The 57372-nt window shown below is 67.6% G+C and carries 51 protein-coding genes and 2 pseudogenes (2 of these 53 running past the window's edge); 25 read left to right on the forward strand and 28 right to left on the reverse strand.

The window, feature by feature from the left end; genetic code table 11:
- Window positions 1-7: the start of a low affinity iron permease family protein gene (locus F7Q96_RS19970; RefSeq protein WP_170265900.1), read on the reverse strand. 539 nt of this gene lie to the left of the window's left edge; only the first 7 of its 546 coding nucleotides appear in the window; its start codon is at window positions 5-7; its stop codon lies off the left edge, out of view.
- Between the two features lie 1087 nt (window positions 8-1094).
- Between F7Q96_RS19970 and F7Q96_RS27500 the strand changes: the two are divergent.
- Window positions 1095-1769, forward strand: a pseudogene (locus tag F7Q96_RS27500) (BON domain-containing protein); the annotation flags it as partial.
- Window positions 1770-1840: 71 nt separating this feature from the next.
- On the opposite strand, the pseudogene F7Q96_RS27505 reads toward F7Q96_RS27500, so the two are convergent.
- A pseudogene (locus tag F7Q96_RS27505) lies at window positions 1841-2044 on the reverse strand (hypothetical protein); the annotation flags it as partial.
- A gap of 75 nt (window positions 2045-2119) precedes the next feature.
- Here F7Q96_RS27505 and F7Q96_RS19980 point away from each other — a divergent pair.
- A complete protein-coding gene (locus F7Q96_RS19980) occupies window positions 2120-2740 on the forward strand; it encodes a ParB-like protein (RefSeq protein WP_053823619.1) in 621 nt (206 codons plus the stop codon).
- A 12-nt stretch (window positions 2741-2752) separates the two neighbouring features.
- Here F7Q96_RS19980 and F7Q96_RS19985 read toward each other — a convergent pair whose 3' ends face one another.
- Window positions 2753-3010: a SecDF P1 head subdomain-containing protein gene (locus F7Q96_RS19985; RefSeq protein ID WP_053823618.1), complete on the reverse strand. Its 258-nt coding sequence runs from the start codon at window positions 3008-3010 to the stop codon at window positions 2753-2755.
- Between the two features lie 167 nt (window positions 3011-3177).
- Between F7Q96_RS19985 and F7Q96_RS19990 the strand changes: the two genes are divergently transcribed.
- The 3 genes from F7Q96_RS19990 to F7Q96_RS20000 all read left to right on the forward strand — a co-directional run bounded on the left by F7Q96_RS19990 (window position 3178) and on the right by F7Q96_RS20000 (window position 5105).
- Window positions 3178-4137 (forward strand): chemotaxis protein, encoded by a 960-nt coding sequence (locus F7Q96_RS19990; RefSeq protein ID WP_053823617.1) that lies wholly within the window; start codon window positions 3178-3180, stop codon window positions 4135-4137.
- A gap of 393 nt (window positions 4138-4530) precedes the next feature.
- Complete coding sequence (locus F7Q96_RS19995) at window positions 4531-4764, forward strand: hypothetical protein (RefSeq protein WP_053823616.1); 234 nt, start codon at window positions 4531-4533, stop codon at window positions 4762-4764.
- A 26-nt stretch (window positions 4765-4790) separates the two neighbouring features.
- Window positions 4791-5105: a hypothetical protein gene (locus F7Q96_RS20000; protein WP_006575719.1), complete on the forward strand. Its 315-nt coding sequence runs from the start codon at window positions 4791-4793 to the stop codon at window positions 5103-5105.
- 65 nt (window positions 5106-5170) lie between these two features.
- Here F7Q96_RS20000 and blaOXA read toward each other — a convergent pair whose 3' ends face one another.
- A complete protein-coding gene (blaOXA, locus tag F7Q96_RS20005; protein ID WP_053823615.1) occupies window positions 5171-6088 on the reverse strand; it encodes an OXA-837 family class D beta-lactamase in 918 nt (305 codons plus the stop codon).
- A 183-nt stretch (window positions 6089-6271) separates the two neighbouring features.
- On the opposite strand from blaOXA, the gene F7Q96_RS20010 reads away from it, so the two are divergent.
- Complete coding sequence (locus F7Q96_RS20010) at window positions 6272-7915, forward strand: hypothetical protein (RefSeq protein WP_151023179.1); 1644 nt, start codon at window positions 6272-6274, stop codon at window positions 7913-7915.
- An 89-nt stretch (window positions 7916-8004) separates the two neighbouring features.
- Here F7Q96_RS20010 and F7Q96_RS20015 read toward each other — a convergent pair whose 3' ends face one another.
- From F7Q96_RS20015 to F7Q96_RS20080, 14 genes are all read right to left on the reverse strand, one after another.
- Window positions 8005-11124, reverse strand: coding sequence for an efflux RND transporter permease subunit (locus tag F7Q96_RS20015; protein ID WP_151023182.1), 3120 nt, complete (start codon window positions 11122-11124; stop codon window positions 8005-8007).
- Window positions 11125-11129: 5 nt separating this feature from the next.
- Complete coding sequence (locus F7Q96_RS20020) at window positions 11130-12290, reverse strand: efflux RND transporter periplasmic adaptor subunit (RefSeq protein WP_053823612.1); 1161 nt, start codon at window positions 12288-12290, stop codon at window positions 11130-11132.
- Between the two features lie 2 nt (window positions 12291-12292).
- Window positions 12293-13666 (reverse strand): TolC family protein, encoded by a 1374-nt coding sequence (locus tag F7Q96_RS20025; RefSeq protein WP_053823611.1) that lies wholly within the window; start codon window positions 13664-13666, stop codon window positions 12293-12295.
- A 154-nt stretch (window positions 13667-13820) separates the two neighbouring features.
- Window positions 13821-14276 (reverse strand): hypothetical protein, encoded by a 456-nt coding sequence (locus F7Q96_RS20030; protein ID WP_006575723.1) that lies wholly within the window; start codon window positions 14274-14276, stop codon window positions 13821-13823.
- A 259-nt stretch (window positions 14277-14535) separates the two neighbouring features.
- Window positions 14536-15870, reverse strand: coding sequence for an MFS transporter (locus F7Q96_RS20035; RefSeq protein ID WP_053823610.1), 1335 nt, complete (start codon window positions 15868-15870; stop codon window positions 14536-14538).
- A 108-nt stretch (window positions 15871-15978) separates the two neighbouring features.
- Complete coding sequence (locus F7Q96_RS20040; RefSeq protein ID WP_390885722.1) at window positions 15979-17502, reverse strand: amidase; 1524 nt, start codon at window positions 17500-17502, stop codon at window positions 15979-15981.
- Window positions 17503-17918: 416 nt separating this feature from the next.
- Window positions 17919-18110, reverse strand: a complete 192-nt coding sequence (locus F7Q96_RS20045) for a hypothetical protein (RefSeq protein WP_053823609.1) — start codon at window positions 18108-18110, stop codon at window positions 17919-17921.
- 259 nt (window positions 18111-18369) lie between these two features.
- The gene (locus F7Q96_RS20050; protein ID WP_023264630.1) at window positions 18370-19074 is read right to left on the reverse strand and encodes a GntR family transcriptional regulator; all 705 of its coding nucleotides are present in this window, start codon (window positions 19072-19074) and stop codon (window positions 18370-18372) included.
- Window positions 19075-19239: 165 nt separating this feature from the next.
- Window positions 19240-20241: a 2Fe-2S iron-sulfur cluster-binding protein gene (locus F7Q96_RS20055; RefSeq protein WP_053823608.1), complete on the reverse strand. Its 1002-nt coding sequence runs from the start codon at window positions 20239-20241 to the stop codon at window positions 19240-19242.
- Between the two features lie 87 nt (window positions 20242-20328).
- Window positions 20329-20808: a GlcG/HbpS family heme-binding protein gene (locus F7Q96_RS20060; RefSeq protein WP_006575728.1), complete on the reverse strand. Its 480-nt coding sequence runs from the start codon at window positions 20806-20808 to the stop codon at window positions 20329-20331.
- 58 nt (window positions 20809-20866) lie between these two features.
- Window positions 20867-22312, reverse strand: a complete 1446-nt coding sequence (locus F7Q96_RS20065; protein ID WP_082371856.1) for an aldehyde dehydrogenase family protein — start codon at window positions 22310-22312, stop codon at window positions 20867-20869.
- An 80-nt stretch (window positions 22313-22392) separates the two neighbouring features.
- The gene (locus F7Q96_RS20070; protein WP_053823606.1) at window positions 22393-23124 is read right to left on the reverse strand and encodes a TenA family transcriptional regulator; all 732 of its coding nucleotides are present in this window, start codon (window positions 23122-23124) and stop codon (window positions 22393-22395) included.
- 254 nt (window positions 23125-23378) lie between these two features.
- Window positions 23379-24299, reverse strand: coding sequence for an ornithine cyclodeaminase family protein (locus tag F7Q96_RS20075; protein WP_151023184.1), 921 nt, complete (start codon window positions 24297-24299; stop codon window positions 23379-23381).
- A gap of 86 nt (window positions 24300-24385) precedes the next feature.
- Window positions 24386-25084 carry a sulfite exporter TauE/SafE family protein gene (locus F7Q96_RS20080; protein WP_053824565.1) on the reverse strand — a complete coding sequence of 233 codons (699 nt, stop codon included), beginning with the start codon at window positions 25082-25084 and terminating at the stop codon, window positions 24386-24388.
- Between the two features lie 447 nt (window positions 25085-25531).
- Here F7Q96_RS20080 and F7Q96_RS20085 point away from each other — a divergent pair, with 447 nt between their 5' ends.
- The 4 genes from F7Q96_RS20085 to F7Q96_RS20100 all read left to right on the forward strand — a co-directional run bounded on the left by F7Q96_RS20085 (window position 25532) and on the right by F7Q96_RS20100 (window position 28274).
- The gene (locus F7Q96_RS20085; protein ID WP_053823605.1) at window positions 25532-27082 is read left to right on the forward strand and encodes a hypothetical protein; all 1551 of its coding nucleotides are present in this window, start codon (window positions 25532-25534) and stop codon (window positions 27080-27082) included.
- 75 nt (window positions 27083-27157) lie between these two features.
- Window positions 27158-27511 carry a 2Fe-2S iron-sulfur cluster-binding protein gene (locus F7Q96_RS20090; RefSeq protein WP_053823604.1) on the forward strand — a complete coding sequence of 118 codons (354 nt, stop codon included), beginning with the start codon at window positions 27158-27160 and terminating at the stop codon, window positions 27509-27511.
- A 25-nt stretch (window positions 27512-27536) separates the two neighbouring features.
- Window positions 27537-27830: a hypothetical protein gene (locus tag F7Q96_RS20095; protein WP_053823603.1), complete on the forward strand. Its 294-nt coding sequence runs from the start codon at window positions 27537-27539 to the stop codon at window positions 27828-27830.
- Between the two features lie 48 nt (window positions 27831-27878).
- Window positions 27879-28274 (forward strand): 2Fe-2S iron-sulfur cluster-binding protein, encoded by a 396-nt coding sequence (locus F7Q96_RS20100; protein WP_151023186.1) that lies wholly within the window; start codon window positions 27879-27881, stop codon window positions 28272-28274.
- A 148-nt stretch (window positions 28275-28422) separates the two neighbouring features.
- Here F7Q96_RS20100 and F7Q96_RS20105 read toward each other — a convergent pair whose 3' ends face one another.
- The gene (locus tag F7Q96_RS20105) at window positions 28423-28608 is read right to left on the reverse strand and encodes a hypothetical protein (RefSeq protein WP_006575737.1); all 186 of its coding nucleotides are present in this window, start codon (window positions 28606-28608) and stop codon (window positions 28423-28425) included.
- Between the two features lie 172 nt (window positions 28609-28780).
- Complete coding sequence (locus F7Q96_RS20110) at window positions 28781-29488, reverse strand: DUF2062 domain-containing protein (RefSeq protein WP_226995036.1); 708 nt, start codon at window positions 29486-29488, stop codon at window positions 28781-28783.
- Window positions 29489-29729: 241 nt separating this feature from the next.
- On the opposite strand from F7Q96_RS20110, the gene F7Q96_RS20115 reads away from it, so the two are divergent.
- Window positions 29730-31823 (forward strand): TonB-dependent receptor, encoded by a 2094-nt coding sequence (locus F7Q96_RS20115; RefSeq protein ID WP_053823602.1) that lies wholly within the window; start codon window positions 29730-29732, stop codon window positions 31821-31823.
- Here the strand turns inward: F7Q96_RS20115 and F7Q96_RS20120 are convergent.
- From F7Q96_RS20120 to F7Q96_RS20125, 3 genes are all read right to left on the reverse strand, one after another.
- Window positions 31795-32181: a hypothetical protein gene (locus F7Q96_RS20120; RefSeq protein WP_144425930.1), complete on the reverse strand. Its 387-nt coding sequence runs from the start codon at window positions 32179-32181 to the stop codon at window positions 31795-31797. The two genes, F7Q96_RS20115 and F7Q96_RS20120, sit on opposite strands and share 29 nt — an antisense overlap.
- Window positions 32182-32387: 206 nt before the next feature.
- Window positions 32388-32537, reverse strand: a complete 150-nt coding sequence (locus tag F7Q96_RS26890) for a hypothetical protein (protein ID WP_158507280.1) — start codon at window positions 32535-32537, stop codon at window positions 32388-32390.
- Between the two features lie 46 nt (window positions 32538-32583).
- A complete protein-coding gene (locus tag F7Q96_RS20125; RefSeq protein WP_053823600.1) occupies window positions 32584-33474 on the reverse strand; it encodes a LysR family transcriptional regulator in 891 nt (296 codons plus the stop codon).
- Window positions 33475-33581: 107 nt separating this feature from the next.
- On the opposite strand from F7Q96_RS20125, the gene F7Q96_RS20130 reads away from it, so the two are divergent.
- The 4 genes from F7Q96_RS20130 (at window position 33582) to F7Q96_RS20145 (ending at window position 38660) form a co-directional block, all read left to right on the forward strand.
- A complete protein-coding gene (locus tag F7Q96_RS20130; RefSeq protein ID WP_053823599.1) occupies window positions 33582-35135 on the forward strand; it encodes an AMP-binding protein in 1554 nt (517 codons plus the stop codon).
- A 62-nt stretch (window positions 35136-35197) separates the two neighbouring features.
- Window positions 35198-36409, forward strand: a complete 1212-nt coding sequence (locus F7Q96_RS20135) for an acyl-CoA dehydrogenase family protein (RefSeq protein WP_053823598.1) — start codon at window positions 35198-35200, stop codon at window positions 36407-36409.
- 105 nt (window positions 36410-36514) lie between these two features.
- Entirely contained in the window at window positions 36515-37498 is a 984-nt protein-coding gene (locus F7Q96_RS20140) for a tripartite tricarboxylate transporter substrate binding protein (RefSeq protein WP_053823597.1), read from the forward strand.
- Window positions 37499-37511: 13 nt separating this feature from the next.
- A complete protein-coding gene (locus tag F7Q96_RS20145) occupies window positions 37512-38660 on the forward strand; it encodes a CaiB/BaiF CoA transferase family protein (RefSeq protein ID WP_053823596.1) in 1149 nt (382 codons plus the stop codon).
- A gap of 87 nt (window positions 38661-38747) precedes the next feature.
- Here the strand turns inward: F7Q96_RS20145 and boxA are convergent, their stop codons facing one another.
- The 3 genes from boxA to boxC form a co-directional block, all read right to left on the reverse strand.
- Complete coding sequence (gene boxA, locus F7Q96_RS20150; RefSeq protein ID WP_053824563.1) at window positions 38748-40037, reverse strand: benzoyl-CoA 2,3-epoxidase subunit BoxA; 1290 nt, start codon at window positions 40035-40037, stop codon at window positions 38748-38750.
- Between the two features lie 108 nt (window positions 40038-40145).
- A complete protein-coding gene (gene boxB, locus F7Q96_RS20155) occupies window positions 40146-41573 on the reverse strand; it encodes a benzoyl-CoA 2,3-epoxidase subunit BoxB (RefSeq protein WP_053823595.1) in 1428 nt (475 codons plus the stop codon).
- Between the two features lie 74 nt (window positions 41574-41647).
- On the reverse strand, window positions 41648-43306 hold the full coding sequence (gene boxC, locus F7Q96_RS20160; protein WP_053823594.1) for a 2,3-epoxybenzoyl-CoA dihydrolase: 1659 nt from the start codon (window positions 43304-43306) through the stop codon (window positions 41648-41650).
- A 395-nt stretch (window positions 43307-43701) separates the two neighbouring features.
- Between boxC and F7Q96_RS20165 the strand changes: the two genes are divergently transcribed.
- From F7Q96_RS20165 to F7Q96_RS20210, 10 genes are all read left to right on the forward strand, one after another.
- Window positions 43702-44196 carry a DUF4863 family protein gene (locus F7Q96_RS20165; protein WP_151023188.1) on the forward strand — a complete coding sequence of 165 codons (495 nt, stop codon included), beginning with the start codon at window positions 43702-43704 and terminating at the stop codon, window positions 44194-44196.
- Window positions 44193-45761, forward strand: a complete 1569-nt coding sequence (locus F7Q96_RS20170; protein ID WP_053823593.1) for a 3,4-dehydroadipyl-CoA semialdehyde dehydrogenase — start codon at window positions 44193-44195, stop codon at window positions 45759-45761. Before F7Q96_RS20165 ends, F7Q96_RS20170 begins: the two co-directional genes overlap by 4 nt.
- Before the next feature lie 71 nt (window positions 45762-45832).
- A complete protein-coding gene (locus F7Q96_RS20175) occupies window positions 45833-47566 on the forward strand; it encodes a benzoate-CoA ligase family protein (protein WP_226995035.1) in 1734 nt (577 codons plus the stop codon).
- Entirely contained in the window at window positions 47563-48369 is an 807-nt protein-coding gene (locus F7Q96_RS20180) for an alpha/beta fold hydrolase (RefSeq protein ID WP_053823592.1), read from the forward strand. The genes F7Q96_RS20175 and F7Q96_RS20180 overlap by 4 nt, the downstream gene beginning before the upstream one ends.
- A gap of 65 nt (window positions 48370-48434) precedes the next feature.
- Window positions 48435-49787: an MFS transporter gene (locus tag F7Q96_RS20185; protein WP_053823591.1), complete on the forward strand. Its 1353-nt coding sequence runs from the start codon at window positions 48435-48437 to the stop codon at window positions 49785-49787.
- Window positions 49788-49971: 184 nt separating this feature from the next.
- Entirely contained in the window at window positions 49972-50913 is a 942-nt protein-coding gene (locus tag F7Q96_RS20190; RefSeq protein ID WP_053823590.1) for a VOC family protein, read from the forward strand.
- Between the two features lie 145 nt (window positions 50914-51058).
- A complete protein-coding gene (locus tag F7Q96_RS20195) occupies window positions 51059-52525 on the forward strand; it encodes an MFS transporter (RefSeq protein ID WP_064574034.1) in 1467 nt (488 codons plus the stop codon).
- A gap of 179 nt (window positions 52526-52704) precedes the next feature.
- On the forward strand, window positions 52705-53592 hold the full coding sequence (locus F7Q96_RS20200; protein WP_151023190.1) for a LysR substrate-binding domain-containing protein: 888 nt from the start codon (window positions 52705-52707) through the stop codon (window positions 53590-53592).
- A 26-nt stretch (window positions 53593-53618) separates the two neighbouring features.
- A complete protein-coding gene (locus F7Q96_RS20205; RefSeq protein ID WP_053823589.1) occupies window positions 53619-54725 on the forward strand; it encodes an NAD(P)H-dependent flavin oxidoreductase in 1107 nt (368 codons plus the stop codon).
- Between the two features lie 69 nt (window positions 54726-54794).
- Window positions 54795-56213, forward strand: a complete 1419-nt coding sequence (locus F7Q96_RS20210) for a 3-deoxy-D-arabino-heptulosonate 7-phosphate synthase (protein WP_053823588.1) — start codon at window positions 54795-54797, stop codon at window positions 56211-56213.
- 15 nt (window positions 56214-56228) lie between these two features.
- Here the strand turns inward: F7Q96_RS20210 and F7Q96_RS20215 are convergent, their stop codons facing one another.
- Both F7Q96_RS20215 and F7Q96_RS20220 read right to left on the reverse strand, forming a co-directional pair.
- Window positions 56229-57197, reverse strand: a complete 969-nt coding sequence (locus F7Q96_RS20215) for a tripartite tricarboxylate transporter substrate binding protein (protein ID WP_053823587.1) — start codon at window positions 57195-57197, stop codon at window positions 56229-56231.
- A 25-nt stretch (window positions 57198-57222) separates the two neighbouring features.
- Window positions 57223-57372 carry the 3' portion of a pyridoxal-phosphate dependent enzyme gene (locus F7Q96_RS20220; RefSeq protein ID WP_053823586.1) on the reverse strand. Its footprint extends 1032 nt past the window's final position, so the window shows 150 of its 1182 coding nt (coding positions 1033-1182); its start codon lies beyond the right edge, outside the window; it ends in the stop codon at window positions 57223-57225.

The raw sequence follows: 57372 nt of genomic DNA on the forward strand, positions 1-57372 counted from the left end.
CATGCATCACCCTGCGTCGCCAGCCCGGCCGGTCTTCCTCCAGGGAGCCGCTGCCGGCGCCATTGGCATTGCCGTTGGCGGACTTGCCGTTGATCACTTCGCGGGCGACGCTGGCGAGGCGTTCGCGGTCGGTACTGGCTACGTCGGGCATGGCAGTTCTCTAGGCGCCTGCCGGCATCGCGGCCTGCAGCAAGCAAAGCGCGCCCCGCCGGACAATCGGCAATACCTCGACATACGGCAAGTTCCATACCTGCCTCGGCAGCACGGGACGCACGGGACACGTCAATGACACGTCAATGACGAAAGAGACTGCGCTTCGGCGCCGCCGCCGCCATGCGCCGTACTTTTTACAAGTGCCGGCGGCAAACTTTGCAGGTCGAGCATGTCCGGCACGGCGGCCACGCGCGTCGCTTCGCATGCCGCCCCTCGCGCACAACGGTACGGTTCTTGCGGTTCCTTGCCCGGTCGGACAATGGTCCGGCGCAGTGCGCGGCGCGTGCCGCCACTCGGTACGCAAGGAGGGACAGATGAGCAACGGCAGCAATCAGCGCTACCCCGGCGGCTACGGTGGCTACGGCAGCGGTCCGGGGCGGGATCAGGGGAGCGGCAGCGAATGGTGGCGTGACAAGGACGGTGACGATATGGGCGAAGAAATGCGGTTTGGCGAGTACGGTGACGAAGGCGATTACGGTCGTGAGCAATACGGCGGTCGCGAGCAATACGGCCGCGGACAAGCCGGTCGCGGACAGTACGGCGGTCAATCTGGCGGCCAGCGCTCGGGCCAGCAGCGGTACGGCCAGGGTCAAGGCCAAGGCCAGCAACGCTACGAGAACGAACGCGAACGCTGGCGCGACGAATGGGGCGCCGGACGTGGCGGCGGCGATCGCTCGCGCAGTGGCGGCGGCGGTTCCTCGTACGAACAGCAATCGTCGCCCCGCTATCGCGGCGGCGGCCAGGGCCGCTACGACCCCACCGACATGGGCGGCGCGCGCAACCCCTACAGCAGCGGTTATGCCGGCTACGACCCCAGCGGCGGCGGCGTGGAGCGCTATGGCATGTACGGCGTGCGCGATACCGGCCGCGATGATGGACGGATGGGCCAGAGCTCCGGTGAAAGTTCGATACAGGGCTATGGCGGCTATGGGCGCGAGCAAGGACGAGGCGGAAGCGGCGGCGACACATGGCGCGACCTCGAGGCGCGGGAACGTCTGCGTCGCGGCAACGAAGCCGGCTACGGCGGCGGCTACTACGGCAGCAGCTCGAGCGGCGGGCAGTCGTACAGCGGCGGGCAACGGACCTATCCGGGCGACCCCGGCTATCGCCAGAGCGGTAGCTCCGGCTATGGCGGCTCCAGCCAGGGCGGCCGCGGTTATGGGCTGGAGAGCTACGAATCCGGCGGCCGGGGGCGCTCGCAGTATCAGTCGGGGTATGGTTCGCAATCCGGGTCGCAATACGGATCGCAGTACGGGCAAGGGCAGCAATACGGCGGCCAGCAATCCCAGCAGTACGGCCAGCAAGGCCAGCAATACGGGCAACAGCAACGCCGCCGGCGCGTCGGCCCGAAGGGCTATCAGCGCTCGGACGAGCGCATCCGCGAGGACCTGTGCGAGCGCCTGTCCGATGTGCCGATGGTCGATGTCAGCCAGGTCTCGGTCGAGGTCAGCGGCGGCACGGTAACGCTGACCGGCACGGTGCGCGAGCGGCACGAGAAATTCGTGATAGAGGATATCGCCGATGAGATCTTCGGCGTCCAGGAAGTCCACAACCAGATCCGCGTGACGCGCGACATGGGCAGCGCGGGCGCCGGCTCGGAAGCCGGCGGCGACTATCGCAGCAGCGGCGGGATGTCGGCAACGTCCGGCTCCTCAGGCTCCTCGGGCTCCACGTCCGCCACGTCGACCGGCTCGCCGCTGTCGTCGGGCACGATGGGAACGTCGGGCACCACGGGCAGCACGGGCTCGATGGGGACGTCCGGGACGTCGGGGACGTCGGGAACATCGGGGACCACCGGTACATCTGGCTCGATCTCCTCGGCCTCCGGCAGCACGCCCGATATCGGCGACGGGCTCGGCTCGACCGGCAAGGGGACCAACCGCTGACCCCGGCCGGATCGGCGCACGTGGGCACCACGACCCTCGCCAAAGGCAGCAAGCTCCGCGCGCCGATCGCGGAGCTGCGGCCGACCCAGATCACGGTCGGCATGCTGCATGTCAAGCGCAAGATGCAGACGACGCGCCGTCAGCCCGAGGACCGGCTCGAAGCCTTCTTCGACAAGCATCGCATCCACGTGGTGGTGGGACCGCAGCATGTGCTGTGGGTCGTGGACCATCACCACTGGGTGCGCGCGTGGCACGAGCTGGGCTTCGAGATCATCCCGGTATTCGTGCGCAAGGACCTGAGCGACCGCTCCGAGGACGAGTTCTGGGAGTACATGCTGCGCCGCCATCAGGTCCATCCGTACGACGAGCACGGCCAGCGGCAGCCGCTGTCGGCGCTGCCGCGCTCGGTCGCCGGCATGCGCGACGATCCGTATCGGAGCCTCGAGGCGTTCGCCCGCATCGCGGGCGGCTACCGCAAGGTCAAACAGGCGTATCCGGACTTCAAATGGGCGGACTTCTTCCGCCGCGAGATTCGCGGGCCGATGGACAACCCGGAGTGCTTCGCCTATGCGCTGGCGCTGGCCGTCAAGGCGGCCAGGAGTCCGAAGGCGCGAGGACTGCCTGGCTATATCGGCAAGTAGGCAGCGATCGCCTTATCGGGCCACAGGCGCGCCGGCGCCGCCGATCACGGCGGCCACATTCAGCGCTTGCTGCTCGCTGGCCATCGGCACGAAAAGCACGCCGTTGGTGATGGGCCGGCCGATGCGCGGCGTTGCCACCAGATTGCCGCCGACGGTCATCACCAGGTTCTTGCCGGAGAACCGCTGCGTCAGCGCAGCGAGCTTCTGCGCGCCGGGCTGCGTGAAGTTGAAGCGCACGTACGACTTGCCGTCCTTCGACTTGACGGGCACGACCCCAATTTGGTGCAGCCAAGTTCACGCTCAAGATTGCCCGCCGACGTCCGTTAAAGGTCCGTACCGCGAGCGGCCGAGGCCACCGAACCGCCCTCCCCTCGTGTGTCGTGAACGATACATAGCGCCGCCGGCAACGCGCGCGTCGCGAGGAGCAAGAGGAAGTCATGAGCGGCTTGATGAAGGAAATCGACGAGCGGACCAACCTGACCAACAATAATCAGTTCGAACTATTGCTGTTTCGGTTGGGAAATGCGGAGCGCTCCGGCCAGAACGAGATTTTCGGGATCAATGTATTCAAAGTTCGCGAAATTCTGGTAATGCCGAAAATCACCACCGTCGTCGGGGGTGCGCCGGCCATGCTGGGCATGGCGGACATCCGCGGACAGGTGATCCCGGTGATCGACCTGGCCAAGATCGTTGGTTGCACGCCACAGGGCGGCAGCTGCGGCATCCTGCTGGTGACCGAGTACGCGCGCTCGACGCAGGGCTTCGCCGTCGAGGGCGTCGAAGAGATCGTGCGGCTGGAGTGGAATGAGGTGGTGTCCGCCGAAGCCAGCACCAAGGGCGGACTGGTGACCAGCATCGCCAAGCTCAATGCCGACACCCCCGATGCTCGCTTGGTGCAGGTGCTCGACGTCGAGCAGATCCTGCGCGACGTGCTGCCGACCAGCCAGCCCGATGTCGATCCGTCGACCGTGGGGCCGAAGCTGGCGCTGCGTCCGGGCACCAAGATCCTCGCGGCCGACGATTCCGCCCTCGCCCGCAGCCTGATCGAGCAAGGTCTCGACGCGATGGGCGTGTCCGTGGTGATGACCAAGACCGGCCAGGAAGCGTGGGACGAGCTCAATGACATCGCCGCCCATGCGGCAAAAGCCGGACGCACGGTGCGCGACGAGATTGCCTGCGTGCTGACCGATCTGGAGATGCCGGAGATGGATGGCTTTACGCTGACCCGCAAGATCAAGGCGGACAAGCGCTTCCAGGGCATCCCGGTGGTCATCCATTCGTCGCTGTCGGGCAATGCCAGCGAGGACCATGTGCGCAAGGTCGGCGCGGATGCCTATGTGTCGAAGTTCCTGGCGAAGGATCTGGCGGAGACGATTCGCGGCGTGCTGCATCTGTGAGGATGTGACCCGCGTCAGCACGGCGGCAATTCCAGCGCCGCCGTGCTCGCGAGGTAACCGTGCTATAGTGTGTGCCTTCGCCCCAAGAGGCGAAAACCCGGACAGATTATTAAGACAAGACACTGTCCGGCTGGCCCCAAGGGCCCCGCCGCCCGACCTGACGTCCGGCATTCACCACCCAAGCGTTCCCAATCAGTCGTCGCATCGCGGATGTTCCCGCTCACTCCGAGCCGGCATCACGCGCAGTGACCATCGCCGTTTTCGGTAAGTCGCAAGTCGCGCGTGTCACCACGCGCCACGGCGCCCGAAGTCCGCCTGCACGCGTCGTTTCTCACGCTGACGCCTTCGCGCGGATCCACCGGACAGGGCAAGGGACCGCCCCATTCCAATCACATGAATCCACAACACAACCACAACCACAATCAATACACCGTCGCCGTCCATCCGATCCAGCAAAGCCCCGGCCAGTGGTTCGCCACTTACATCGTCAGCCGCTATGAAAGCGGCCGCGAGCGGGTGCTCGAGAACGTCGCGGTACGCGACACGCTGCATCGCACGGAAGCGCAGGCCAAGCAGGTCGCCCGGCAAGCGGGCGAACGCGCGATTGCGCGCTTGCGCCGCCATTGAGCGCGCGCATTACCAAGGAGTCCACCATGTACGCCAACCACGCCGTCTACAAGGGCTATCGCCTCTCGGCCCACGTCCATCACACCGCCGAACAGGCCAGCAAGTCGGGCACCGCACGCGACAGCTTCGAGGCAACGATCAATATCATTGCCCTGGGCGGAGCGCCGTCGACCGGACTGCCCGCGCTGCGTTCGCATCGCGCCGGTAGCCCGCGCGAGGCGATCGAAGCGGCCGTCGCCTACGGGCGCGATGTGATCGACGGCCTGTCGAGCTTCACCAAGGGCAAGCGCAAGGCCGCCGCGACGAAAGCTCGCGCGTCGGAGCTGGACGCGACAGTCTGACCGTCGTCCCGTAGGCGCGCAGGCTCGCGCACCGTCGTCACCCGACAGTGGCGGCAAGCCCCGCGCTAGCTCGTCTTGCGCGCCTGCCCGCTTTGGGCGGGCAATGCGCCCAGCTCGACCATCATCGCCCGCGCGATCGTCAAGCGCTTCGGCGCGAACTCCTCGCGCTGCAGATCCATATTCAGTGCGAAGGTAAATACGCCGCCGTTGCGCTCGACCCAACCCACCCACCAGCCGTGGTTCAGCCCGGCGTCCATCGCCCAGCCGGTCTTGGCGAATAGCGCGTAGTCGCTGCCCGATTCATTGCGCAGGATCTCCCGCACCCATTGCTGGCTGAGCCGCGAGGCCGGCAGCTGCTGCTGCGCCAGCCGCGCGAGAAAACGGGTCTGCTCCACGGCCGAAATGGCCAGCGGCCCGCGCAGCCAGAACTGATCCACCTGCTTGCCCAATTCGCGATTGCCATAGTCGAGGCGGTCGACCCACGTCTGCATTCGTTGCATGCCGATGCGGCGCGCGACACCCTGGTACACCGGCACATTCGACATCGCGATCGCCTCACGCAGGTTCATGTCGCGCTGCCACTGCGGAAATCGCGTCTTGCCGCCGCCGTACGGCTGGACCTGGTCCGGGTCGGCCACCACGCCGGTTTCGAACGCGATCAGGCTGTTCGGAATCTTGTAGGTCGAAGCCGGCACCATGCGCGTCTTCGCGCGTGGCGTGTTGACCAGCGACAGGCGGTTCGCCTTGACGTCGAGCATGGCGAAGCAGCCGTCGACATCGAGCTCGCGGAAGTGGGACATCAGATCATCGCGGACGGCTTCGACTGGCGCCGCGGTCTCGGCCCGCTGCGCCACCCGGGCGATGTCGTCGGCCTGCACCAGCCTGGCGGCCGGCAGCAACGCCGCGCCTCCGGCCAATTGCAGCAGACGGCGGCGATACAGACGTTGCCCATGCAGAGGCTGCTCGTTCGTTCGGGACTTCATGGTCTCTCCTTGTACTTGGGAATGGCGCGCCGGTCCGGGCGGCGTGGCGCGACACCAACCGGACAGCCCGCATCGTAGCCACAGGCATGCGCCAGTCCAACGCGACGCGTGCGACAATCTGCATCCGCTGTCACGGCTGTCACATACTACGTACCGCATTTCCCACCCTGTGTGCCCACGTCCATGCCCGAACCCCTGCTAGTCGAGCTTTGCGCCCCGCAAACCGTCAATGGCCTTCGGGCGCCCTACCAGTCGGTATGGCTGCTGGTCCGGCTGCACTACGCGGCCCAACAGGCGCCGCACCGGCCGCTGGTCTACGCCGACGACCTGCGCGAGCGCATGAGCAATGCGCGTACGCTGCGCATGGCGATCACGCGGGCCTTCCAGGACTTCGCGCGCTGGGAGCTGGCGGTCGGATGGGGCGACGATGCCAGCCGCGATCCGCGCTTTCTGAATCTGGAGGGACGCAGCCAGGGGCCGTTCTGGCTTGCCGCGCATGAACGCCAGCGCATCGTCTGCGTGGTCGACGGGGCTCCGGCCGGCGCGGCGGAGATTGCCGCCTTTCTCGGGCTCGATCGCGACGGGCATGGCCAGGGCAAGGAGCCGGTCCCGCAGCGGATGGTCACGCAGACCGACCTGTCGTTCTGGCGCCATTTTGTCGACGGCAAGCAGGCGCTGCGTGAGGGGCGGCTGTTGACGCCGCTGTCGCGCGAGGATGCGGCCAAGACCGGCGGGACAGGTGGAAATGGCGGGCATGACGCCCCCGCTGCGCTGACCGCATTCCGTGCCGCGCGGCGGCTGGCCGCCAGCGAGTTCGAACACGCGTTCGTCGCGCTGAACGAGGCGCTGCTGTGGCGCCGCCTGGGCGATCGCGCACAGACCCGCAAGATGCTGCGCGCACTGAAGCGGCGCCGGCGCGGTCATGCCATCGCCGGCAACAACTATCTCGACGCGATGGAAGGCATCGTCGCCGCCTGGTGCGCCTACGACGAGCGCGACCTGCCCGGCGCGCTGGCCGTGCTGCAGGCGCTGGCGCAGAACCAGCCCAGTGCGACGCTGGTGCAGGCCCACCCGCATGTCCGCTTCGAATGGCACAACCTCGCCGCGCTGATCCAACGGTCCAATGCGCTGGCAGCCGCTCCGCACGACGCCGCGACCGCCGGCGCACTGGCCGAACAGGCCGCCACCCATTTCGATCAGGCGTTGGCCGCGGCGTTCGAATCGAACGTCTCCGATGCCGCGCAGCATGTGGCCGCCAATATCGGCATGGCGCTATGGCTGTTCGGCGAGGCCGGCATCGGCTGGTCCGGCGCCTTGCGTGATGGAGAAGCGGAGCGCGCGATCCAGTGGATCGGCCTGTCCGAATGGCTGGGCCGCGGTGCCGGCAACCGCCATCCATCCGCATGGAACGCCATCTACCTGATGCGCATCGCGCGCGGCGCCTGCCATACCGCGCCGCGCCCCACGCTGGCCGAATTCCAGGCGACCGCACCGATCGGCGTGGCGGCCTTGCGCCAATTGGCCGGGCCGTTCGCCGACGCCTTCACCGGCCCCGCCTGGCCGGACAGCTGGCACGAGGTCGCCGCCTGGCGCCTGGCGGAATCGCAGCGCGGCGAGCGCAAGTATCCGCTGCTGCAGCAGAGCAGCCTGTGGTTCGAACTGGCCTGGTATTCCGCGCATGCCGGGCAGCTGGAGCCGGCGGCAAAGGCGCTGCGGCTGCTGCGGGAAGGACTGAAGCAGCTGGCGGTCAGCGATCGCCAGTATTTCGGCAAGCCGCTGCTCGATGCACTGCCGGAGCCGGTGCATCGGCTGGCGCACGACGACTGAAGCGCCGCGCAATAAAAAAGGGCCCCCGCCTGCACGGGGACCCAATCGCACCACCATGGCGCCGGCACAGGCCAGCGCCCGGCCTTCGGTTACACCGGCTCGTCCGTCGCCGGATTCGGCTTGCGGTCGTCGAACCAGCGATACAGCGTCGGCACCATCACCAGCGTCAGCAGCGTCGACGTGATCAGGCCGCCGATCACCACCACCGCCAGTGGGCGTTGCACCTCGGAGCCCGGGCCCGTCGAGAACAGGAACGGCACCAGGCCCAGCAGCGCGATGGTTGCCGTCATCATCACCGGCCGGAACCGCATGGTGGCGCCGTGGATCACCGCCTCGTCGAGGTCCATGCCGTTGTTGCGCAGATTGCGGATGTAGGACACCAGCACCACGCCGTTCAGCACCGCGATACCCCATAGCGCGATAAAGCCCACCGACGCCGGCACCGACAGGTATTCGCCGGTGATGAACAGGCCGATGATGCCGCCGATCGACGCGAACGGCAGCACCGTGATGATCAGCGTGGCGAAGCGCAGCGAGTTGAACAGCAGGAACAGCAGGAAGAAGATCGCGGCGATCGTGATCGGCACGATGATCTTCAGGTGGCCCATCGCGCGTTCCATGTTCTGGAACTGGCCGCCCCACTCGAAGTAATAGCCTTCGGGCAGCTTGACCTTGCTGTCGGCCGCCTGCTGCAGCTCGGCGACGAAGCCGCCGAGGTCGCGGTCCTTGACGTTGATCATCACCACGACGCGGCGCTTGGCCATTTCGCGGCTGATCTGCGCCGGGCCGTCGCTGACCTCGATCTTCGCCACGCTTTGCAGCGGCACCTGGATGCCGTCGGGCGTGGTCACCAGCAGCTGGCGAATCGACTGGACATCGTGGCGGAAGCGCTCCGGCAGACGGACCGCGGCGCTGAAGCGGCGCTCGCCCTCGAAGATGTCGGTGGCGCGCTTGCCGCCGATCGAGATCTCGATGATGTCGTGGATGTCCGAGACATTGAGCCCGTAGCGCGCGATCGCCTGGCGGTCGATGTCGATCGACAGGTACTGCTGACCGGTGATGCGCTCGATGCGGATGTCCTGCGAGCCCTGGATGCCGCCCGCCACGCGTGCGACCTCGCCGGCCAGCTCGCGCAGTTTGCCGAGGTCGTCGCCGAAGATCTTGACCGCGATGTCCGAACGCACGCCGCTGACCATCTCGTCGATCCGGTCCGAGATCGGCTGCGCCATCACGATCTGCACGCCCGGAATGGCGCGCAGCTTCTGGCGGATCCGCTCGGCGATGTCGTCCTGCGTCCAGCCGTCGGGCCACTCGTCGCGGTCCTTCAGGCTGGCGATCGGGGTCGACTCGTTCTGGCTCTGCGGGTCCGCCGGGCTTTCGCCGCGGCCGACGCCGGAGACCACCGACTTGACGCCAGGTACGCTGAGCACCAGCTTGTTGGCTTCCTTCTCGAGCTTGATCGATTCCTCCAGCGAGATGTTCGGCACGCGGTCGATCGCCGGAACGATCGAGCCTTCCTTCATCTCCGGCATGAACGACGAACCGAGCAGCGGCACGATCGCCAGCGTGCCGAGGAACGCGACGACGGCAGCGACCACGGTCTTGCGGCTGTTTGCCATCGCCACCTTCAGCATCCGCAGATAGTGGCGCTTCAGGAAGGCGATCACGCGGGTATCGTGCTCGGCCCCGCCCTTCAGGATGTAGGACGACAGTACCGGCGACAGCGTCAGCGACAGCACCAGCGAGATGGCCAGCGCGATCGCGATGGTGAAGGCCAGCGGCGCGAACATCTTGCCCTCGGTGCCGGTCAGCGTCATCAGCGGCAGGAACACCAGGATGATGATGCCGACGCCGACGATCACCGGCGTCGCCACTTCCTGCACCGCCTTGACCAGCACCTCGGTCTTCGACAGCCTCAGCTCATCCTTGCGCCCCAATCGCTCGAACGCGTTCTCGACCACCACCACCGAGCCGTCGACCATCAGGCCGATCGCGATCGCCAGCCCCCCCAGCGACATCAGGTTGGCCGACAGCCCCACCTGGTTCATCACCATGAAGGTCAGCAGCGGCGTCAGCACCAGCGTGGCCAGCACGATCACCGACGAGCGCAGGTCGCCGAGGAACAGGAACAGCACGATCACCACCAGCACCACGCCTTCGAGCAGCACCTTGGTCACCGTCCACAACGCGGCGTCGACCAGTTCGCTGCGGTCGTAGTACGGCACGATCTGCAGCTTGCCGGGCAGCATGCCGCGCTCGTTGATCTCGGCGACGCGCTGCTTGACGCGGCTGACGACTTCCTTGGCGTTGCCGCCCCGCATCATCATCACGATGCCGCCGACCGCCTCGGTCTGGCCGTTCTTGATCAGCGCGCCCTGCCGGACTTCATGGCCGATGGTGACCTCGGCGACGTCGCGCAGATAGACCGGCGTGCCGTTGATCTCCTTCAGCACGATGCTCTTCAGGTCCTCGACGCCTTGCGCCAGACCCACACCGCGGATCAGGTACTGCTCGGCATAGTGCGGCAGCACGCCGCCGCCCGAGTTGGCGTTGTTGTTGGCCAGCGCCTGGTAGACCTGCTGCACCGAGATGCCGTAGTGCCGCATGCGGTCCGGATTGATCAGCGCCTGGTACTGCTTGACGTAGCCGCCCTGCGAGTTGATTTCGGCGACGCCCGGGATCGATCGCAGCAGCGGGCGCACGACCCAGTCCTGCACGATGCGGCGCTCGGACAGTTCCTGTTGGGTCAGCTCGCGGTCGCCGTCATCGGCGCGGTCCAGCGTGTACTGGTAGACCTCGCCCAGACCGGTCGACACCGGGCCGAGCACCGGCGTCACGCCTTCCGGCATGCGGCCGCCGACCTCGATCAGCCGCTCCATCACCAGCTGGCGCGCGAAATAGACGTCGGTGGCATCGGTAAACACCAGCGTGATCAGCGACAGGCCCGCCTTGTTCAGCGAGCGCATCTCGACCAGCCCGGGCAGGCCGGTCATCGCGATCTCGATCGGCACGGTGACGAAACGCTCGACCTCTTCCGGCGAGCGGCCGGCCGCTTCGGTGGCGATCTGCACCTGCACGTTAGTCACATCGGGGAACGCGTCGACCGACAGCTTGCCGGCGGCCCGCAGCCCGAAGAAGAACAGCACGACCGCGATCACGCAGACCACGAGCCGCTGTTTGATGGCAGCTTGGACTAGGGATTCGATCATCGTGGTCAACCTTGCTCGAGGCGCTTGCGCTCGTTATCGAGATGGAACGCGCCATTGACCACGATGCGGTCGCCAGCCTTGACGCCGCTCTGCACCACGCGCATGCCGTCGCTCTCGGCGCCGAGCTTGACCGGCACGGCGCGATACAGGCCCTCGCCCTGCTCGACGTAGACCTGCTCCTCGTTGCCATCTCGGACCACGGCCGAGCCCGGCACCACCAGCCGCTCGGTGGGCCGGCTGGCGATCACCATGCTGGCCAGCATCGCCGGCTTCAGGCGTCCCTCGCGGTTCTCGAGCTCGGTGCGGACCAGCACCGTGCGCGACTCCGGATTGACCGTACGGCCCACATAGATCAGCTTGCCGGCGATCCGGCTGCGGCCCGTGCCGGCAGCCAGCGACGGCACGTCGATCTCCACGGTCTGCCCCTCCGCCACCAGCGCGGCCTGCTGCTCGGGCACCTCGGCCACGACCCAGACGCGCGACAGGTCGGCCACCGTGTACAGCGAATCCGCGGGCTGCACCACCTGCCCCTGCGCGACCTTGCGCTCGACCACGGTGCCGCTGATGCTCGAATACACCGGCGAATACGAATTGATGCTGCCGCCCTTGGACAGCTCGGCGATCGCCGCCTTCGACATGCCCAGCACACGCAGCTGATCGCGATAGGCGTGCATCTCGGCCTGGGCGATCGCGTATTCGCTCTCGCGGCGCTGCAGCTCACCGCGGCCGATCACGTCGGCGGCGAACAGCTGGCGCGCGCGCTCGGCGTTCTGCGCCTGCAGCTGCGATTGCGCCAAGGCCTTCAGGTAGGACATCTGCGCGGCGCCCAGCTCGCTGCTGTGCAGGCGCGCCAGCACCTGGCCGGCCTTCACTTCCTGGCCCGGCATCGCGTAGAGATCGGTCACGCGTCCGGTCACGGACGCGCCGATGCGGGCCACGCGCTGCTCGTCGAAATCGATGCGGCCGGCCACGTGCAGCATCTCGCTGAACGGGCTGGTGGTCACCGGCGCGACCTTCAGCTGCTGCTGCAGCGATGGCTCGGGCTTGACCACGCCGGGCGGCAGCTTGGGCGCCTCGGCTGCGGGCGGCGGCTCCTCGGAACAGGCCGCGAGCGTCAACATCATGGCGGCAGCCACCGCCAGGGTACGGAGAGAAATGGGGCGCATGGTCAGTCTTTGTTCGATTCGGTGGAGAGGGTCGCGGCGGTCGGGGTCATGGCCGGGGTCGTGGCGGAGGTCACGGCCGGGGTCATAGCCGGGCTGACATCCGGAGTCACGTCCGAGGTCCTGCCCGGGGTCACGCCGGGCGTGGACATGCCGGGCGCCATCGACAGCAGGCGTTCGATCTGGATCACGGCCATCTGCTGGTCGTATTGGGCGGCGATCAGTTCGTTGCGCGCGTTGCGCAGCGTGCGCTGGGCATCGATCACTTCGAGGATGCCGCGCTCGCCGTAGCGGTAGGCCGCCTGCGCGACCTGCAGCGCGTTTTCGGCCTCACGGACGATGCCGGACTCCAGCGCGGTGACCTGGGCCTGCGTGATTTCGAGCTGGCGGTACGCCGACTCGAGTTCCTGCGCCAGTTCGAATTCGCGCAGCTCATAGGCGTTGCGCGCCTGCGTGGCCTGCGCGACCGCCTCGCCCACCGGGCCCTTGCGGCGGTCCCACAACGGGATGGTCAGCACCAGGCCGACCTGGGACACGCTGTTGTCCGGCTCGCGTGTGGTGCTGGCACGCACCGCCAGCTCCGGCAACCGCAGCGAGCGCTGGTAGTCGACGGCCAGATTGGCGCGCTCCAGCTCCATGCGGCGCTGGACCAGTTCGGCATTGGCCGTGCTCAGCCGCTCCCGCATCACCGCCAGATCGGGCACGTTCGGGATCTGGCCGAGGCTGCCGGCCAGCGCGAACTTGGGCGGCAGCGCGCCGCCGACCTGCTGGCGCAGCGCCGCCTTGGCCTGGTCGACGCGGTACTCGGCGCTCTGCAGCGATTTCTGCGCGGCCAGCAGCTCGGTCTCGGCCCGGATCAGCTCATAGCGCGGCGCCTCGCCGACCTCGACGCGCAAGCGCGCCCGCGAATGGACCTGCTTCATCATCGCCAGGTCTTCCCGTGCCGCCGCCAGTTCGCTCTCCCGGCGCAGCACGCCGAAGTAGCCGGTTTTGACCCGGCCGGCGAGGTCGGCGTAGAAGGCCTGCAGACCCGCTTCGGTCGCGTCGAGATTGCGCTCGGCGATCGAGCGGCGCAGGCTGCGCTGCTGGGGGTAGTCGAGCCGCTGCGTGATCGAGAAGCTGGGCGTGTTGCCCTCGGCCACGCCGGCCTGCCGGCCGCGCAGGCGGCCGTACATCATTTCGACCTGGGGATTCGGATAGGCGCCCGCGCTGGTGACGGCGGCGCTGGCGGCGTCCACGCCGGCATGCGCGGCGGCCACGCCCTTGTTCGAGTTCTGGGACAGGGAAAGCAGTTGCTCCAGCGAGAAGGCATCGGCGGCAAAGGCCGACGACACCCCAAGCGAAAGCGACGCTATCAGGGTAAGCGTAGAGATCTTCATGGCAACGAGAAAAAGCCGGACCACTGCATGCCGGCTTCGCGCGGACGGCGTTACCGCGACAAGCACACGGCCCACGGCAACAAGCGCCGCGAGCAAGACACGCAGATAGGAGGCGCGACCGGTCCGACGCGGAGCCGGACCGGCGCGTCAGCAATCAGGCGGAGAAGATGGGGGGCTTGAACAGCGCCGCAGGCAGCGGCGGCGCGCGGCCGTGGCGAGGCGGAGAGACATCGCCGGAAGGCAGTTCGAGCGGGGCGGCCGGCAAGGCGAACAGCGCGCTCGATTCCTCGATTTCGTCGAGCACGTCGGGCGGATCGAGCAGATCGGCCGACCAGATATTGCAGTAGCCCGGGTGGGAGGCGGCTTCGGCGACGTCGTCGTCGGCATGGATGCCGTCGTCGCCCGGGGCGACGATGCGGCTGCCGTCGTCATCGCTGGAAACCGCCCGGGCCGCCACCGCGGCGACCGCGGCCATGCTGCAGACCAGCGGCCCCACGCGCATCTGTCCTTGCCCGAGCCCCGCCGCCGCGTCCAGACGCGTGCTGGCCTGCGCTCCGAAGGAGAGCAGGAACAGGCAGGCCGCGATCAGAAACGGTAGAAAGGCTCGCATCAAGGGGAAGTTGGCGTCGGTATGCGGGCAGGGGCACTACGCCAGAAATATGACGGTTAGTGCTCTGCGTAATAAGACGCAAGTGCGGCATTGTAACCGAATGCAATCGCATGGACAGGGTTAGCCCTAGGTTGTTCCCGAAAACGTGACGATTTGGGTATCGGGCAGGGCACGGCTCCCCTGCCCGTTCGGCGTGATTTGCGACCGAGTTGCGCCCGATTTGTCGCCGCTTTGCGCGATCTGCGCGGGCTCGGCCGGGTCAGGCCACGGTGCCGCCGACGCCCGGCGCGGGCGCCAGCCCGACCTTGCCGGGCGCCGTTTCGTCCCGATCGGCTTCATCGCCGCCCGCCTTGTCCAGATCCATGCCGGTGGTCTCCGGCAGCATCAGCGCGGCAAACACGACCAGCGCATAGCCCGCCCCGGCGACGATGGCGATCGCCAGCGGCAGCGAGGTCCGGCCCGAGCTCAGCCAGCCGACCGACAACGGGAAGAACGAGCCGATCACCCGGCCAAGGTTGTACGAGACGCCGTAGCCGGTCGCGCGGATATCGTTCGGATACGACTCCGAGATGGTCGCGCCGATGCCGGAGAACACCCCCTGCATCAGCACACCCAGCGGAAAGCCGAGGAACAGCATCGACAGGTTGGAGACCGGGATCACCATATAGATCAGCGCCATCACGAAGGCGCCGGCGGCGAACAGCACATAGGTCGGCCGCCGCCCCAGCCGGTCGGTCGCGTAGGCGCCGGCCACATAGCCGACCAGCGAGCCAAGGATCGTCACCGCCAGATAGGAGCTGGTGCCGAACACCGACAGGCCGCGCTCGGTCTTCAGGAAGGTCGGCAGCCACGTCGCGATCGCGTAGTAGGCGCCCAGCATGCCGCCCGACAGCAGGCTGCACAGCACGGTCTTGCGCAGCAGCGGCCGCCGTACCAGCCGGCCCAGTTCCTGCCACGCGGAGCCCTGCGAGGCGGCCCGCTCGGCCCGCGTCTTGACGAAGACCTCGGGCTCGTCGAGGTTGCGGCGCAGATAGAACACCACCAGCGCCGGCACGATGCCGAGGAAGAAGCAGACCCGCCAGGCCGTCTCGGCCGGGAACAGGCTGAAGGTCAGGCCATAAGCCAGCGCCGCCGCGCCCCAGCCGAACGAATAGCTGCTGGCCGTGAAACCGGAGTATTTGCCGCGGTGCGCCGGATTGCGAATCATCTCGGTGACCAGCACCATGCACAGCGACGATTCGCCGCCGAAGCCGATGCCCTGGATCATGCGGAACAGCATCAGCTGCTCGGGCGAATTGGCCAGCCCGCACAGGAAGCAGGCGACGGTGAACACCACGATGGTCCAGCGCAGCACGCGCACGCGGCCATAGCGGTCGGCCAGCATGCCGGCCCCGATCGCGCCGACCAGCGACGACACCAGCGTCCACGTGACGATCGCGCCCGCAGTCGATTTGCTCATCTGCCACTGCGTCAGCAGCGTCGAGATCAGGAACGAATAGATCATGAAGTCGAACACGTCGACCGCATGGCCAAGAAACGCGCCGTAGAACCCCTTGCGCTCCATCCGCGATAGCTCTTTGAACCAGTCCAGCATGATCGTCGCTCCTTGTCAGTGTGGGCATCGCGGCGGCGTGGCGGGCCGCGCGGCGTGCGAATTCGGTGGGGTGTTTGCCTGGTGATTGCGTGGTGTCAGCGAGGCGTCTCAGCCCGGCGGCGGCCGGAAGGCGAAGCCCGCCGCTTCCAGCAGATTCGCGAAGCGCAGCGAGGTCAGGTCGCGGAAGCGTCCGGCGACGATCTGCACGCCAACCGGCAGGCCGTTGCTGGCGGGGCCGATCGGCGCGACGGTCGACGGCAGTCCGCACAGTCCGGAATGGCCGGCCCAGAACAGCTGGGTCGTCATCGGTTGCGGCTTGCCGTTGACGTCCAGATGGCGCTGCCAGGGCTCGCGGGATTCGTTCAGCGAGAAGGCGGTCGTCGTCGCCGCCGGGCACAGCAGCACGTCGTAGTCGTCGAAGAAGCGCTGCCAGGCCTGCGCGAAACGCTCGCGTGCGTGCTGCAGCAGCAGCCAGTCGCGGTAGCGGAGCGTGGCGCCGACATGCTGCAGGGTCGCGTAGCTGGCGTCGTCGGCCGTGGCGGCTTCGGCCTGTTGGATGGCTTCCGCGAACGCGCCGTCCGGCATATGGACCGAGGTAGTCGCGCGCAGCAGCAGCACGTAGACACGCCACAGTTCTTCGGCGTCGAACGACGGGCGTACATGCCAGGCAACGCTGGCGCCCTGCCCTTCGAGCCAGCGGCCCAGCCCTTCGATGCAGTCGCTGACCTCGCGGTCCGCCTCGGCCTGCGGGTGCGAGGGCAGCACCGCGACGCGGAATTGCGCCAGCGAATCGAGGCGGCACGGCGGCAAGGCCAAGCGATAGGCCAGCGCATCGGCACCTTCCGGGCCGGCAATGGTTTGCAGCACCAGTTCGAGATCGCGCGCACTGCGGGCAATCGGGCCCGCGACGTTGATGTCCTGGATGCCGAACGACGCCGCGCCGGTGCCATGACCGCTGAGCGGCACGATGCCGTGGCTGCTCTTGTGCGAGAACACGCCGCAGTAATGCGCGGGATTGCGCAGGGACGAGCCAATGTCCGAGCCGATGTCGAACAGGCTCATGCCGGCGCAAACGGCCGCCGCGCTGCCGCCCGACGAACCGCCCGGCGTGCGCGACGGATCGTGCGGATTGCGCGTGGTGCCATAGACCGCGTTATAGCTTTGCCAGTCGCGCAGGCCGAGCGGGACATTGGTCTTGCCGATCAGCACCGCACCGGCCTCTCGCAGCCGCTGGACCACGGTGGCGTCGCGCTGGGCGACGTGCTCGCGCAGCGCCGGATTGCCGCAGGTGGTCGGCCAGCCGGCCACGTCGAACGATTCCTTGACGGAGAACGGCACGCCATCGAGCGGCCCCAGCGCCCTGCCCTGGCGGCGGCGCGCATCGCTGGCGCGCGCCTGCTCCCGGGCGGCATCGAAGTCGGCGAGCACGATGGCGTTCAGCAGCGGATTGCGTTCGGCCCAGGCGGCGTGACAGAGATCGAGCAGTTGCTCGGCGCTGGTGCGGCCCTCGGCGAGATCGTCGACGGCCTGCCATAGCGGGCGATAGCGCGCGGCGGGCGGGGCAGCGGCTGTTTGCTGGCGCGGGGAAGCACCGGCGCGGGCCGGGATGGACGGGGACGTTGGCAGGCTCACGTCGGCTCCTGTTCTTGTTGTTGCCTGTTGTTCTATGCCGCGACCCTGACGGCAGCACGCCTGCCCCTCTGGCGGAGGCAAGGCTAAGTGCTGCGTCGGTATACTATATGCAATAGTTTAGGGTGGACCAAGGCTTGTCGGCATTGGCGGAAACCCTCGCACCGCTGGCGGGCTGTCGGTACGTGGGTGGCGCTGGACGCAAGAATCGGTCCGGGAAGATGGCGGCACGATGCGGTGCCGCACATTCGAAGCAGTGCCGCACACGAGAGCGGCCGGAAAAGCAAAACCGCCCCGAAGGGCGGTTCAGATTGCTTGCACCGTCGTCATCCCCGCGTAGGCGGGGACCCAGCGGCTTCTGAAGACACTGGGTCCCCGCCGGCGCGGGAACGAGGTGAGCGTTGTATCGGCCTTGGCCGTTATGCCGGGCGATGCCCGCAGCCAGCGCGGCCAAACAGGCACTGCACGAAGCGCAGCACATCGGCGGCTCGCAGCGGGATCAGCGGCGTGGCATGACGGACCGCGTCGCGGGCCGCGTAGTGGCGCAGCAGTTGCTGGCCGATCGGGGTCTTCAGATACGACGCCCGGGCATTGGTGTCGCGGTAAGTCATGGTCTTTCTCTATTGCGTTTACAACAGTCGACAGTATACACAATTTTTGTGCATTGCGCCATGACGGTGCGCCTGACGCCCCGGACCCGTGCGCGCGGCCGATGCCGGGGCACGGCGGCATGCCGCGCCCGCAGGCGCGAAGGCGCCAAAGGACGGCGGCACGGCGCACCGCTGCCGTGGTGCACCGCGACAGGGAAATCGGGAAGGGGAAAACAGGAAGGCCGGAGGATCGGCCCGGCCCGGTCTCGGGCAACAGCCGTCAGGCGGCGTGCTGCTCGCCGACCGGCAGTTCGGCCGCCTTGGCCGCACTGTAGACATGCCGCGCGGCCAGCAGGGCCGCAAGATCGGCATCGCCGGCGATCACCGCCTGCAGGATCTGCGCGTGTTCGTCCCAGTTCTGGCGAGCGCGCACCGTGTTGGCCGGCCCGAACAGCACCGCGGTACGCTCACGCAGCGAGCGCATCATTTCCTGCAGCACGCTGTTGGCGGCGATATTGCCGAGCACCTCGTGAAAACGCGAATTCAGCGTCAGCAGTTCGTCGGCCTTGCCCTGGGCCGCCGCTTCCATGCCCTGCTGCAACACCGCCTCGAGCTCCGCGATCAGCGCCGGATCGCGCCGCTGCGCGGCGAGCTTGGCGTTCAGCCCCTCCAGCGTGGCGCGCACCTCCACCATCTCGCGGACGATATCGGGCGACAGCTTGGCCACCGAGGCGCCGCGGCGCGGTTCGATCAGCACCAGCCCTTCGCTGGCTAGCGCCCGCAGCGCCTCGCGCACCGGGATGCGCGACACACCCAGTTCCGCCGACAGCTTGTTCTCGACCAGGCGTTCGCCCGGCTCGTAGTCGCCCTTCAGGATGCGCTCGCGCAGCTTGTCGGTGACCAGCGCGAACAGCGGCGAATGGCTGGCGCCCAGGCTCACGACTTCCTGATCGGGCGCGGCGGAAACGGACGGGCGGAGGGACATGGCGGATGGCGAGGCGATCGGATTGGACAGCGCGCGAATTGGCGGGGACCCAGGCGCTGCTGCGAGGCACCGGGTCGGTGCGAGCCCGCGCCAAAGGCTGGCGTCATTGTATACCAGCTACCGAACGAAGCGGCGCGGTCGCCGCCCCTCCACGGCCGCCGGGCCTCAGTCCCGCTGAAACGTGAAACTGTCGGCGTAGATGTGCTCGGTGCTGGCGCCGCGATCGAGGAAGGCCTGGCGCGCGTCGCGGATCATGTCCGGCGAGCCGCACAGGTAGATCGCGTGCTCGGACAGGTCGCCGAGATCGTCGACCGCGGCGTGGTGCACATAACCGCGGCGGCCCCGCCAGCCGACGCCGCCGCGCGACAGCACCGGCACATAGCGGAAGTCGTACAGGCGCTCGGCCCAGCCCTCGATCTGCTGGTGCAGATAGAGATCGCCCTCCTCCCGCATGCCCCAGTACAGCGATACCGGCGGGCAGTCGGGATCGTCCATCAGCGATTCGAGAATCGCCTTGATCGGCGCGATGCCGGTGCCTGTCGCGACCATCAGCAACGGACGATAGTCGCGCGCGCGATAGAAGAAGTTGCCGTGCGGCAGCTCGACTTCGACCGCATCGCCGGGCGCAAGGCCCGGCAGGATGCGGTCGGTGACCGCGCCGCCCGGAATGCGGCGCACATGCAGTTCGATGCTGCCGCCCTGCGGCACCGACGCCATCGAGAAACTGCGCGCCTGCCCCTCGCCCGCGATCAGCTTCAGATACTGGCCCGGCCGATAGTCGAGCGCCGCGTCGAGATCCGGCACTTGCAGCCGGACCTGCAGCACGGTCGGCGTCAGCGGAAGAACCTGCTCGATGCGCGCGCGATGCCGCATCGGCTCGGCGCAGGCTTCGTCCTCGCGCGCGGTGCTGATCACCAGATCCCCAACCGGCTGCGCCTGGCAGGCCAGCGCATAGCCCGCCGCCGCCTCGTCGGGCGCCAGCCCCATCGGCTCCTCCTCGTAGCGGACTTCGCCTTCGACGAGCTTCATCCGGCAGGTGCCGCAGCCGCCCAGCTGGCAATCGTGCGGCAGCGCGATACCGGCCTTGAGTGCGGCCTGCAGCAGCGTTTCGCCGCGCTCGACGAAAAAGGCCTGCTGCGTTTCGAGGATCTGGATGCGGTGAGACATGATGCGTTCCGAATGGCCGGTTGAAAGATGCGGCGTGGGTCAGCGCTTCGTGCAGCGCTTCGTGCAGCGCTTGGGTCAGCGCTCGGTTCAGCGCTTGATATCGGCCTGCACCACCACCTTCAGGTCCTGCGGTGCCAGCAGTTCCTGCAACGCCTGCAAGGCAGCGAGGCCCGCCTGCGTGTCCTGCTCGCCGTTGCCACCGCTCAGGCCGATGCCGCCGATCACCTGCTCGTTGACGACGATCGGAAAGCCGCCGACGAAGGCCGCGAACTTGCCCTCGAAGCTCCACTGGATGCCGAAGGCTTCGTTGCCGGGCAGCGCGGGCCCGTTCGGCGGCGTGGTGAACAGATGGGTCGAGCGCTTGTGGCCGGCCGCGGTAAAGGCCTTGTTCCAGGCGATCTGGGGCCCGGTGATACGGGCGCCGTCCATTCGCTCCAGCACCAGCGGATAGCCGCCCTCATCCACCACGCAGATGGATTCGAGCACGCCGATCTCCTCGGACTTGGCGATGGCCGCGGCCACCATATGGCGCGCTTCGCGCAGTTCGAGCTTGATGGCTTGTTTCATGCGATGTTCTCCTGGTCGATGCGGTGTAGCGATGCTGCGATGCTGCGATGCGTATTGCTTACAGGCCGCGGTAGACGGTCTTGATCTGGGTATAGAACTCGAGGCCGGTGCGGCCGGACTCGCGGAAGGTCGACGTACTCGAACGCTTGAGCCCGCCGAACGGCGCGTTGACCAGATTGCCGGTGGTGGTGCGGTTGATCTTGACGGTGCCGGCCTCGATGTCGGCGGCGAAGCGATGCATGTAGCGCGGATTGCGTGTGACGATCGCCGCGGCCAGGCCGTACTCGGTGTCGTTGGCCTTGGCGATCGCGTCGGCGTAGTCGCTGAACGCGATGATCGCGATCACCGGCCCGAAGATCTCCTCTCTCGCGATGCGCATGTCCTGCGTGACATCGGTGAAGACGGCGGGCGACACGTAGAAGCCGTTGTCGTACTCCGGACCGCCGAGCCGCTCGCCGCCGCACAGCAGCGTCGCCTCGGACTTGCCGATGTCGATGTAGCGCAGCACGTTGTCGAGCTGGTTGCGCGTGGCCAGCGGACCGAGGTCCATGCCGGGCGTCAGGCCGCTGCCGATCTTCAGTGTCTTGACGCGGGCCAGCAGCTTCTCGGTATAGGCCTCGCGCACGGACTCGGCGACCAGCACGCGGCTGGTGCCGGTGCAGGCCTGGCCGCTGAGCGAGAAGCCGCCCTTGATCGTCAGTTCGACGGCCTGGTCGAGGTCGGCGTCCTCCATCACCAGCAGCGGATTCTTGCCGCCCAGCTCCATCTGCGTGCGCGTGGTCAGCGGCACCGAGCGATGGATCTGCTCGCCGGCGCGGGTCGAGCCGGTGAACGAGATCGCACGCACGGCCGGGGCTTGCGTGATCGCGGCTCCCACGTCGGCGGCGCTGCCGGTGATGAAGTTCAGCACGCCCTTGGGCAGGCCCGCGTCGATCAGCGCCTCGGCCAAGCGATAGCCGCTCAGCGGCGCATCGGACGACGGCTTGAACACCACGGTATTGCCGGTGATCAGCGCCGGCGCGATCTTGCGCGCCGGGATCGAGATCGGGAAATTCCACGGCGAGATCACCGTCGCCACGCCCAGCGGCTCGCGCTGCGTGTAGACCAGCATGTCGCCGTCGTCGTTGGGGAACGATTCGCCGGTGAAGGTCTGGCCTTCGACGGCATAGAAGCGCAGCGTCTGCGCCGAGCGCAGGACCTCGTCGCGCGCCAGGCTCAACGCTTTGCCCTCTTCGCGCGTCAGTTCGCGCGCGATGCTGTCGGCATTGGCTTCGAGCTGCTGCGCGGCGCGGTTCAGGATGGCCGCGCGGCGTCCGATCGGCGTGTTCTTCCAGCCCTCGAAGGCGGCGGCGGCCGCCGCCACCGCCGCCTGTCCGTCTTCGGCGGCGGATGCCTGGAAGCGGCCCACCACGTCTTTCGTATCGGCGGGATTGATGTTGTCGAAGGTTCGGCCGGACTGGCACACGGTCCATTCGCCATCGATGTAGTTGTAGAACGGTTCCATCTGTGCGGCGCTCATCAGGCAGTCAGGGGAAGGAGCGCGGCGCCGGCAGGCGCCGCGGGGCACGGCTCTGGCGTCGCGCTTTACGCAGCCAGTTCCAGTTCCGGCAACGGCAGCTCGTGGGCGACATAGTCGTAGTACAGCGCGGTCGTATAGAGCAGCCGCATCTGCGCGCCGATCTCGCAGATCTTCAGGCAGCGCTGCTGCAGCTCGGGCGTATTCGCGTGCTCGAGCACGATCTGGTAGCCGCGTTCGCCGTGGATTTCGTCCGAGACGATATGCAGGTCGAAGAACTCGACCTCCTCGTCGGTGAACTGGTACTTCTCGCGCAGCGTCGGCGTCTGCTTGCGGTAGATCGACGGCACCTGCGACTCCAGCCCGACCACCAGGCCAGCCACCGCGACGATCGGGTCCTCGCGCATCGCCACCGCATAGCACCACGACTGCAGACCGCGCGTGGTCGGCGACATGTTGTCGGGATCGATCACGCGCTCGCGGGTGGTGCCGCAGGCCTCGGCGAAGCGGATCAGCAGATCGGTGTGGCGATCGCCGCCGATTTCCTCTTCGTACATATTGGCCAGCAGGAAGTCCTTGGCCTCGGTATACCGATCCGGCATCCGGGCGTAGATGTAGCCCAGGTAATCGGCGAACGGCCCGACATAGTGGTAGTGGTTCTCGGCCCAGCGTGCCAGATGCGCGCGGCTCAGCTTGCCGGTGGCCCAGGCCTTGCTGAACGGCGCCTGGTTGGCGCTTTTGCCCTTGATCGCTTCTTCCAGCGCGGCGCGGAATTCTTCTCGGTTCATCAATTCGGCCATGTGGGGCTCCTTGTTGGCTGACGGTTCGGAATGGTTGGGTCGGACGGATCGTTCGTCCGATGTTTGTATACTATATACACTTTAGCGGGCGGACAAGGGCCTGGATGGTTTTATTCATCGGGGTTTACCTTGTGTTTCCAGCGAGTCCGACGTTTCCGCCGCGAAGCAAGTCGCTGGGTCCCCGCTTGCGCGGGGACGACGAAACTGCTGGCGACGCCGTCCCGGCGCAGGCGGCGACCGAGTGGCTTAACGACTCATCGCGCAGCCGCCTGCACCCGCTGCCACGCCAGCCCGGCCAGTGCCACATCTTCCAGGCCCACGCCCACGGACTTGTAGATGACGATGTCGTCGTCGCTGCGCCGGGGCTGCGCGCGCTCCAGCACGACATCGGCCAGTTCGACCAGCTTCGATTCGGGCAGCACGCCCTGCCCCGCCATCACGATGTCGCCGGCTTCGCGCGTGGACTGAGGCTTCCATTCAACGACCACGGCCGAGGCGCGCGACAGCGCTACGTCATCGAGCTCGCGCGTATGGGGCAGGCTCGAACCGATCGCCGCGACGAACGCCCCCGGCTTGATCGCCTGGCCCGAAAACAGCGGCGTGGTCGAGCGCGAGGCTGTGACGACGATGTCGGCCTCCCGCACCGCAGCCTCGTTCTCCGTCACGAGCACCGGAATGCCGCAGCTCTGGCTCAGCCGCTCCGGCAGATCGGCCGGCGCATACGGATCGCACAGCAGGATGCGCTCCAGCGGCAACGCGGCGCTCAACTGCCTCGCGTGCGCGGCGCCCTGCGTGCCGGCACCGAACAGCGCTAGCGTACGGGCATCGGGCCGCGCCAGATGGCGGGCCGCGACCACCGTGCAGGCCGCGGTGCGCAGCCGCGTGATTGCGCCCGCATCGAACGACGCCAGCGGCCGCCCATCCTCGGTCGAGAACAGCAGGATCACGAAGGAAAACTGCCCGTCGATGGTCGTGTAGACCTTGGCGCCGGCCACGCCCTGCTCCGGTATCACCGCGCCCAGTGTCGACAGCTTGACGCCGCCCGCCTCGGTACGGATGCGCTGCTGCATGGCGGCATTGCCCTGCCCGAAGCTGCGGAACGCTTCGAGCATGATGCGTTGCACGTCTTCGGGCGCCACGTGGCGGTCGACCATTTCGTCTGTGATGTGCTGCATCGGGTCTCCTGCGTTGGGTGTGTGATTGAAGTCGAAGTCGAAGTCGAAGTCGAAGTTGGGGCGAGTTCGAGGTAGCGCCGGGGGGCTCAGCCCTGCAGCACCACCCGGACCAGCACGGCGATCGCGCCCGCCGCGCACAAGGCCAGCAGCAGCCGGCGCACGGCCACCGCCGATACACGCGCCTTGAGCCGGCTCGACACCGCAAACCCGGCGAGCAGGAACGGCGCCAGCAGCGCGCTCAACGTCAGGTCCGCAATACCGAAGCGCCCCGCCCCGGCCAGCATCGCCAGCGACAACACGGCGCCGCCACCGAGAATGCAGCCAACCGTTGCGCGCATCGCCGCCGGACTCATGTGCTGCATCACGATGGCGAACGGCGGCGCGCCCGCCGACGTCAGCGTCGCCATGAAGCCGGACGCGGTGCCGGCGATCGCCAGGTTTCCAGCGGAGGGCCGCACACGCCAGCCAAGGGCACTGAGCGCCACCGCCAGCAGGATCGACAACGAAAACACCACCGCCAGCCACTGCGGCCGCAGCCACGCAATGGCCAGCACGCCGATCAGGCCGCCGAGCGTGCGGCCCAGCAACGCGGTTCCGGTCAAACGCCAGGCGATCGCCTCGCGCTCGCGCAGCGCCGCCAGCAGCGACAGACAGCCACCCATCGCCAACAGCGGCCCCGGCACCAGCTGCGGAAAGAACATCGCGGCCAGCGGTGCAGCCAGCATCGCGAAGCCGATGCCGCCCACGCCCTGCAGGCAGGCACCGACGAAGATCGTCGCGCCCATCCACCCGTATTCGGACAGCGGCACGGCGGGCAGCAAGGACGTCGCCGGCGACAGCGTCGGCAACAGACTGGCAATCAGCGCGGGCAGCGTGGTGGTCATGAGGAAGAGGGATTGGAAGAGCGCGGACCGCTCGAGGCGGCCCGGCTCACAGACGGGCAATGGCCGTGGTCAAATACCCTAGCCGCCGGAATTGGTATACAGTCTACATACCAGATTCACCAGAACGCAAGTCGCCCGTCACCGCGCGCACCGCAACGGTGCTGGTTGAAGGGCATCAATCCCAGCGCTGGTGCGCCTTTCCGGCGACCTACCCCACTCCGGTATCAGCGTATATCCGTATACGATTTCGCTTGTCGGCGCAGGCGTACGGAATATAGTATACCGTTCAGACCCCCACCCGAAGGACGGTCGAGCTAGACGAACCACCTCTCGCCCCACGGAGCTTTCATGCAACACGAAGTCGTGATCGGTGCCGCGCACTGGATATATCTCATGGGGGTCGCGGTCATCGTGCTGACGATGATCCTGCGCGCCAATGTCGTCGTGCCCTCCATCGTGGGGACCGCGCTGGTCGTGTTCGCGCTGACCGGCAGCCCGGTGTCCGCGCTGGCGGGCGTGTTCTCGGCGAGCCTGGTCGCCGCCAAGGAGCTGTTCAATATCTTCCTGGTCATCGCCTTCATGACCGCGCTGCTCAACGCGCTGAAGACGCTGCGCTCGGATATCCGCATGGTCGAGCCGTTCCGCGTGGTGATGAAGAACGGGCACAGCGCCTTCTTCATCCTGGCCGCCGTGACCTATGTGATCTCGCTGTTCTTCTGGCCGACACCCGCGGTGCCGCTGGTGTCCGCGATCCTGCTGCCGGCGGCGATCGCGGCCGGACTGCCGCCGCTGGCCGGCGCGATGGCAATCGCGATCGCCGGCCAGGGCATGGCGCTGTCGTCGGACTATGTGATCGGTGTCGCCCCGGGCATCAGCGCCAAGGCGGCCGGCGCCGCGGTCAGCGCGGCCGTGGTCGCCGACCGCGCGCTGACGCTGTCGATCATCACCGGCGCCATCGCGCTGTGCCTGGCCTACCTGTCGATGCGCAAACACATCGTCCCCGCCAGCGGCACGCTGCTGGACCGCTGGCAACAGCGCGCCAGCGGGGCCGCGCTCGGCCTAGGTGACGACGGCGGCGGCGGCGGCACCTTCGACAAGGCGGAGATCGCCCGCGCCACCGCGCACGAGGAGCCGCTGGCCACCGAGTCGAATATCGAGGCCAGCCTGTCGATGGTCGAGCGCAAGCGGATCAAATGGTCCAAGTGCTTCGCCATCGTGACGCCGATCGCCTTCCTCGCCGTGGTCACCGTGATGGTGCTGCCCAAGCTGGGCACCGGCGTGCAGGACCTGAAGGGGGGCGAGGCCGCGGCGCTGGTCGGCGGCGTAGCGGCGGTGCTGATGATGCTGGCGACGCTGGCCGCCGAAGGCCCGCGCCGGATGCTCGATGTCTGCCCCGAGCACATCACCGACGGTTTCGTGTTCGCCTTCAAGGCGATGGGTTCGGTGCTGCCGATCGCCGGCTTCTTCTTCGTCGGCGCCGGCGAGACCGCCGCCCACATTCTCGGCCTGCCGCCGGGCAAGGCCCCGAGCCTGCTGTTCGAACTGATCCAGTCGTATCAGCACCTGATTCCCGACAACCACATGCTGGTCGCGTTCGGCGTGCTGCTGGTCGGCATGATCACCGGCATCGACGGCTCGGGCTTCGCCGGCCTGCCGCTGACCGGCACGCTGGCCGGCGCACTGGGCCCGGTGGTGGGCTTCGATCCGGCCACGTTGGCGGCGGTCGGCCAGATGGGCGCGGTCTGGACCGGTGGCGGCACGCTGATCGCCTGGTCCTCGCTGATCGCGGTGGCCGGCTTCGCCCGGGTGCCGGTGCTGGACGCGGTGCGTGCGCTGCTGATTCCGGTGGTGATCGGGCTGGCCTGCTCGACCGTGGCGGCGATGCTGCTGTGGTCCTGACCCGACCGCCGCCGCCCTGGCCCGCGACATCCGCAAACAGATAGACACGTAGACAGCAACAAGCAGGACGACATCATGCCCAAGGTTCTTCTTCACCGGCACGGCCAGGTTCACAGCGACGAGGTCGCGCCCCGCACCAATCTGGTGGTGCGTGCCGGGATCCGGCAGTTTCCCTATCCGAACCTGCGCTACGAGTGCGGCATGGGCAAGTGCTCGAAATGCGCCTGCCGCGTGCTCGCCGGCGCCGAACACCTGCCGCCGCCGAACTGGAAAGAGAAAAAGCAGTTGGGCGAGCGGCTCGAGCAGGGCTACCGGCTGATCTGCCAGCTCTGGATCGAACACGACATCGAGCTGGCGCAGGACGAACTGTCGCCGGCCGAGGAAGCCGCCGACGCCGCGGGCCGCGTACCGGCCGGGATCAAGGCCTGATGGCCGGCATCGTGAACCGCAAGCCATGTACGTGATCCTGACCAGCCGCCCCGGCCAGTTCCGCACCGAGCCGGTCGACGGCATCACGCCGGTGGAACGCTACGAGTACCGCTTCTACGGCAAACCCACCGTGCGCTTCGTCATCGCCCGGCTCGAGCACGAGGCCAAGGTCCGCGTGGTCGAGGAAACGCCGCCCGGCATCGTCAACCACGTCCCGACCAAGTTCCTGGACAAGTACGCCACCGTCGAAGCGGCGCGCGAGGAACTGCGCCGGCTCGCCTCGTTCGGCAGCATGGAACTGACGCTGGTCGCCATCTGACATCCGACATCCCGAAATCCCGAACACGCTCTCTCGCAGCGCATCGCCATGATCCAGATCACCTTCGTCAGCAACAACGGCAAGACCGCCACCGCCCCGCCCAACAGCAACCTGCTGCGCGTCTCGCTGCGCGAACAGGGCGGCATCCCGTTCAAGTGCGGCGGCGGCCTTTGCGGGACCTGCAAGTGCCATATCGACAGCGGCCTCGAACACACCGACGAGGTCAAGGCCAAGGAGAGAAAACTGCTGACTGAGCAGGAACTGGCGAGCGGCCACCGGCTCGCCTGCCAGACCTTCGTCAACGGCGACATCAGCGTGTCGTGGCAGCCGCGCCCGCCCGCGGCGGCGGTGAGCCGCCCCGCCCCGGCCCCTGCACGCGCCGACGCGGCCGCCTCCGGCGGTTCGGAGGAAACCCCGAAGGAATCGGAAGGCAGCGCACGCTGATCGGCCCGACAAAAAAACCGGCCCGGCATCGGTCCCGCAGCGCATTGCTGCGAGGCCGATGCCGGGCCGGTTTCTTGTTGGGTGACCCTATCGCTTGCCGCGACGCGACAGCGGGGGACTATCGCGATGCAGGGGTCGAGCCGGCTGCTTAGCCGTTCGCGAAGACGATCTTGGCCTTGCGGGCGTCCGACTGCAGACGGGCCAGCACGCCTTGCACGGCGGCGATGGCGCGCTTGACGTCGTAGGCAAAGCCCAGGCGCGGCGCGTCGAGTTCACGCTCGATCAGGTCACGTTCGAGTTGATCGGTCAGCTTGATATCGGATTGGGTGTTCATGGCGTCCTTCCTTTCAGGGATAACCCTTATGGGGTTTTCCCGAATTGTAGGCAAAGGATTGACGCATTGCAACATTAGGTAGAAATGCGTATGCCGGAAAGCAACATCTACAGCAAAACCGCGGACATCACTTGGCGCAAACGCCACCCGTTCCATCGGCCGCGTGCTTCGGTCAACGCTTGGCGGGAGGCTGTCCGCCACCGGGCTTCCCTTCCCCTCGCGCCGCTCTGACACGCCGGCGCCGAACCAGCCGGGTGCGCAGCGCCCAGACCCAGGACACGCCGAAATAGAAGACCACGCTGGTCACGCTCGCCATCAGCGCCAGCCCCAGCAACAGCGGTTTGCCGACGCCCAGCAAGCGGCGGCGGGTTTCCGTCCACCAGCTCTCCTTCTCCACCTCGGCGGGCGCCGCCGCCGGGCCGCCGCCTCCCGGAACGAGATTGACCATCGGGCCCGGTTCGGCAACTGCCGCCAGCGCTTCCGGCGCCGGTGGCGGACCGCCTTCTCCGAGCACCGCGCTGCCAAGCCGCCACGCGGCGTAGTAGATCGGCCCGAAGGTCAGCGGGTTGCTGACGAAGGTGCTGGCCACCGCGGCCGGTACGTTGGCTCGCAAGGCGACCGCCACCGCGCCGCTCATCGGGATTTGCGCAATCGGCAGCAGCAGGCCGAAGAACAGGCCCAGCGCGACGCCGAGCGCGATGCCGCGGCGGCTGACATGCCATAGGCGGGGGTGCTGCAGGATCGGCCCCATCCAGCGCAGCCACCGGTGCTGTTGCAGCCGTTCGGGATCGGGAAAGAACCGGCGGAAATGGCGGAACGGCGAGGAACTGTGCGGGTTACGGGAGGTGGACGACGGACGGCGGGAACGAAGCGGAGGCATTGGTAACGGGGACGGCTGACTACCGTGCAAGCATACGCCCGCGGGGCCCTGGCGGACGCTGCCAGTCGCGAATTCTCCATGGCCACGCAGCGTGGTACCGGCCGCGGTACGCGTTGAAATCTGCACTTTGCATGCTTGCACCGTTGGCCGCACCCCACGAACGGGTGATTAGGCAGTTGACCGCATATCTTGTAATGATAATAATTCGCATTCCCTTAAAAATATTACAGTTCATTACAAAATGCGAGCCAAGCGTCACCCGATCACCGCCGCCCTGCTGGCGGCGTCCGTTCTTTCCCCTGCCGCCGTCCGGGCCCAGGCCACCGAAACGCTGCCCGAAGTCAAGGTCAAGGCCAGCGCAAGCCGCGAGCTGGGCGAGGGCTACAACCCGCCCGATACCGTCACCGCCACCAAGATGGATGTCCCGCTGCGCGACGTGCCGCAGACGGTCAACGTGGTGACGGCCGAGGTCATGCGCGACCAGCACGCGGCCTCGATCCAGGACACGCTGAAGAACGTGCCGGGGGTGGGTTTCTCGCATGGGGATGGACAGCGCGACCAGGTCACGATCCGCGGCTTCACCGCGATCGCCGACCAGTTCGTCGACGGCATCCGGGACGACGCGCTGTATTTCCGCGACCTGTCGAACGTCGAGCGGATCGAGGTGATCAAGGGACCGGCCGCCGTGCTGTACGGCCGCGGCTCGTCGGGCGGCCTGATCAACCGCGTGACCAAGAAGCCGGGCCTGGACATCACCGATCTGAGCCTCAGTTACGGCTCGTGGGCGGACCGGCGCGGCGAGGTCGACGTCGGCCGCGTGTTCGGCGATGGCGCGGCGGCGTTTCGCATCACCGGCGCCGTGCAGCGCGCCGACAGCTACCGCTCGCAGCAGTTTCTGGACCGCACCGCGATCGCGCCGTCGCTGGACCTGAAGCTCGCACCGGATACCAAGCTGCTGCTGCAGGCCGACTATCTGGAAGACCGGCGCGTGACCGACTTCGGCATCCCGGCGTTCAACGGCCGTCCGGTCGAGGTGCCGGCGTCCACCTACTACGGCGCGGCCAATGCACGCGACGCCGACTACAGCCAGTCGCGCGTGTACTCGGGCACCGCCACGCTGACGCATCGCTTCAACGACCAATGGTCGATCCGCAATGCCACGCGCTACTACCACTATTCGCTGGACCGCAACAACACGCTGCCGGGGACCGTCAACGCGGCGCGGCGCACGGTGTCGCTGAACCGCTCCAACGTCTACCGCGAGGAGCATGGCTGGTTCAACCAGACCGACCTGACGCAGAAGGCCACGCTGTTCGGCATGAAGCACGAACTGCTGTACGGCGTCGAGGTCGGCCAGCAGAACAAGGACCTGGTCAACTATTCGCGCACTAACTTCACGGAGGTGGACCTGTTCAATCCGGTGCTGCCGACTGTGCCGCGCTTGATCGGCGGCACGCCCGGCACCACCAACCGCGGCACCTTCAAGACGCTGGGTCTCTACACCCAGGACATGATCACGCTGAGCGAACAATGGAAGGCGCTGGTCGGCATCCGCTACGACCGCTTCGAGCAGGAGACCGTCGACCGCCGCCCGAACCAGCGCGGCCTGGCGCGTACCGACAACGCGTGGAGCCCGCGCGCCGGCCTGGTGTGGCAGCCGTCGAAGACGCAGTCGTACTACCTGTCATGGAGCCGCTCGTTCCAGCCGTCGGGCGAAGCCTTTTCGCTGGCCGCCAATAACGCCGAGCTGGCCCCGGAAAAAACCAGCAATACCGAGATCGGCGCCAAATACGATTTCCTCGACGGCCGCCTCAGCACCACGGTGTCGGTATTCCGGCTGGAACGCACCAATATCAAGGTGGCCAACGCCACCGGCACCGCGCTGATGCCGATCGGCGAACAGCGCACCGACGGTGCCGAGCTGACCGTCGCCGGCGATCTGGGCCGGGGCCTGAAGGTGCTGGCCGGCTACGCCTACCTCGATGCGCAGGTCACCCGCTCGAGCAGTGCGCTCGAAGGCAAGCGTGCCACGCTGACGCCCCGCCATAGCGGCAATGTCTGGGTCACCAAGGAACTCGGGCACGGCTTCGGCATCGGCGGCGGCCTGAACCTGGTCGGCGCGCGCATGGCCGATCCGCAAAACACCGTGACGCTGCCCGGCTATGTCACGGCCGACATGATGGCGTGGTACCGGCGCGGACCGATGGAGCTGCAGCTGAACCTGTACAACCTGTTCGACAAGGGCTATATCGTGTCGGGCCACGGTTCGAGCCCGAACCTGAACCTGCCGGGCGCGCCGCGCAGCGTCATGGCGACGTTGCGGTACCGGATGTAGAGACTGGCAGCACCAGCGTCGGCGTGGGTCCGATCGGTTTCGCGGACCCGCCCGGCGTTGGGACGTCAGTTGGGCCGGATTGGCGCTGCGCCACCGCCCGGGCGCTGCGCCGCATGTTCAGATCATCGACGTACTGCATGCAGCCGGCGCGAAAGTCCGGCTGTACCGCTTCGCAGGACCGGGCATGACGCACGTCGTGCATCAGCGCCCACGCATAGCCCTGGAACAGCTCCGCGCACGGCGCGGCGCAAGGCCTGCCGCCAAAATGCTCGCCATCCGCGTGAAAACCCGGAGCCAACGCGGCGATCGGCGCGTTCGTCAGCGTGCCCTTGACCTGTGCCGCGCCCATCAGCATCACGGCAATGGTTCCGGCTCCGAGCAGAAAGACTGAGAATTTCATCGTATCGGCATTGGCGCTGGCTCGCGCCGACCCCTTTTGTATTTATGCGACCCATTTTGGCCAATACAAATACAACAACGACGGGCTTGCCGATATGAAATCTTTTTAAATCTCTGTGTCCGTTGTATTTTTGCTGGTCCGCGAAAACCAGGACCGGAATCCGCCTAGGTTTTGGCGGCAATCGCGCCGGCCGGCCCCGGCAATGCAGCGGCAATGGCAAAGGGAACGAGGAATAGCCCGATATTCACGGTGTGGTGGTCCCACAAATGGTCGGTGCAACGGTGCTCCAGTATAGCGGCGGGCAGGCGTGCCATTACCCTTCCCTTTTCTGCTGCACATTCGTAATGCCGGCACACTGACCTATATCGCCCTCGCCTGCAGAATCGCCACCATCCGCTGCGCCAGCGGCGACAAATAGGCGCCGGCGCGCGCGATGACACCAACGCGCCGGCGCAGATCGAGTTCTTCGCTGCTCAACTGCAGCGCCCGAAAACCCGCGAGCGGCCGCGCCATCTGCGCGCCGGCGATGCTCAGCATGCGCGTGCCCCGCATCAGATAGAACAGCGAGGCGCTGCCGAAGTCCGATTCGACGCGCAGGTTCGGCGGCGGCAGGCCGCGCTGCTGAAAAGCCGCTTCGAGCTGCTGGCGCAGCAGGATATGCGCACCGGGCAGCAGCCATTCCTGCTCGACCAGGTCGGCAAGCCGCAGCCCGCGCTTGCCATGCAATGGATGCGACTCGTCGGCGACCACCGCCAGCGTGTCGTCGAACAGATCGTGGACGACAAACTCGTCGGTCCGCTGGCGCGGCACCGGCGCGATGGCCAGATCGAGTTCACCGGACAGCAGCGGATCCATCAGGTCGCGCGCCATCCGCCGTGTCAGCCGCAGCCGCGCGACGGGCCGCTCCTGCATCAGCTGGCGGCACGAGTCCAGCACCACCGGGTTTGGGATCGACGGCGAATAGCCGAGCCGCAGCACGCCCTGCTCGCCGGTGCGGATGCCGCGCATCTCGGCGAGCGCGTCCTCATATTCCAGCCGGATGCGCCGGGCGCGCTCGATAAAGGCCGCACCCGCCTGGGTCGGCCGCATGCCCAGCGCGGTGCGCTCGAACAGCGGCAGGCCGATCTGCCCTTCCACCCGCTGCACCGCCTTGGTCAGTGCCGGCTGGCTCATGCCGAGCGCCTCGGCGGCCCGGCCGATGCCGCCATGGGCGGCCACCTCCAGCACGTACTCCAGATCGCGTGTCTCCATGCCGCTTCCCTCGCATTCCCGTCGGTTATGGCTTTATTTCCAATGCAGCATTGTAGTGATGTCTCGCGTCTTCCAAACTGCCGCCAAAGCAGATCAAGGAGACATCGATGACCTTCGCCTATTTCCTGCGGCGTGCCGCGCGCTATTGGGGCGACCGCCCTGCGGTGCTGTATCGCGACCGCGCGCTCAGCTATCGCCAGCTGGACGAGCGCTCGACCCGGCTGGCCAACGCGCTGCTGGGACTGGGCCTGATCAAGGGCGACCGCGTCGCGGTGCAGTCGCGCAATTGCACCGAGCTGGTCGAGATCGAATGCGCGCTGTTCAAGGCCGGGCTGGTCAAGGCGGCGCTCAATCCGCGCTTTACCGCCGCCGAGGCGACCCAGGTGGTAGAGAACTGCGGGCCGCGCGTGATGATCGCCGGCCGCGGCTACACCGGTTATGGCCCGCAGACGGCCGGCTTCGGCTCGGTCGAGACCTTTATCGCGATCGGCGAATCCGCGCCCGGCTATCTGGACTACGAGGAAGTGGTCAGCCGTGGCGGCACCGAGGCGCCCGATTACACGCCGCAGGCGTCCGACCTCGCGGTGCTGCACTTCTCGTCCGGTTCGACCGGCAAGATCAAGGCCGCGATGCAGAGCTACGGCAACCGCATCGCGTCGCTGCGCAAGATCGTGCTGGGCATGGACCGCCCTGCCCGTTCGGGCGACCGGCTGGCCTTGATCGGCCCGGTCACGCACGCATCGGGCATGCTGATGCAGCCCTATCTGTATTGCGGCGCGACGCTGGTGCTGTTCGACAAGTTCGAGCCGGCGCATTTCCTCGCCGAGATCGCCCGCCTGCGCATCACCCATGTGTTCATGGTGCCGGCGATGATCAATATGGTGCTGGCCGAGCCATCGCTGGCCAGCGCCGACCTGTCCAGCCTGAAGACGCTGGCCTATGGCGCCGCGCCGATGGCCCCGGCCCGCATTCGCGAGGCGTGGGAGCGCATCGGCCCGATCCTGTCGCAGGGCTATGGCGCCAGTGAATCGACCTCCGGGGTCACGCGCCTGTCCACCGCCGATCATGCCGATGCGCTGGCCAACCGCCCCGAGCGCCTGGCCTCGTGCGGCCGCGCGATGGGCGAGACCGAGGTGCGCGTGGTCAACGAGCGCGGCGAGGAAGTCAGCGGCGACGAGATCGGCGAACTGGTGATCCGCGGCGAGGACGTGTTCCAGGGCTACTGGGGCGAGCCCGAGCTGACCCGCGAGGTGCTGATCGACGGCTGGCTGCATACCGGCGACCTGGCCCGCGTCGACGAGGAAGGCTTCATCTACCTGGTCGACCGCAAGAAGGACATGATCATTTCCGGCGGCTTCAACGTCTACCCGACCGAGGTCGAAGCGACGCTGTACCAGCATCCCGACGTGATGGAAGCCTGCGTGATCAGCGTGCCCGATGCGACCTGGGGCGAGAGCGTCAAGGCCGTGGTCACGCTGTGGCCGGGGCGCGAACTGAGCGCGGCCGACCTGATCGCGCATTGCCGCGCGCGCATCGCCGATTACAAGACGCCGCGCTCGATCGACTTCGTCAGCGAGCTGCCGAAAAACGCCAGTGGCAAGCTCGCCCGCAAGCTGGTGCGGGAGCGCTATTGGCAAGGTCAGGAACGGCGCGTGAACTGACGCCTGAGTTGAAACCTGAGCCGACACGCGACCCACCGCCTACGACACCAAGGAACGACACCATGTTCGAATACCTGACCAATCCCGTGCTGGTCGAGACGCGGGCCGCCATCCGGCGCTTCATCGAAGAGGAACTGCGCCCGATGGAGCAAGAGCTCGGCCTGGGCTCGGAAGACCCGTGGCCGAAGGAGGTGCTGCGCCGCGTCTGGCGCCGCTCCAGCGAGCTGGGTCTTTACGCCGCCTGCCTGCCGGTCGAACTGGGCGGCAAGGGCCTGAATATCGCCGAGCAGTGCGCGCTGAAGGCCGACATCGCCGCCAGCGGCTGCTCGCTGGCGCCGCATGTGCTGGGCGACCTCGGCGGTCCGCCGCGCGTCGGCAATATGCTGAAGTACGCCACGCCGGAGCAGATCGAGCGCTATTTCGGCCCGGTGATCCGCGGCGAGCGCTCGACCTGCTTTGCGATGACCGAGCCGCATTCGGGGTCGGACGCGATGAGCATCTCGACGACCGCGGTGGCCGACGGCGACGAGCTGGTCATCAATGGCCACAAGCACTACATCAGCGGCGCCCCGTTCGCCGACTTCGCGATCGTGCTGTGCGTGACCGACGCCAGCACCACGCCGCCGTCGATCAGCGCGGTGCTGGTCGACCTCGACCTGCCGGGCGTCACCGTCGATACCGAATACACGCCGATGTCGGGCCAGCATATCGACGCCGATATCCGCATGGTCGATGTGCGGGTGCCGCGCAGCAATATCCTCGGCGGCGAAGGCAATGGCTTCAAGCTGAGCATGTCCCGCATCAACGTCAACCGGCTGCTGCATTGCCCGAGCATGCTGGGTCTGGCCACCAGCGTGTATCGCGCTTCGGTCGAGTACGCGGGCAAGCGCCGCCAGTTTGGCGGCCCGATCGCGCGGTTCCAGGCGATCCAGCATATGCTCGCCGATATGGCGGCGGCGCTGTGGGCATGCGAAGCGATGATCGCGCAGACCGCCGCGCTGGCCGACAGCGGCGCCGATCTGCGGATGAAGGCGGCGGCCTGCAAGCTGTTCGTGTCCGAACGCTGCTTCGAGATCGCCGACAAGGCGGTGCAGATCCACGGCAATGTGGGCGTCACGCGCGGGCACCCGGTCGAGCAGACGTTCCGCAAGCTGCGCATGTTCCGCATCTTCACGGGCACCAGCGAGATCCAGCGCAATACCATTGCGCGGGCGATTCTGGAGCCGCTGATGGAGCAGGCGGGGAAAGGGCGTGCGGGCGAGAAGGCTCGATAGGTAGCGCAGGGGTTTGTTGGGTGGCCATTGCGATCCCACCACGAGCCCCAACCAGGCAACGATCGACGCAGCCCCAGACTGCGCCATCAGTACAGGAGACAGCAAATGCATCGCAGAACATGGCTGGCCGCCGCGGGCGCCGCGGCACTGGGCGGCATCCTGCCGCGCGCGTACGCGGCCAACGACTATCCGAACCGGCCGATCCGGCTGATCGTGCCTTTTCTCGCCGGCACCTCGCCCGACAACATGGCGCGTGCGCTGTCGGCCGAGCTGGCACCGAAGCTCGGCCAGCCGCTGGTGGTCGAGAACATGCCCGGCGCGGGCGGCATCATCGGCGGCCGCGCGCTCAAGCGCGCCGCGGCGGACGGCTACACGCTCGGCGTGCTGGCCAACACGCACGTGATCAACATCCATATGTACAAGCAGATGCCGTACGACCCGGCGCGCGACTTCACCTGCATCGCGCCGCTGTCGGGCGGCCCGACCGCGCTGGTGGTGCCGGCTAACTCGCCGTACCGCACCGCGGCCGAACTGATCGCCGCGATGAAGCGCGCCCCGGGCAAGCTGAACTACGGCTCCGGCGGCAAGGGCAGCATCGCCCATCTGGCCGTCGAATCGATGCTGCACCAGACCGGCACCGAAGCGGTCCACGTGCCGTACAAGGGCGCGCCCGAGATCCTGACGGCGATGCTGACCGGGCAGACGCAGTTCGGCATGCCGGTGCTCAGCACCGCGACCTCGTACCTGCGCAACGGCCAGGTCCGCGCCCTCGCGGTGACCACGGCCGAGCGCTCGCGCTACTTCCCCGATGTGCCGACACTGGCCGAGGCGCTGCCGCCCGGCTTCGTGCTCGACAACTGGAGCGGCCTGTTCGCGCCGGCCAACCTGCCGCCGGCGCTGACCCAGCGTCTGTTCACCGCGATCAACGAGGTTCAGGCCAGCGGCAAGCTCGACGCGCTGCTCGAGGCCAGCGCGGGCGAGCTGCGCCGCAGCGCGTCGCCCGCGCAGTTCCGCGAGATGGTCTCCGCCGAGACCAAGCGCTATGCGTCGCTGATGCGCGATATCGGCATGACGGCCGATATCGGCTGAGCGGGCGCCGGCCATGAGATCGAGCAAGCCTTTGACCGCACCGTCCACCAAGCCCGACTGGTCCTGCCTGAAGGACGTCCGGATCATCGATCTGAGCCAGCTGCTGCCGGGCCCGCATGCGACGCTGCAGTTGCAGCAGCTGGGCGCCGAGGTGATCAAGGTCGAGCGGCCCGGCGTCGGCGACACCTCGCGCACGTTGAGCGCCTCGGTGTTCGCGCAGTTCAATCGCGGCAAGCGTTCGGTCGCGCTCGACCTGCAGCATGCCGACGGACGCGCGGCCTTCCTCGAGCTCGTGCGCGATGCGGATGCGGTCGTCGAGGGCTTTCGTCCCGGCGTGATGCAGCGGCTCGGCCTGGACTACGCCGAACTGGCCAAGGCCAATCCGGCCATCGTGCTGTGCTCGATCTCGGGTTTCGGCCAGACGGGGCCCTATGCCGAGCACGCCGGCCACGACCTGAACTATCTGGCGCTGGCCGGCTACTGGGCCGCCCCGGTACAGGTGCGCGACAAGGTCGCACGGCCGCGCGTGCGGGTGTCGGACTACGCCGCGTCCAGCTACGCGGCGCTGGCGCTGACCGTCGCCATTCTCAGCGCGCGCCAGCACGGGCGCGGCCAGCATCTCGATGTCTCGATCCACGATGCGATGCTGTCGTGGACCGCCCACGGCGCCTGGGCCGCGCGCCAGCATGCCGACACCCCGCTGCGCTCGCCGACGGTGATGCCGGAGAACGACCTGTTCGAGACGCGCGACGGCCGCCATCTGGCGCTCGGCATTCTGGAGAACAAGTTCTGGCTGAACCTGTGCGACGCCTTGGGCGACAAATTCCCCTCGCTGAAGGACCCGCGCTTCGTCGAGCGGGCCGGTCGCCAGCGCCACAAGGTCGAGGTCAACGCGCTGCTGGCGCAGATCTTCGTCAGCCGCACGCTGGCGCAATGGCTCGACCTGCTGGCCGGCGTCGATCTGCCGATCTCGCCGGTGCTCAATGCCGAGGAGCTGCTGCAGGACTCGCACGTGCAGGCGCGCGGCACGATTCGTGCGGTGTCGGACCCGGACCAGGATCGCATCGCGGTCCGCTTTCCGGTGCGCTTCTCGCTCGGCCTGCCCGATGGCGATGATCACGTGCCGGCGTTGGGCGAGCATCGCCCCAGCTGGACCGACTGAACGACGACAAGAACAAGGCCGGCGCCGCGTTTGCGCGGCGGCCGGCCTTGTGAACCTCCGAAGCCCAGGTCAGGGCGATACGCAAGCTCAGTACGTCTCCAGATGCAGCCGCCCTTCGCGCTTCAGCGAAGCGGCCACCGCTTCCCAATCGAGACCGGCCTGTTCGGCGATATCGCGCAGCGCCAGCACCACGCCCTCCTCCATGCTCTTGAGCCCGCAGACATAGAAGTAGCTGTCCGGATCGGCGAGCAGCTGCGCCAGGTCGGCGGCGCGTTCGCGCATCAGGTCCTGCACATAGCGCTTGGGCTGGCCCGGCGTGCGCGAGAACGCCAGGTTGATATCGATGAAGTCCTTCGGCAGGTTCTGCAGCGGACCGAAGTACGGCAATTCCTCCTGCGTGCGCGCGCCGAAGAACAGCATCAGCTTGCCACCGTCGAACTTGCCCGACTTGCGCAGCCGGCGGCGCCATTCGGTCATCGCCCGCATCGGCGCGCTGCCGGTACCGGTGCAGATCATCACGATGTTCGAGCGCGGATGGTTCGGCATCAGGAAGCTGTTGCCGAACGGGCCGATCACCTCGACCGTATCGCCGACCTGCAGGTCGCACAGATAGTTCGAGGCCACGCCGCGCACCGGATTGCCCTGATGGTCCTCGAGCACGCGCTTGATCGTCAGCGACAGGTTGTTGTAGCCCGGCCGCTCGCCATTGCGCGGGCTGGCCACCGAGTACTGCCGCGCATGATGCGGGCGGCCCTGCTCGTCGACGCCCGGCGGGACGATGCCGATCGACTGGCCCTCCAGCACCGGGAACGGCATCGCGCCGAAGTCCAGTACCAGGTGATGGGTGTCGTAGTCGCGCCCGACCTCGGTCACGCGCACATTGCCGACCACGGTGGCCGTGACCGACTTGATCGCCGCCTTCGGTCCGTACAGATTGGTGTAGCAATGCGCGGCCGACCATGGCGGCAGCGTCGCGCCGTATTGTGCGCTGTTGAACGGCGCGTTCTGAGCGAGGGCCGGATCGACCGGCTCTTCCACCGCCTCCAGCGCCTGCGCTTCGGCGATCGCCTCGGCACCTACGCCGCTGGCGGCCAGCTGCTCGCTGCTCAGTTCGTCGGGAAGCGTGTCCCAGCCAAGCTGCTCGTCCAGCGTATAGGGCCGCGAGCGCGGCACCATCCGCCAGTTGTCGATCGAGCCGGTCGGGCACGGCGACACGCAGGCCATGCACAGATTGCACTTGTCGGCGTCGACCACGTAGTTGCGCGAATCGTGCGTGATCGCGCCGACCGGGCAGGTCATCTCGCAGGTATTGCAGCGAATGCAGATCTCGGGGTCGATCAGATGCTGCTTGATGATTTGCATGTCTGCCATATCCATGGCCGTCTCCAGATGCTGCCGCGGCTCGGCGCTGCGTTCGGTCACGCGCGGTCGCTGTCGTTGTTGCTGGCGCTGTTGCGCCGATATTGCCGTTGCTCTCGCCGTCGCTCAGTTGAACCGCACGTATTCGAAATCCACCGGCTGGCGGTTGACGCCCATTGCCGGCGGCGCGATCCAGTTGGCGAACTTGCCCGGTTCCACCACGCGGCCCATCAGGCTGGCGACGAAGGCGCGGTCGTCTTCGGTCGGCAGCCACTGGCCGACATTGGCCTGCCATTCGGCGTCCGAGATCACGCGGCCGTCCGGCGACACCTTGACGCCGGCCAGCGCGCCGATATTGCGGTGGAAGGCCTTGTGCGGGACCTTGAGCCGGAACGGAATGCCGGCCTTGTCGATCACGCGGTTCCAGCGCTCGACGCCGGCCACGCTGTCCTTGATGTAGTCGTCGCGCAGCACCTCGTTCAGCGCGTTCAGCATCGGCACTTCCTTCTCGACCAGCTGACCGCCCGAGGCCTGCAGCACGCGATAGGTGCTGTCCTTGAGCAGATGGTCGTCGTTGCGCTTGCCTTCCTCGAAACGGCCCTTCAGACCGGTGCTGTAGAACGTCGCGGCATTGCTGGACTCGTCGGCGCCGAACAGGTCGATGGTCACGCTGTAGTGGAAGTTCAGGTAGCGCTGGATCGTCGGCAGGTCGATCACGCCGGCGGCGCGCAGCTTGGCCGGATCGTCGGTCTTCAGCTCGTTCATCACCTGGCAGGTGCGCTGGATCACGCGCGACACGCCCGATTCGCCGACGAACATGTGGTGCGCTTCCTCGGTCAGCATGAACCTGGTGGTGCGGGCCAGCGGATCGAAGGCGCTCTCGGCCAGCGCGCACAGCTGGAACTTGCCGTCGCGGTCGGTGAAGTAGGTGAACATGAAGAACGACAGCCAGTCCGGCGTGCGCTCGTTGAACGCCTGCAGGATGCGCGGGTTGTCCTGCTCGCCGCTGCGCCGCTCGAGCAGCGCCTCGCCTTCCTCGCGGCCGTCGCGGCCGAAGTACTTGTGCAGCAGATAGACCATCGCCCACAGGTGGCGGCCTTCCTCGACATTGACCTGGAACAGGTTGCGCAGGTCGTACATGCTCGGCGCGGTCAGGCCCAGATGGCGCTGCTGCTCGACCGAGGCCGGCTCGGTATCGCCCTGCGTCACGATGATCCGCCGCAGGTTGGCGCGGTATTCGCCCGGCACGTCCTGCCAGGCGTCCTCACCCTTGTGATCGCCGAAATGAATCTTGCGGCCCTGCTCCGCCGGGTTCAGGAAGATGCCCCAGCGATAGTCCGGCATCTTGACGTAGCCGAACTGCGCCCAGCCCTGCGGGTCCACGCTGATCGCGGTGCGCAGGTAGACGTCGAAGTTCTGCGAGCCGTCCGGGCCCATGTCGTTCCACCAGCTCAGGTAGTTCGGCTGCCACTGCTCCAGCGCGCGCTGCAGCGTGCGGTCCTCGCTGAGGTTGACGTTGTTGGGGATCTTGTCGCTGTAGTTGATACCGGACATCGTTGGTCTCCCGGTGATATGTCGCTGTGTCGCTGTGTGGTTGTGTCGTTCGTCGCCGCGTCGCCGGCCTGCGGTCAGACGCGGTTCCAGTCGAATGCCGCCTTGTCGCCCTTGCCGTAGACCTTCAGCGCGCCCTTGTCGCCGACGGCATTGGGCCGTTGGAAGATCCAGTTCTGCCAGGCGGTCAGCCGCCCGAAGATGCGCGTGAACATGGTCTCCTGGCCGTTGAAGCGCAGGTTCGCCTCCATGCCGGTCAGCGCGTCGGGCGACATCGCCACGCGTTCCTCGATCGCGATGCGCAGCTCGTCGGCCCAGTCGATATCGTCCGGGTTCGAGGTCGCCAGGCCCAGCGCGAAGGCGGCGTCCGCATCGAGCGGCTGGCCGGCCTTCGCGCGCACCGCTTCCAGCGCCGGCGCTTCGTCGTAGAAGCGGCGGCCCAGACGGCTCTGGCCGGTGGCCATTGGATAGAGGCCGAAGTTGGTTTCGCCGACGGTAATCTTTGGCGCGCGGGCCTCGTCGTCAGGCAGCGCCAGGTGGTAGATGCGATCGCAGGCCAGCGCCAGCTCCAGCAGCGAGCCGGCGAAGCAGGTGCCCTCGTCGACCAGCGCGAACAGGCTGCGCGATGACACATCGAGCCGGCTGAACGTGCGGCGCAGCAGCCCGATGGTCTCGCGCACCAGCCAGTGGTCGCGGTGCGCCAGCAGCGTGGCGTCCATCTGCAGCACGGCTTCCGCGTCGCCGGCCGTCTTGATCAGCCAGGTACCGATTTCCAGCTCGTTGGTGCGCATCGACAGGATCGCGTCCTCGAGCTCGCGCCCCAGCTGCAGCGGATACCACGAGGCGCCGGCCTCGGCGATCGCTGCCGGGGTCTGCGGCTGCGGGCCGCGCGGCGCGTGGATCGTGAAGGTCGCGGTGCGGGCGGCGCGGTCGATCTGCACGTCGACGTAGCCGTAGCGCAGCGCGTCGGCTTCGACGGTGCGCTCCAGCGGCGTCAGCGCGATGCCCTGCGCGTCGGCGGGGCGATCGCTCTGCGCGGCCAGCGCCAGCGCGCGCTCCTGCACCTTCTGCGCGAACACCGCGGGCTTGGCGATGTCGTCGACCAGGCGCCAGTCCTTGGCGCGCTGGCCGCGCACGCCTTCGGTCGTGGTGCAGAAGATATCGGCCACGTCGTGGCGCACATGGCGCTTGTCGGTGACGCGGGTCAGACCGCCCGTGCCGGGCAGCACGCCGAGCAGCGGCACTTCGGGCAGGCTGACGGCCGACGAGCGGTCGTCGACCAGCAGGATCTCGTCGCAGGCCAGCGCCAGCTCATAGCCGCCGCCGGCGCAGGCGCCGTTGACCGCGGCGAGGAATTTCAGGCCGCTGTGCTTCGAGGAATCCTCGATGCCGTTGCGCGTTTCGTTGGTGAACTTGCAGAAGTTGACCTTCCACGCGTGGCTGCTGACGCCGAGCATGAAGATATTGGCGCCGGAGCAGAACACCTTCTCCTTGCCGCTGGTGACCACCACGCTGCGCACTTCGGGATGTTCGAAACGGATACGGTTCAGCGCGTCATTCAGCTCGATGTCGACGCCGAGGTCGTAGCTGTTCAGCTTGAGCTTGTAGCCGGGACGCAGGCCGGCGTTCTCGTCGATGTCGAGCACCAGCGTGGCGACGGGTCCGTCGAACCGCAGCTTCAGGTGCTTGTATTGGGAAGGGTCGGTCTGGTAGTCGACGCGGGGGACCTGGGTCACGGCATTGTCTCCTGTTCTCTGTGCTGACATCGCTGTCTGTTCAGCCTGCGCGCCTCGTGCGGCAAAGCACGATAGTGCATGGATTGGAACCCGATGTCACGCATCATAGTGCATCGCGTCCGGCGACGTCAAGAATTATTGTGCATACACCTGGATCGCGGCCACGCTGCGCTTTACTTCATATGCGGTGCCCGGAGCCAGTGGCGGGTACGTCATGGCGATGCCCGTCTGTCCGCGTTCATCGGGGAGCCCGCCAGCGCATCCGCCGATAATCCTGCAATATAGTTCTTGACAGGCTCGGCGTCGACCTCTATGGTTTGCCCATGCACAATAATGCATTAAAAGCAGACGTGCAAACCGGTTAGGTTTTCCCCGACGTGACGGAGTGCTTGCCGATGTCCCCCACCCTCCCGCCGGCCGCCCAGGCCTTCCGCCAGCAATTGGCCGAACTGACTGCTCGCCTGGCCGGCCGTCCGCTCGACGCCGAGCTCGATGCCTGGCTCAACGCCGAATACGGCCCCGATACCGAGCCCTACCGCGCGCTGAAGGCCGCCTGCGAATCCGGCGTCGCCGAAGGCTGGCTATGCGATCGCGAAGGCGGCGGTATCCGCTATGGCCGCATCTTCAAACCCGCCGACGACCTGCACGGCTTTTCGGTCGACGTGGTCGACATGAACGATATCGCCGGCCCGCACCACACCCATCCCAATGGCGAAATCGACCTGATCATGCCGATCGAGGGCGAGGCCCGCTTCGACGGGCGGCCCGCCGGCTGGCTGGTCTGCCCGCCCGGCAGCGCGCATCGCCCCACGGTGTCGAACGGGCGCGCGCTGGTCCTTTATCTGCTGCCCGAAGGGCGCATCGAGTTCACCCGACAGGAGGCAGCATGAGCGAGTCGCTACCGAGCTATCTGGCCGGCCGCTGGCAGCATGGCAGCGGCAAGGGCGCGGCGTTGTTCGATCCCGTGCTCGGCGATGAACTGGCGCGCGTCGATGCCACCGGGCTCGATCTGGCCGAGGGCTTCGCCTTTGCACGCGAGCAAGGCGGCGCCGCGCTGCGGGCGCTGACGTATCGCGAGCGCGCGCAACTGCTGGGCGCGATCGTGCAGGTGCTGCAGCAACACCGCGACGCCTATTACGAGATCGCGACGGCCAACAGCGGCACGGTCAAGCGCGATTCCGCGGTCGATATCGATGGCGCGATCTTCACGCTCGGCAGCTATGCGAAGCTGGGCGAGACGCTCGGCGACCGGCGCTATCTGCTCGACGGGGAAGCGGCGCGCCTGGGCAAGGACCCGTTGTTCCAGTCGCAACACGTGCTGGTGCCCACGCGCGGCGTCGCGCTGTGCATCAACGCCTTCAACTTCCCTTCGTGGGGCCTGTGGGAAAAGGCCGCGCCGGCGCTGCTGTCCGGCGTGCCGGTGATCGTCAAGCCGGCCACGTCCACCGCCTGGCTGACGCACCGCATGGTTCGCGATGTGGTCGACGCCGGCATCCTGCCGCCGGGCGCGCTGTCGATCGTCTGCGGCAGTGCCGACGGCCTGCTCGACGCGCTGGAGCCCTTCGACGTGGTGTCGTTCACCGGCTCGGCGCAGACGGCCGCGCAGATCCGCTCGCATCCGGCGATCGCGCAGCGCTCGGTGCGCGTCAATATCGAGGCCGACAGCGTCAACTCGGCGCTGCTGCTGCCGGGCGAGGCCGGCGGCGACGATGCGCTGCCGCTGCTGGCGGCCGAAGTCGTGCGCGAGATGACGGTCAAGTCCGGGCAGAAATGTACGGCGATCCGCCGCGTGCTGGTGCCCGAGTCGCTGTACGACGCCGCCGCGGAAGCCATCACCGCCAGGCTGCGCGAGATCACCGTCGGCAATCCGCGCAACGCCGACGTCCGCATGGGGGCGCTGGTCAGCCGCGCGCAACTGGCCACGATACGCGAGGGCCTGGCGCAATTGCAGGCGCAGACGCAAACGCTGCACGATGGCGCGAACCAGCCGTTGATCGATGCCGACCCGGCCATCGCCTGCTGCATCGGTCCCACGCTGCTGGGCACGCGCGATCCCGACGGCAATGCGCTGGTGCATCAGGTCGAAGTATTCGGCCCGGTCGCCACGCTGATGCCCTATCGAGAACGGCAAGGCGACGATGGCATCGACGCCGGCCATGCCTTCGAGCTGGCACGCCGCGGCGAAGGCTCGCTGGTGGCGTCGCTCTATGGCAGCGACCCCGCGGCACTGGCCGCCGCGTCGCTGCAACTGGCCGACAGTCATGGCCGCGTCCACGTGATCTCGCCCGATGTCGCGCAGATGCAGACCGGCCACGGCAACGTCATGCCGCAATCGCTGCATGGCGGCCCCGGCCGCGCCGGTGGCGGCGAAGAGCTGGGCGGTCTGCGCGCGCTGAACTTCTACCATCGCCGCAGCGCCGTGCAGGCCAGCACGGCGGTGCTGGATCGGCTGTAAGGAGACACGCAGTACCAGTACCAGTATTTGCCGTATCGCAAGCATTCGTAGAACAGATGGGGAGACAACGCATGGCAGCCGCGACGACGACTACCGCGACCACGATCACGACAGGCGCACCGGGCTCCGACCCGCCGCCGGTGGTGGCGCCCACCACGCCCTTCAACTTCGCCCAGTACCTGCTGGACGCCAACAAGCATCGCGGCGACAAGACCGCCTATATCGACGACCACGGCCGGCTGCGCTACGACGAACTGGCCGAGCGCGTGCGCCGCTTCGCGACCGCGCTGCAAACCCTCGGCGTACGCCGTGAGGAACGCGTGCTGCTGCTGATGCACGACTGCAGCGATTGGCCGGTCTGCTTCCTCGGCGCGATCTATGCCGGCATCGTGCCGGTCGCGGTCAACACCCTGCTGACGCCGGATGACTACGCCTACATGCTGCGGCACAGCCGCGCCCGCGCCGCGCTGGTGTCGGCGGCGCTGCTGCCGGTGCTGGAACAGGCGATGGCGAAGGCGACGGCGGAAGGCGGCCATGAGCTCGACCACGTGATCGTGTCGCACGCCGAGGGTGCCCTGCCCGCCGGCACGGGCTCGCTCGATGCGCTGATTGCCGGGCACGCGCCGCAGCCCTCGGCGGCCGCCACCGGCCCCGATGACCCCGGCTTCTGGCTGTATTCCTCCGGCTCGACGGGCCGCCCCAAGGGCGTGCTGCACAGCCAGGCCAATCCGTACTGGACCGCCGAGCTCTATGCCAAACCCATTCTCGGCCTGACCGAGCACGACATCTGCTTCTCGTCGGCCAAGCTGTATTTCGCCTACGGCCTGGGCAACGGCCTGACCTTCCCGCTGAGCGTCGGCGCCACGGTCGTGCTGATGGCCGAGCGGCCGACGCCCGAGGCGATCTTCCGGCGCTGGCTCGACCACCGCGCCACGGTGTTCTTCGGCGCGCCGACCGGCTATGCCGGCATGCTCGCCTCGCCCGCACTGCCCGCCCGCGACCAGGTAGCGCTGCGGCTGTGCTCGTCGGCCGGCGAGGCGCTGCCCGCGGAGCTGGGCCAGCGCTTCACCGCGCATTTCGGCTGCGAGATCATCGATGGCATCGGCTCGACCGAGATGCTGCATATCTATCTGTCGAACCGCCCGGGCCAGGTGCGCTACGGCACCACCGGCTGGCCGGTACCCGGCTACACGGTCGAACTGCGCGACGAGGAAGGCCGGCCCGTGCCCGATGGCGAGGTCGGCGACCTCTATATCCAGGGGCCGAGCGCGGCGCTGATGTACTGGGGCAACCGCGACAAGTCGCGCGAGACCTTCCAGGGCTGCTGGACCAAGAGCGGCGACAAGTACGTGCGCAACGCCGATGGCACCTACTGCTATGCGGGCCGCAGCGACGACATGCTGAAAGTCAGCGGCATCTATGTATCGCCGTTCGAGGTCGAGGCCACGCTGATGCAGCATCCGGCGGTGCTGGAGGCCGCGGTGATCGGCGTCAACGACTCGCAGGGGCTGACGCGCACCAAGGCTTTCGTCGTGCTCAAGCCCGGCACGCAGTGCGGCGACGACGAACTGAAGGCCTTCGTCAAGGAACGGCTGGCGCCCTACAAGTACCCGAGGCTGATCGAGTTCGTCGACAGCCTGCCGAAGACCGCGACCGGCAAGATCCAGCGCTTCCGGCTGCGCGAGCGGGAACAAGAGCAAGGACAAGGGCAAGATCGGCGGCAAGGCCAGTGCGGCGCCGATGCGGTCGGATCGAACGTGCTGATTTCTTCCGATGGGCAACTGGCCCTGGCGGGGCTGCAATGAGCGCGCCGGTCGAATTCGCCGACATCGACTGGGCTGGCCGCCCGGTGCGGATCGAATACCAGCGGCTGGGCGAGCGGAACGCCGGCGCTCCGCTGCTGATCTTCCTGCACGAGGGCCTGGGCTCGGTGGCGATGTGGCGCGACTTTCCGCAGCGCGTCTGCGAGGCGCTGGGCTGCCGCGGCCTGGTCTACTCGCGGCCGGGCTATGGGCGCTCGACGCCGCGGGCCGCCGACGAGGTGTGGCACCCGGACTTCATGCACCGCCAGGCGCACGAGGTATTGCCTGCCCTCCTGACGGCGCTCGGCATCGATGCCGAGGCCGAGCCGCCCTGGCTGCTCGGACACAGCGATGGCGGCTCGATCGCGCTGCTGTACGCGGCGCGCTTTCCGTCGCGCGTGGCCGGGACCATCGTGCTGGCGCCGCATATCCTGGTCGAGAACCTGTCGGTCTCCAGCATCGAGAAGGCGCGCGAGGCCTACCTGAACACCGATCTGCGCCAGCGGCTGGCGCGCTATCACGACGACCCGGACTCGGCCTTCTGGGGATGGAATGGCATCTGGCTGCATCCACCGTTCCGCCACTGGTCGATCGAGGCCGAGATCGCCAGCATTGCCTGCCCGCTGCTGGCGGTGCAGGGGCTCGACGACGAGTACGGCACGCTCGAGCAGATTCGCGGCATCGCCCGCCGCGTACCGCAGACCCGCCTGCTCGAGCTGCCCGACTGCGGCCATTCGCCCCATCGCGACCAGCCGGGCGCGCTGATCGCGGCGATCGCCGATTTCGTCGGCGAGACGGTGCAGTAGTGGCTGCCGCAGGACCATCACCACGATGACAAGCGAGCCGTCCGAGCTCGGCAAAGGAGACAACCATGCGTCAAATCGACGTCCACCAGCTGGCCGACGAGGCCCGCTTCAACCGCTTTCATGGGCTCGTGCTGTTCTGGTGCGCGCTGATCATCATCTTCGACGGCTATGACCTGGCCGTGGCCGGCATCGCGCTGCCGTCGATCATGCAATCGATGGGCGTCGATGCGACGCAGGCCGGCTTCATGGTCAGCTCCGCGCTGTTCGGCATGATGTTCGGCGCGATCTTCCTTGGCACCATCGCCGACCGGATCGGCCGGCGCTGGGCCATCGCGATCTGCATCCTGCTGTTCTCCGTGTTCACCGCCGCCGCGGGCTTTACCAGCGATCCGGTGACGTTCAGCGTCACGCGCTTTCTCGCCGGCCTTGGCATCGGCGGCGTGATGCCCAACGTCGTCGCGCAGATGACCGAGTACTCGCCGCGCAAGATCCGCGGCACCATGGTCACGCTGATGTTCAGCGGCTATTCGGTCGGCGGCATGCTGGCCGCGGTGGTCGGCAAGGGCCTGATCGAGAGCTACGGCTGGCAATCGGTGTTTATCGCCGCCGGGCTGCCGGTGCTGCTGATCCCGATGGTGATGAAGTCGCTGCCGGAGTCGATGCCCTTCCTGATCCGCGCCGGACGCCTGGACGAGGTCAAGAACGTATTGAGCCGCCTTGAACCGGCGTATCGCCCGCAAACCGACGACCGCTTCGCGCTGCCCGAACTGAAGGCCGGCGAGGCGCCGATCGGCAAGCTGTTCCAGGATGGCCGCGGCTTCAGCACCGTGATGTTCTGGGTCGCGTTCTTCATGTGCCTGTTCATGGTCTACGCGCTGAGCTCGTGGCTCGCCAAGCTGATGGCGAGCGCCGGCTACAGCCTGGGCTCGGCGCTGACCTTCGTGCTGGTGCTCAATTTCGGCGCGATGATCGGCGCGGTCGGCGGCGGCTGGCTGGCGGACCGCTTCAATATCAAGCACGTGCTGGTCGGCATGTATGTGCTGGCGGCGGTGTCGATCACCTTGCTCGGCTATCCGGTGCCGACGCCGCTGCTGTTCGTGCTGGTCGGCCTGGCCGGCGCATCGACGATCGGCACGCAGATCGTGACCTACGCCTATGCCGGGCAGTTCTATCCGATGGCCGCACGCGGCACCGGCATCGGCTGGGCCTCGGGCGTGGGCCGCAGCGGCGCGATCCTCGCGCCGATCGTGATCGGCATGCTGGTCGGCATGGCGCTGCCGCTGCAGCAGAACTTCGTCGCCATCGCGATTCCGGCCGTGATTGCCGCGCTCGCGGTGTCGATGATCGACCACCGGCGTTCGGCCTCGGCCAGCCACCAGACGGCGCTGGGCACGCCGGCGCCAGCGGTGCAGAAGTAGCGCCGCCGGGGCGCCGCCCACTGAAACAGAACATCCCCAGGGGGATTTCACCCCTGGGGATTTTTTTATGGGGCGGCTTTGTCGATCGTGCAAGCGGCGACTACTCTGGAGTTTTGTCGCGAAAAACGGCGGCCGACATGGCGCCGTTTCGCATTTTGAAACGCCTGAAAAGGAGCCTGGGGACATGACCACGCCCGTCACCGCGCCTGTCACTCTTATTCCGCACCTGTGGTACGACCGCGAGGCCGTGGAAGCGGCGCGCTTCTATGTATCGGTATTTCCGGATTCGGCCGTCGATTTCGTCACGCAGATCCACAATACGCCCTCCGGAGACTGCGATATCGTGCGGTTCACGCTGTGCGGCCAGCCATTCATGGCGATCTCCGCGGGGCCGATGTTCCGCTTCAATCCGTCGATTTCCTTCTTTGTCTACTTCGATGCGGGCCGCGACCCGCAGGCCCGCGAGCGCCTCGACGCCATGTGGGACAAGCTGACCGACGGCGGCCAGGCACTGATGCCGCTCGACGCCTACCCGTTCAGCGAACGCTTCGGCTGGGTCCAGGACCGCTATGGCCTGTCCTGGCAGCTGATGCTGACCGATCCCTCCGGCGAATCCCGTCCGCCGATCGTGCCGGCGCTGATGTTTTCCGGCGAAGCCTGCGGCAAGGCCGAGGCGGCAGGCGAGTTCTGGCGCGAGATCTTCCCGGACTCGCAGGCCGGGCAACTGGTCCGCTACGGTCCCGGCATGGAGCCCAATCCGGCGGGAACGGTGATGTTCTCGGATTTCCGGCTCGGCAATACCTGGATGGCCGCGATGGACAGCGGCTTTCCGCATGGCTTCAGCTTCAACGAGGCCATCTCGTTCATGGTGCACTGCGAAGACCAGGCGACCATCGACCGCTACTGGTCCAAGCTGTCCGCGGTACCGGAAGCCGAGGCGTGCGGCTGGTGCAAGGATCCGTTCGGCGTCTCCTGGCAAATCGTGCCGGCCGACATGGAGACGCTGATGCGTTCCGGCGACCAGGCGGCCATCGATCGGCTGGTGCAGACGATGCTGCCGATGAAGAAGCTCGATGTCGCGGCGCTGCGCTCGGCCTTCGAGGGAAGCAGCGGCGGCAGGGCTTGAGACCATGGGACGCGAATCGCCGAGGCCAGAATTCCCGCGTCCTTAAAGATATAACAATAAGTCATTTGGATCACCGATCGTGCTGGCGTAGCATTCGCCGCGCCGCCGCCCCTCCGGCGCGGCACATGCTCCCATCACGATTCCCATGTCCGTCGACCTCACCCTCTCCCCCGCCGAAGCGCAACAGGCGTCCGCCAGCGCTGCCCCACCGAACAAAGCCGTCATCCGCTCCGCCGCCGATGTCTCGCAACTGGTCAACCAGGGCGGCGCCCAGGCCAGCAACGCCCGCATGGTGGTCGCGATCGCGCTGGGCGGCGTGTTTCTCGACGCCTACGACCTCGGCGCGCTCGCCTTCGGCCTGAAGGACGTCACCCGCGAATTCAACCTGACCCCGGCCGGCACCGGCATGGTCGCGTCCGCGATCACCTTCGGCGCGATCGTCGGCGCCTTCCTCGGTGGCTATTTCACCGACCGCATCGGCCGCTATCGCGTCTTCATGGCCGACATGCTGTTCTTCGTGGTCGCGGCGATCGCCTGTGCGCTGGCCCCCAATGAATACGTGCTGGCCGGCGCCCGCTTCGTGATGGGCCTGGGCGTCGGCATCGACCTGCCGGTGGCGATGGCCTTCCTCGCCGAGTTCTCCAAGCTGCAGGGCCGCGGCAACAAGGCCGCGCGGGTGGCGATGTGGTGCCCGACCTGGTACGCGGCGATCTGCGTGTCCTATCTGCTGGTACTGCTGTGCTACGCGGTCCTGCCCGAGTCGCACAGCGGGCTGCTCTGGCGCATCATCCTCGGCTTCGGCGCGGTACCTGCGCTGGTGATCATCGCGGTGCGCAGCAAGTACATGAGCGAATCGCCGGTGTGGGCCGCCAACCAGGGCGATCTGGAGGGCGCGGCGCGGATCCTGAAGCGGTCCTATGGCATCGACGCGGTGGTCGCGCCCGATGCAGTGGCCAAACCGGCCAAGCGCGCGGCGTCCTGGGGCAACTACGCGGTGCTGCTGCAGGGCGTCTACCGCAGCCGCACGGTGCTGGCGACGATCATGTCGATCGCCTCGTCGTTTGCCTATAACGCGGTCGCGTTCGGCCTGCCGGTGATCATCGCCAGCTTCCTCGCGCAGACGATGCTGAACACCATCCTGATCTCGCTGGCGCTGAACCTGCTGTTCGCCTTCGTCGGCGGCCTGATCGGCGTGCGGCTGGTGCCGCGGGTCGGCGCATGGAAGCTGACGGTGGTCGGCTACGCATTCCAGCTGGCCGCGCTGGTTGGCCTGGCGCTGGTCGGCAAGCCCGATGGCGTGACCGAAGTGGTGGCGGCGATCGCGCTGCTGGCCGTGTTCCTGCTGGGCCAGGGCTTCGGTCCGGGCGCGCATACGATGACCTATGCGTCGCTGAGCTACCCGACCTCGCTGCGCGGCGTCGGCGTCGGCTTCAACCAGACGCTGATGCGCGCCAGCTCCACGCTGTCTCTGTTCCTGTTCCCGGTACTGGCCGCGGCACTGAGCACCAAGGTATTCTGGGTCATCGCGCTCGCACCGCTGGCCGGCCTGCTGGCGCTGCTGGCGATCCGCTGGGAGCCGGCGAACTACGATGTGGATGCCGAGGATTTCTGATCGGACCTAGGGGGCCGGCCACGCCGGGCCACCCTGTCGATTGCTTGAGGAGGGAGAACGCGTACTGCGTTCTCCCTTTTTGCTTTGTGGGCCGCCTTGACTTATCGTTCTCGATACAGGATATTTAATCCGCCTTCATTCCTGAATCGAGAACGGCTCGATACGCCGCGCCGCCCCCAATGGAACTGGCCGAACTGGAAATCTTCCGCGCCGTGGCGCAGGAGCAAAGCGTCACGCGGGCCGCGCGGGCGCTCGATCGCGTGCAGTCCAATGTCACCACCCGCATCAAGCAGCTGGAGGACAGCCTCGGCGTCACGCTGTTTCAGCGCGACAGCAAGCGGATGACGCTGACCGCCGAAGGGCAAAAGCTGCTTGGCTATGCGGAGCGGCTGCTGGCGCTGGCCGAGGAAGCGCGGCAGGCGATGCGGCACGACGTTCCCACCGGCAAGCTGCGGCTGGGCAGCATGGAAAGCGCCGCGGCCGCCCGCCTGCCGAAGCCGCTGGCCCGCTATCACGCCGCGTATCCGCTGGTCGACGTCGAGATCCGCACCGGCACCGCCCAGGCGCTGGCCGATGCGGTGGCGTCGCACCAGCTCGACTGCGCGATCGTCGCGCACCCGGGCATCGGTTCGCCGCGCCAGCTGTCGATGGAAGACATGGCGCCGGGGCTCGAGGGCACGTTCCTGTTCACCGAAGAACTGGTGCTGGTGCTGCCCGCCAGCCATCCACGCGTGCGCCGGCCGCAGGACGTCACGCTGCGCACGCTGGCCGGCTTCTCGCGCGGCTGCACCTACCGCCGCTGCGCCGAAGAATGGCTCGCGCAAGCCGACGAGGCGCTGCGCCGCAACCTGACGGTGCGCGAGATGCCGTCCTACCACGCGATCCTGGCCTGCGTCAGCGCCGGTTCGGCCTTCGCCATCCTGCCGAAGTCCCTGCTGGCCCTGCATCCGGACCGCGACGAATTTCACACCGTGCCGGTGCGATCCGCGCATACCTTCCTGGTCAAGCGCGCCGGCTTCACCACCGCCGCCTACGAGGCATTGCTGCACGAGCTGCGCCAAGGCTGAGCGGCCCGATCCCGAAGGAGCATCCGATGTCCCCCTCTTCCGCTGCAAACGGCCTGCTGGCCCGGCTCGGCATGTCAACGCCGATCATCCAGGCGCCGATGGCAGGCGTCAGCACGCCGGCGCTCGCCGCGGCCGTCTCCAATGCCGGCGGCCTCGGCTCGCTCGGCGTCGGCGCGATGAACGCCGATGCCGCACGCCAGGCCATCCGCGACACACGCGCGCTGACCGATCGCCCGTTCAACATCAATCTGTTCTGCCACGCGCCGGCCCAGGGCGATGCGCAGCGCGAGCGCGGTTGGCTCGACTATCTCGCGCCGCGCTTCGCCGAATTCGGCGCGACCCCACCGGCCTCGCTGCGCGAGATCTATCGCAGCTTCGTCGCAGACGATGCGATGTACCAGATGCTGCTAGAGGAGAAGCCCGCGGTCGTCAGCTTCCACTTCGGCCTGCCGAAGCAGGAATGGATCGACGCGCTGCGCGAGGCGGGCATCGTGCTGCTGGCCTCGGCCACGACGATCGCCGAAGCGCGCCAGGTCGAAGCGGCCGGCATCGACGCCGTGGTCGCGCAAGGCATCGAGGCCGGCGGCCATCGCGGCGTGGTTGACACGCAGGCCTTCGACGAAGGCCTGGGCACGATGGCGCTGGTCCGCCTGCTGGTGCGCAAGACCAGCCTGCCGGTGATCGCCGCGGGCGGCATCATGGACGGCGCCGGCATCGCGGCCGCGCTGGCCTTGGGTGCCGTGGCCGCGCAGCTGGGCACCGCGTTCGTCGCGTGCCCCGAGACGGTGGCCGACGTCGCGTATCGCGAGGCGCTGCTGGCGGACCAGACGCGCCCGACCACGCTGACGCGCGCGATCTCCGGACGCGCCGCGCGCGGCTTCGTCAATCGATTCACCGAACTTGGCATCGCCGCCGACGCGCCGCCGATCCCGGACTACCCGATTACCTACGACGCCGGCAAGGCGCTGCACGCCGCCGCCAAGGCAAAGGGCAGCGCGGACTTCGCTGCGCAATGGGCCGGCCAGGCCGCACCGTTGGCACGTTCGCTGCCCGCGGCGGAACTGGTCGCGACGCTGAACGCCGAGCTGGACGACGTGCTGGGGCACCTGGGCAACCTGGCGCGCGCACGTTGAGCCCAGCGGTGTGGCGGCCGCCGGGACGACGCGGCGCGTCCCGGTGCCGGCGTTGCTACCATTGCGCTCATGTCCCTGCCGCCACTGCCCGCCCTGCTTGCCGACACGCTGCGCGCCGCCGCCCGCCGGTATCGCCTGCCGCCGATCGGTGCCGTAGCGGAGCGGATTCATGAGACCAATCCGGCGACAGCGCTGGCGATCACCATCGAACAGGCTCGCCTTGCGCTGGCGAACGGCGAAGTCCCTGGCGCGGCGCTGAAGCATCTGTTCGTCGAATCGCTCGCGCGCATGGTGCAGGAAGCGATCCGGCCGGATGCCGGCGATCCGGCTTTCCAGGCGATGGTGCTTCGCCACCGGGTGGCCCATGTGCGCGAGTACGCGTCGCTGGCCGCGCGCGCGGATCAGGACCGCAGGGCCGTGCTGGCGGCCGTCAATGCGGTGGCGCACCCGAACAAGCAGCAGCGGATCGCGGCGCGTCGGCTGCGTGAAGCCATGGCGAGCCTTCATGCTGCTGCGTCGGCGTCAGCGTGGGCCGATCTACAGGACGCCGTTCGCACGCTGCTTGCGATGCCGGAAATCGCCAACGACACGCCAGATCATCACGGCCTGATGCAACTGCTGGAAAGCCCCGCACTGCAGCGTTTGCGGCGGCTCGAAGCGCTATTCTCGGACGAGCTCGTCCGCCAGTATCGATCGCTGTGGGACCGACAAGGGCCTCGCTCGGGAACCGCTACCGCGACGGCGCAGGGCGTTTCCTCGCGACAGCGCGGGGCCGCCGTCGAAGCGCTGGCCGCGCAGGCGCTGCGCGCGTTGGCGCAGCGGCTCAACGAACGGGAGGGCTCGTCGGCACCCTACCGCGTCGTCACCTCGATGCGCGTGCCGGCATCGCTGCCGGCCAGCCACGAACGCGCCAAGACCGAATGGGATGCGGTGTTGCTGAGGCGCGCCGAGACAGCGCGCGAAACGGCCGATGAGGCCGGCGACGATACGCCGGCCTGGGACGTTTGCCTGCTCGTGGAAGCAAAAGCCTCGGCGGACGCCGCCACCACGGACCTGCCCCGGCTGCTGCGCGGCTTGCGCCTGCTCGCGCATGTCGAGCCGCACGTCGTCTATACCTTCCAGACCGAGCAAGGGGCGGTACGCCTGCGTGGTGCCGCGTTGCGTGCCCTGCCGACCGACGAAGCGGATCTTTCGAATCGGATCCTGTATTGCAGCGATGCGCCTGCCGAAACCACTCCGCGCATGCTGAGTGCCGCCAGCCGGATGCAGCTGTTGTCGGCACCCGCCACGCTCGCATTCGCCAGCAAGCTGATCGACCAGCAGCACGCGGATTCGCGCGACCTCGAGCCGGTCTGGCATCAACTGATCGAATCGCCGCAGTGGAGCGCCGTGCTGAATCAATACCGGACCCTGCGGCAAGTACGAGAGTTCATGGTCCACGCGGACGATCTGCTGGCCGCGATCGCCGAATCCGGCCGACGCGGCTGACTTATTCCGGCTGACTTATTCCGGCTGAATTCCCGCCTGCTTGACCAGCGCCGCCCAGCGATCAACCTCGCCGCGCAGCCGGTCGCCGAGCTGCGCGGGCGACGAGGCCTTCAGATCGATGCCCTGGCTATCCAGGCGAGCCTTGGTCAGCGGATTGGCGAGCGCCGCGCGTACCTCGTCGCCCAGCTTGCTGACCACGGTCGACGGCGTGCGTGCCGGTGCCACGATGGCCCACCACTGGCTGATCTGCAGCGACGGCAGCTTGGCCTCCGCGGCCGTCGGCACATTGGGCAGCGCCGGAATGCGCGCCGGTCCGGTCACCATCAACGCCGTGATCTTGCCTGCGCCAAGCAGGCTGCTGCCGCTTGCCAGCGTGGCGAAATGGCCGGCGACCAGCTGGGCCGACACGTCGGTCAGCGCAGGCGCGGAGCCGCGATAGGGAACCGCATCGATCGGCACACCGGCCTGCGCCTCGAACATCTTGGCCGCCAGATGGCTGATCGTGCCGTTGCCGCTCGTGGCCAGCTGCAGCGGCTTGCCCTGCTTGCGCGCATCGGCAAGGAAGCGCTGCGCCTCGCCGGCCCGATAGCGGGTGCTATCGGCGAACAGCACCAGCGGCGATTCCCCGAGCAGCGAAACCGGCGTGAAATCGCGCAGCAGGTCGTATGGCATCTGACGGAACACGGCCGGCGCCACCGTATGCGCCAGTTCGATGACGCCCAGCGTGTAGCCGTCCGGCGCCGCCTTGGCCACCGCCTCGGCACCGATGCGGCCCGAGGCCCCTGCCCGGTTCTCGACGACCACCGGCTGGCCCATCGACTCGCTCATTCGCTGCGCCACGGCGCGCGCCAGCGCATCGGTACTGCCGCCCGCGGCCCAAGGCACCACGATGCGAATGGGTTTTTCGGGATAGGCGGACATTGCCGCCGGCGCATGGGCAGTCAGGCAGATTGCGAGGGAGGCGATCAGATAGCGCAACGTCATGGGAAGACTCCAGCCAGTGTAGGGATCAGCTTTGCGCGGGGTCGCGATCGCCCCGTGCCGTCAACATCAGAAGAACCGATTGCGATGCGTCGATGCGCCCGTCGGCGCGCAGCATTTGCGCCGCGGCGAGCCCGGCCCCCGCGCAGAGCTCGACCCAGAATCCCGCCGCCGCCAA

The organism is Cupriavidus gilardii (assembly GCF_008801915.1).
Classification (GTDB): domain Bacteria; phylum Pseudomonadota; class Gammaproteobacteria; order Burkholderiales; family Burkholderiaceae; genus Cupriavidus; species Cupriavidus gilardii.

Coding starts and splice junctions, on each gene's coding strand:
- F7Q96_RS20140 (WP_053823597.1), top strand. CDS start 36,515: ATGCATCGCAGAACATGGCTGGCCGCCGCGGGCGCCGCGGCACTGGGC.
- F7Q96_RS20035 (WP_053823610.1), bottom strand. CDS start 15,870: ATGCTGGACTGGTTCAAAGAGCTATCGCGGATGGAGCGCAAGGGGTTC.
- F7Q96_RS20070 (WP_053823606.1), bottom strand. CDS start 23,124: ATGGCCGAATTGATGAACCGAGAAGAATTCCGCGCCGCGCTGGAAGAA.
- F7Q96_RS20125 (WP_053823600.1), bottom strand. CDS start 33,474: ATGGAGACACGCGATCTGGAGTACGTGCTGGAGGTGGCCGCCCATGGC.
- F7Q96_RS20000 (WP_006575719.1), top strand. CDS start 4,791: ATGTACGCCAACCACGCCGTCTACAAGGGCTATCGCCTCTCGGCCCAC.
- F7Q96_RS26890 (WP_158507280.1), bottom strand. CDS start 32,537: ATGGCACGCCTGCCCGCCGCTATACTGGAGCACCGTTGCACCGACCAT.
- F7Q96_RS20180 (WP_053823592.1), top strand. CDS start 47,563: ATGAGCGCGCCGGTCGAATTCGCCGACATCGACTGGGCTGGCCGCCCG.
- boxB (WP_053823595.1), bottom strand. CDS start 41,573: ATGTCCGGTATCAACTACAGCGACAAGATCCCCAACAACGTCAACCTC.
- F7Q96_RS20090 (WP_053823604.1), top strand. CDS start 27,158: ATGCCCAAGGTTCTTCTTCACCGGCACGGCCAGGTTCACAGCGACGAG.
- F7Q96_RS20010 (WP_151023179.1), top strand. CDS start 6,272: ATGCCCGAACCCCTGCTAGTCGAGCTTTGCGCCCCGCAAACCGTCAAT.
- F7Q96_RS20030 (WP_006575723.1), bottom strand. CDS start 14,276: ATGCGAGCCTTTCTACCGTTTCTGATCGCGGCCTGCCTGTTCCTGCTC.
- F7Q96_RS20210 (WP_053823588.1), top strand. CDS start 54,795: ATGTCCCTGCCGCCACTGCCCGCCCTGCTTGCCGACACGCTGCGCGCC.
- F7Q96_RS20020 (WP_053823612.1), bottom strand. CDS start 12,290: ATGCGCCCCATTTCTCTCCGTACCCTGGCGGTGGCTGCCGCCATGATG.
- F7Q96_RS20055 (WP_053823608.1), bottom strand. CDS start 20,241: ATGTCTCACCGCATCCAGATCCTCGAAACGCAGCAGGCCTTTTTCGTC.
- F7Q96_RS20045 (WP_053823609.1), bottom strand. CDS start 18,110: ATGACTTACCGCGACACCAATGCCCGGGCGTCGTATCTGAAGACCCCG.
- F7Q96_RS20110 (WP_226995036.1), bottom strand. CDS start 29,488: ATGCCTCCGCTTCGTTCCCGCCGTCCGTCGTCCACCTCCCGTAACCCG.
- F7Q96_RS20145 (WP_053823596.1), top strand. CDS start 37,512: ATGAGATCGAGCAAGCCTTTGACCGCACCGTCCACCAAGCCCGACTGG.
- F7Q96_RS20165 (WP_151023188.1), top strand. CDS start 43,702: ATGTCCCCCACCCTCCCGCCGGCCGCCCAGGCCTTCCGCCAGCAATTG.
- F7Q96_RS19995 (WP_053823616.1), top strand. CDS start 4,531: ATGAATCCACAACACAACCACAACCACAATCAATACACCGTCGCCGTC.
- F7Q96_RS20115 (WP_053823602.1), top strand. CDS start 29,730: ATGCGAGCCAAGCGTCACCCGATCACCGCCGCCCTGCTGGCGGCGTCC.
- blaOXA (WP_053823615.1), bottom strand. CDS start 6,088: ATGAAGTCCCGAACGAACGAGCAGCCTCTGCATGGGCAACGTCTGTAT.
- F7Q96_RS20060 (WP_006575728.1), bottom strand. CDS start 20,808: ATGAAACAAGCCATCAAGCTCGAACTGCGCGAAGCGCGCCATATGGTG.
- F7Q96_RS20205 (WP_053823589.1), top strand. CDS start 53,619: ATGTCCCCCTCTTCCGCTGCAAACGGCCTGCTGGCCCGGCTCGGCATG.
- F7Q96_RS20100 (WP_151023186.1), top strand. CDS start 27,879: ATGATCCAGATCACCTTCGTCAGCAACAACGGCAAGACCGCCACCGCC.
- F7Q96_RS20015 (WP_151023182.1), bottom strand. CDS start 11,124: ATGATCGAATCCCTAGTCCAAGCTGCCATCAAACAGCGGCTCGTGGTC.
- F7Q96_RS20095 (WP_053823603.1), top strand. CDS start 27,537: ATGTACGTGATCCTGACCAGCCGCCCCGGCCAGTTCCGCACCGAGCCG.
- F7Q96_RS20135 (WP_053823598.1), top strand. CDS start 35,198: ATGTTCGAATACCTGACCAATCCCGTGCTGGTCGAGACGCGGGCCGCC.
- boxA (WP_053824563.1), bottom strand. CDS start 40,037: ATGGATATGGCAGACATGCAAATCATCAAGCAGCATCTGATCGACCCC.
- F7Q96_RS20085 (WP_053823605.1), top strand. CDS start 25,532: ATGCAACACGAAGTCGTGATCGGTGCCGCGCACTGGATATATCTCATG.
- F7Q96_RS20130 (WP_053823599.1), top strand. CDS start 33,582: ATGACCTTCGCCTATTTCCTGCGGCGTGCCGCGCGCTATTGGGGCGAC.
- F7Q96_RS20175 (WP_226995035.1), top strand. CDS start 45,833: ATGGCAGCCGCGACGACGACTACCGCGACCACGATCACGACAGGCGCA.
- F7Q96_RS20190 (WP_053823590.1), top strand. CDS start 49,972: ATGACCACGCCCGTCACCGCGCCTGTCACTCTTATTCCGCACCTGTGG.
- F7Q96_RS20185 (WP_053823591.1), top strand. CDS start 48,435: ATGCGTCAAATCGACGTCCACCAGCTGGCCGACGAGGCCCGCTTCAAC.
- F7Q96_RS20080 (WP_053824565.1), bottom strand. CDS start 25,084: ATGGGCGCGACGATCTTCGTCGGTGCCTGCCTGCAGGGCGTGGGCGGC.
- F7Q96_RS20195 (WP_064574034.1), top strand. CDS start 51,059: ATGTCCGTCGACCTCACCCTCTCCCCCGCCGAAGCGCAACAGGCGTCC.
- F7Q96_RS20065 (WP_082371856.1), bottom strand. CDS start 22,312: ATGGAACCGTTCTACAACTACATCGATGGCGAATGGACCGTGTGCCAG.
- F7Q96_RS20105 (WP_006575737.1), bottom strand. CDS start 28,608: ATGAACACCCAATCCGATATCAAGCTGACCGATCAACTCGAACGTGAC.
- F7Q96_RS20215 (WP_053823587.1), bottom strand. CDS start 57,197: ATGACGTTGCGCTATCTGATCGCCTCCCTCGCAATCTGCCTGACTGCC.
- F7Q96_RS20170 (WP_053823593.1), top strand. CDS start 44,193: ATGAGCGAGTCGCTACCGAGCTATCTGGCCGGCCGCTGGCAGCATGGC.
- F7Q96_RS20050 (WP_023264630.1), bottom strand. CDS start 19,074: ATGTCCCTCCGCCCGTCCGTTTCCGCCGCGCCCGATCAGGAAGTCGTG.
- F7Q96_RS20200 (WP_151023190.1), top strand. CDS start 52,705: ATGGAACTGGCCGAACTGGAAATCTTCCGCGCCGTGGCGCAGGAGCAA.
- F7Q96_RS19990 (WP_053823617.1), top strand. CDS start 3,178: ATGAGCGGCTTGATGAAGGAAATCGACGAGCGGACCAACCTGACCAAC.
- F7Q96_RS20025 (WP_053823611.1), bottom strand. CDS start 13,666: ATGAAGATCTCTACGCTTACCCTGATAGCGTCGCTTTCGCTTGGGGTG.
- F7Q96_RS20075 (WP_151023184.1), bottom strand. CDS start 24,299: ATGCAGCACATCACAGACGAAATGGTCGACCGCCACGTGGCGCCCGAA.